Here is a 57,671-nt window from a genome sequence, read left to right on the forward strand (position 1 = left end):
CCCCTCATCTATCCCTTTCTGGTCAATGACCCCGGTGAGGGCACCCAGGCCAAGCGACGGGCGCACGCGGTGCTCGTGGACCACCTCATCCCGCCGATGGCGCGTGCCGAAACCTACGGTGACATCGCCCGTTTGGAGCAGTTGCTCGACGAGCACGCCAACGTCGCCGCGCTGGATCCGGGCAAGCTGCCCGCCATCCGCCAGCAGATCTGGACGCTGATCCGGGCCGCGAAGATGGACCACGACCTCGGGCTGACGGAGCGGCCGCCGGAGGACTCGTTCGACGACATGCTGCTGCACGTCGACGGCTGGCTCTGCGAGATCAAGGACGTCCAAATCCGCGACGGCCTGCATATCCTGGGCCAAAAGCCCTCCGGGGACGTCGAACTCGACCTCGTGCTGGCGATCCTGCGGGCCCGCCAACTGTTCGGCGGCGAGCACGCCCTCCCCGGGTTGCGGCAGGCCTTGGGCCTGGCTGAGGACGGCACCGACGAACGCTCTTCGGTCGACCGGGCCGAGTCCGCGGCGCGCGAACTCGTCGCCGCGCTGCAGGCCAGCGGCTGGGATCCCGAAGCCGCCGACGGCATCACCGACAACCCCGAGGTGGCGGCCGTGCTGCGGTTCGCGGCCACCGAGGTGGTGCCCCGGCTTGCCGGAACCGCCGCCGAAATCGAGCAGGTGCTCAACGCGCTGGACGGCCGGTTCATCCCGGCCGGCCCATCGGGCTCACCGCTGCGCGGCCTGGTGAACGTGCTGCCGACGGGCCGCAACTTCTACTCCGTCGACCCGAAGGCGGTACCGTCGCGGCTGGCCTGGGAAGCCGGTGTGGCCCTGGCGGATTCGCTGCTGAACCGCTACCGCAACGACCACGGGCGCTGGCCCCAGTCGGTGGGACTGTCGGTGTGGGGCACCTCGGCGATGCGCACCGCCGGCGACGACATCGCCGAAGTGCTTGCGCTGCTGGGTGTCCGCCCGGTCTGGGACGACGCGTCGCGGCGCGTCGTCGACCTGACGCCGATCCCGCTGGCCGAGCTGGGCCGCCCGCGCATCGACGTGACTGTGCGGATCTCCGGGTTCTTCCGGGACGCCTTCCCGCACGTGGTGACGATGCTCGACGACGCGGTGCGGCTGGTCGCCGGCCTCGACGAGCCCAACGACGACAACTATGTGCGCGCGCACGCGCAGGCCGACCTGGCCCAGCATGGCGACCAACGGCGCTCCACCACAAGGATTTTCGGATCCAAGCCGGGAACCTACGGCGCCGGGCTGCTGCAGCTGATCGACAGCCGCAACTGGCGCGACGACGCTGACCTCGCGCAGGTGTACACCGCGTGGGGCGGGTTCGCCTACGGCCGCGACCTGGACGGTCGCGAGGCGGTCGACGACATGAACCGCCAATACCGTCGGATCGCCGTGGCCGCCAAAAACACCGACACCCGCGAACACGACATCGCCGACTCCGACGACTACTTCCAGTACCACGGCGGCATGGTGGCCACGGTCCGGGCGCTGACGGGGCAGGCGCCCGCCGCCTATATCGGCGACAACACCAGACCCGACGCGATCCGCACCCGCACGCTCTCCGAGGAGACCACCCGGGTCTTCCGCGCCCGCGTCGTCAATCCACGCTGGATGCAGGCGATGCGCAGGCACGGTTACAAGGGTGCGTTCGAAATGGCCGCGACCGTTGACTACCTGTTCGGCTACGACGCCACCGCCGGGGTGATGGCCGACTGGATGTACGAGCAGCTCACCGAGAGCTATGTGCTGGATCCCGAAAACCGGAAGTTCATGGCCGAGTCCAACCCGTGGGCGCTGCACGGCATGGCCGAACGGCTTTTGGAGGCCGCCGGCCGCGGCATGTGGGAACAGCCGCAACCCGAGACCCTCGACGGCCTGCGGCAGGCGCTGCTGGAGACCGAGGGCGACCTGGAAGGCTGATCCCTGACGCGAGTGTGCGGCAAGCCGCACACTCGGCATCGAGCGTGCGGCCGGCCGCACACTCGGCACGAGCCGACCGACCGGCGTAGGTTGACACCGTGACACCGACTTTTGCCGATCTCGCCAAGGCGCAATACATCCTGTTGACCACCTTCACCAAGGACGGCAAGGCCAAGCCAACGCCGATCTGGGCGGCCGCGGACCAAAACCGGCTCCTGGTCATCACCCAGGCAAAGTCGTGGAAGGTCAAGCGGATTCGCAACACTCCACGAGTCACCCTGGCCACCTGCACCATGCAGGGCCGCCCGACCAGCGAGGCCGTCGAAGGCACCGCAGCGATCCTCGACAAGTCGCAAACCGCCGTCGTCTACGACGCGATCGGAAAGCGCTACGGCATCGTGGGCAAGGTGTTCAATCTCTTCAGCAAGCTGCGCGGCGGCATGGAGAACAACGTTGGCCTCGAGCTCCGGGTGGCGCAGGCATAGGCCGCATGGGCACCGTTCTCGTCCCCATCCCCGACCGTGACTTCGACCCGACCGAGGTCGCCGTCAGCTGGCGCGTCCTGACCCGCAACGGACATCGGGTGGTGTTTGCCACCGAAAGCGGATCACCCGGTGCGGCGGACGACATCATGGTGAGCGGCCGCGGCCTGGACGTGTGGTCCGCCCTGCCCGTGCTGGGCGCCATCCCGGTGATCGGGCTGATGCTGCGTGCCAACAAGGATGGCCGCAGCGCGTATCGGGATATGCTGGCGTCAAACGAGTTTCAGCACCCCATCGCGTGGGCGCAAGCCGGCCTCGACGGAGTCGACGCGCTGCTGCTGCCCGGCGGGCATCGCGCCCGGGGGATGCGCAGCTATGTCGACAGCGCCGTCCTGCACCGGCTTGTCGTCGAAGCGTTCAAGCGGGGGGTCATCGTCGCCGCCATCTGCCACGGCGTGCTGCTCGCGGCGCGCAGCGTCGATCCCGAGACCGGTCGTTCGGTGCTCTATGGACACAAGACCACGGCGTTGACGTGGGCGATGGAGGGCCTGGCTTGGCGATTGACGCGGTTCACCCGATTCTGGGACCGGAACTACTACCGGACCTACACCGAGCAACCCGGCCAGCCCCGGGGTTACATGTCGGTGCAGTCGGAAGTGACTCGCGCACTTGAAAATCCGACGGATTTCTGCGATGTCGTGCGCGGTTCGCCTGGCTGGCGGCGCAAATCCTCCGGGATTTCACGCGACACCGCGACCGATTCGCGGCCCGCGTTCGTCGTCGACGACGGCAGCTACGTGTCGGCGCGCTGGCCTAGAGACACGCACACGTTCGCGACGGTCCTGTCGCGAAAGTTGGTGTGACGCAACTAGGTCGTCGCGCCCGACGCCAAATGTTCACCGAAGAACGCGAACACCCGGCGCCAGGCGTCCTCGGTGGCGTCCGCGTCGTAGCCGAAACCGGTAATCCGCAGCAGCGGCTGGGCCGGCAGTTCGTTGGCGAAGCTGTGCCCAACGCCGGGATAGACCTTGACGTCGGCGGTGATGTTCTTGTTGGCGATGGTCTCGCGCAGCTTCTCCGGCGCGCCGCGTCCCAGCGGGTCACGGGCGCCGAAGCTGGCCACAATGGGGCACGCCCCGTCTAGCGTCTTATCGAGGTTGCGGGGCAGGGGAGCGCCATAGAACGGGGCGGAGGCGCCGAAACCCTTGGGCGACATGACCAATGCGAACTGGCCGCCCATGCAGAACCCCGCGATGCCGACCTGGCCGGAACATTCGGGCATGGATTTCAGGTGGTCGCGGGCCGCCAAGATGTCGCCCAGGGCGCGGCCGCGCTGCGTCTGCAGCTCCTTCATCACCCGGGTGATGCAGCGGATGCGGCCGCCCCGCGCGTACATGTTCGGCGTGATCGCCACGTAGCCGGCCTGCGCGATGCGCTTGTTCGTCGACTCCTTGTCGTGGGCGTATCCGAACGCGTCGTGGACCACGACCACGCCGGGCCATGGGCCCTGACCGCTGGGGAGGTCCAGCAGCGCGTCGATCGGTCCGTCGGGGGTGTCGATCTCAATCGTGGTCATAGCGTCATCTAACTGCAATCGCCCCGGAAGTCACCATGGGAACTTCGGCGCGGTTGGCGGACGTTGGCTGGACATGCTGTCACGGCTGTTTCTCGGCTACGCCGCCGTCGAGCTGGCGGCGACCATCGCCCTGGTTTGGACCATCGGTTGGGGCTGGACGCTGCTGGCGCTGGCGGGCACCTTCCTGCTCGGATGGGGCCTGCTGGTGCCTGTGATGGGCTCGCACCTTCTCCGTCAGATCGGGCACCTGCGCTCCGGCCTCGCCGAACCGCGCACGGCGGTGCGAGACGGGACGTTGATCACGCTGGCCACGCTATTGGTCCTGATGCCCGGACTGGTCAGCACGGTTCTGGGGCTCTTGCTGCTGGTGCGGCCCGTCCGTGCGGTGGTCGGGCCGGGTCTGGCCGCGATCGCGATGCGCGGCCTGCGGCGGCGGGTGCCGATGTTCGCCGACACGACGCTGTTCGCCGCGGGCGTGCGCCAGCGCGGCGGCGCTGCGGGGGACGACTACATCGACGGCGAGGTCGTGGACGTCCACGACATCAGGCCGCCCGCCCTGCCGAACGAGCCGGTGCGGGGCGGCTACCCGGGCCGGCCCGCCTGGGACTAACCACCGGCCTGCCACCACACGTAGTTTTGCCCTGTGAGTGACGTGTCCACCACGCTCCTGGTCAACGGCCGGGTGCACAGCCCGACCCATCCCGACGCCACCGCCATGGCGGTGCGGGACGGCGTGGTCGCCTGGCTGGGCAGCGACGATGTCGCTCGCAACTCGTTTCCCGGCGCCGACGTCGAGGACTTGCAGGGCGGGTTCGTGGCGCCCGGATTCGTGGACAGCCACATCCACCTGACCGCAACCGGCCTGATGCTCAGCGGGCTCGATCTACGCCCGGCGACCTCGCGCGCGCAGTGCATCCAGCTGGTCGCCGACTATGCGGCCGCCCACCCGGGCCGGCCGGTGTGGGGGCATGGCTGGGACGAGTCGTCCTGGCCCGAGAACAGCCCGCCGAGCACCGACGACCTCGATGCCGTCCTCGGCGACCGCGTGGCCTACCTGACCCGGGTCGACGTGCACTCGGCGCTCGCCTCGACGGGGTTGCGCCGGCTGGTCGCGGACCTACCGGCGGCTGTCGGCTTCTCACCCGACCAGCCGCTGACCGGCGACGCCCACCACCTGGTCCGCGCCGTCGCCCGCGACCTGTTGACGCCCGAGCAGCTGGCCGAGGCCCGCGCGGCCGCCCTGCGCGCCGCCGCGGCCGCCGGCATCGTCGCGGTGCACGAATGCGCGGGGCCCGAGATCGGCGGTCTGGACGACTGGCTGCAGCTGCGAACCCTCGATGGAGGCGTCGAGGTGACCGGCTTCTGGGGCGAGGCGGTGACCACCCCCGCACGGGCGCGCGCGCTCGTCGAGGAGACCGGGGCGCGCGGGCTGGCCGGCGATCTCTTCGTCGACGGCGCGCTCGGGTCGCGCACCGCCTGGCTGCACGAGCCGTACGCCGACGCCGAGGACCGGCTCGGCACCTGCTACCTGGACCCAGACGCCATCGAGGCGCACGTGCGGGCGTGCACCGAGGCGGAGGTGACCGCGGGTTTCCACGTCATCGGCGACGCCGCCGTCTCCGCGGTGGTCGCCGCCTTCGAGCGGGTCGTCGCGCGACTCGGGGCGGTCGCCGTCGCCCGGTGCGGGCACCGCCTGGAGCACCTCGAAATGGTCACCGCCGAGCAGGCCGCCCAGCTGGGGCACTGGGGCGTCATCGCCAGCGTGCAGCCCAACTTCGATGCGCTGTGGGGCGGCACCGACGGCATGTACGCGCGCCGCCTCGGCGCCGAACGAGGCAGTCGGCTCAATCCGTTAGCGCTGTTAGCATCCCAAGGCGTGCCCCTCGCGCTTGGTTCCGACGCACCGGTGACAGGCCTCGACCCCTGGGCGAGCGTGCGCGCGGCGGTCAACCATCGCACCCCGGGCAGCGCGGTCTCCGCGCGTGCCGCGTTCGCCGCCGCGACCCGTGGCGGCTGGCGGGCCGCCGGTGTCCACGACGGCAAGACGGGAACGCTGGTGCCCGGTGCGCCGGCCTCCTATGCCGTATGGGACGCCGGGCCCCTGGACGGCCACGCGCCTCGCGACGCCGTGCAGCGCTGGTCGACCGACCCGCGCGCCCGGGTGCCGGCCCTGCCGCGCCTGGGCCCGAACGACGCCTTGCCGCGGTGCCGGCGGACGGTGCATCGGGGCGCTGTCATCCATGGCTGAGGACTGCTCCGGCCGAAAGGACCGCCCCGAGGGAGCCGGCGAGGCTGAGCCGGTGGACGACGACCTCGGGGCGCACCCGGATATCGACCCGGAGCGCGACGACAAGCCCGAACACGAGGTCGACTCCCCGGAACCCGGCGCGCCGCCGCTGACCAGCCGCATGGCGGCCACGGCCCGCCAGGTGGGTGCGGGCGCGCTCGCGCGGCTGCCCGCCGTCCGGGCGGCCGTGCTGCCACGGCTGACCCGCTTGGCCTGCGCCATAGCGGGCGGTGTCCTGCTCTTCACCAGCTTCCCCTCCCTGAACTGGTGGTGGGGCGCGGTCTTGGCCGCCGCGCTGCTGGCCTGGGTGCTCAAGCATCCGGCGACGACGCCGGCCGGCGGATTGGGCTACGGATTCCTCTTCGGGCTGGCGTTCTATTTGCCGCTGCTGCCGTGGATCAGCCTGCTCGTCGGCGCCGTGCCCTGGACGGTGCTGGCGATGACGTGTGCGCTGTTTCCGGCCCTCTTCGGCCTAGGGGCCGTGCTCGTGCGGCAGCTGCCGGGCTGGCCGGTCTGGTTCGCGCTGGTGTGGGCGGCCCAGGAGTGGCTGAAATCGATCGTCCCGTTCGGTGGCTTCCCATGGGGATCGGTGGCATTCGGCCAGGCACAGGGCCCCTTCTTGCCCTTGGTCAAGCTCGGGGGAGCCTCGCTGCTCTCCATGGCGATCGTGCTGGTTGGGTTCAGCGCGACCGCCATCGAGCTGGAGATCGTGAAGTGGTGGCACGCCGGTAAACGGGCGCACCGCGGCTCCGATGACGACGAACCGGCGAAAACCGACGCGGAACCGCCCGCGGTGGTGCTGCCGGGCGTCTGCATCTGTCTGGTGCTATTCGCGTCCGTCGTCGTCTGGCCGCAGGTGCGTCACGCCGGCACGGGATCGGGCGGCGAACCCTCGGTCACCGTCGCTGTGGTGCAAGGAAATGTGCCGCGGCTGGGTCTGGACTTCAACGCGCAGCGGCGGGCGGTGCTCGACAACCACGTCCGCGAGACCCTGCGGCTGGCGGAGGACGTGCGGGCGGGCCAGGCGCCACAACCCCAGTTCGTCATCTGGCCGGAGGACTCCTCGGACATCGATCCGCTGGTCAACGTCGACGCCGCGCTGGAGATATCGCAGGCCGCGACGGCGATCGGCGCGCCGGTCCTGATCGGCACCGTGTCGGAACTCCCCGGCAGCCCACCGGAGAATCCGCAGTACACCAACACCATGATCGTGTGGAACCCGTCGACTGGACCGGCCGATCGGCACGACAAGGAAATCGTGCAGCCCTTCGGCGAATACCTGCCGATGCCGTGGCTGTTCAGCCATCTCTCCGCGTACGCCAACCGCGCCGGGAACATGGTGCCCCGGCCCGGCACGGACGTCGTGCACATCGCCGGGGTGCCGGTCGGGGTGGCCACGTGCTGGGAAGTGATCTTCGACCGCGTCCCGCGCAAAGCGGTCCTCAATGGTGCCCAGTTGCTCGCCGTGCCGAGCAACAACGCCACCTTCAACAAGACGATGAGCGAACAGCAGCTGGGATTCGCCAAAGTGCGGGCCGTCGAGCACGACCGATACGTGGTAGTCGCCGGCACCACCGGGATCAGCGCGGTGATCGCGCCCGACGGCGCCGAGCTGGTTCGCACCGACTTCTTCCAGCCCGATTACCTGGACATCCAGGTGCGCCTGAAGACGAAACTGACGCCGGCGACCCGCTGGGGTCCCATCCTGCAGTGGCTCCTGGTCGCGGCGGCCGGAGCGGCCATCCTGGCCGGGATACGGCACAATGGATGGTTCCCGCGTCCGATTCGTCGGAGGTCCGAGGCCCCGGACGAATCCCCAAACGCCGGTACGCCCCCGGGCGAAACCCCGCCCGACGAGGGCGGGGACCAGGCGCCGCCGGCGGACGGCGGTGACTACACTCCGCTCCACGAGGGCGGCCGACGACCGTCGCGAAACATCGGGCGACACAGAGGAGCTACATGACCACCGGCCAGCCGGCGCCCCGGAACCCGGGAAATCGTCCCAGCGAGCGCGTCCTGGTGATCATCCCCACCTACAACGAGCGGGAGAACCTGCCGGTCATCCACCGGCGGCTGAAGGACGCCTGCCCCCACGTGCACCTGCTCATCGTCGACGACAGCAGCCCCGACGGCACCGGCGAGCTCGCCGAGGAACTGGCGGCCGCGGATGCCGGTCGAACCCACGTGATGCACCGCACCGCCAAGGACGGCCTGGGCGCGGCTTATCTGGCGGGCTTCGCCTGGGGTCTGAGCCGCGACTACTCGGTGCTGGTGGAGATGGACGCCGACGGCAGTCACGCGCCCGAGCAGCTTCACCGTTTACTGGACGCCGTCGACGCCGGAGCAGACCTTGCGATCGGATCCCGCTACGTCGAGGGCGGGTCGGTGCGGAATTGGCCGTGGCGGCGCTGGGCGCTGTCGTGGACGGCCAACACCTATGCACGGCTTGCCCTCGGAATCGGCGTCCATGACATCACCGCCGGCTACCGCGCCTACCGCCGCGAAGTCCTCGAGGCGATCGGTCTCGAGGCGGTGGACTCCAAGGGCTACTGCTTCCAGATCGACCTGACCTGGCGCACCGTGTGCAACGGGTTCGTCATCGTCGAGGTGCCGATCACCTTCACCGAGCGTGAGCTCGGCGTCTCCAAGATGAGCGGATCGAACATCCGCGAGGCGCTGATGAAGGTCACCCGTTGGGGCATCGAGGGCCGCAAGACCCGCGCCGGCACTCAGCGCGCCGACAACCGCAGCTAGATCGGTCGGGGGTCAGCCGCGGCGGCGTGACCGGATGATTTCGAGCCGCTCCTTGAGCAGCTCTTCGAGCTCTTCGACGCTGCGCCGTTCCAACAGCATGTCCCAGTGCGTGCGGGGCGGCTTCACCTTCTTCGGCTCGGGCAGGTCGCCCTCGATCAGGGTGCCTTCCAAGCCGTTGCGGCACAGCCAGGTGCCGGGAATTTCAGCGTCGTCGGCGAAAGGGACCTCGAACTCTTCGCCGTTCTCGGTGCGGTACTTCGCGAGCTGACGTGGTGCGAGGTCGTGGTTGCGGTCGGTCTCGTAGCTCACGGCTCCGAGGCGGCTGCCTCTAAGGACGCGATCAGCCATGTTGCTACTCCTCTAGGTCTTTTGAACTTTCGGGCTGCTGTACTGCAATTCTGTCCGCTTGGCAAACGTTGCGGCGGTCTGCGTAGTTCCCCGGTCGGTTGCCGGCGTACGCGACGCGACCCTCAATGATACCGGGATCGCCACGTAATCCCGACTAAAGTCGGCAGGCGTGAGCCGCCGCCCCCGCCCGCAGCCGTGTCGTTGGTGCGGTCGCGACGTGTCCGACGCCGGGATGGGACGCCGCCGCCAGTACTGTCGCCAGTCGTGCCGGCAGCGGGCATACGAACAACGCGCCTCGTTGACCAGGGGCGGCGCCGGGGTCTCGCTGGCCTTGCCTCCCGACGCGGTGGTCCTGTCGGCCGACGACGCCGCCGACCTGTCCGACCGGGTCTACCAGGTGCGGTGCGCGGCGGAGGATGTTGCCACCGCGCTCGACGAGGGAGCCCAGGCGACCGAACTGCGCGAACTGTGCGACCAGCTGATCAGGGCCGCCCGGGCGGCCGACGGCTGGCGCCGGGTGGGCGTCTGAGCCGTCCTGACCACTGCCGATGCGTAGCCGGGTACAGTCGCGCCATGGACGGCGCGTCAGTGGTATCCCGGCGTACCGGGGTCGCGGGACGCCCCGGCACCCGCGGGCGCAACGGCGCGTTCCGGATCTCCTTGGACAAGGCGTGCCTCACGCCGAAGCCGGTTCTCCTGTAGCAGCCGGGAGCATCGGACGTTTTGAAATACCGTCAGAGTTGGCCATACTCACCAGCGACATTCTTGGGCCGGAGAGCCGCACGGCATCGCATCGTGCAGCAAATTCCGTGACTCGGCGAGAGTCGCATCGGGGCAGCTGACGGCCAAGTTAGGCGAGAGGTAGTGATGGTGGATCAACTCCAGCATGCGACCGAAGCGCTGCGGAAAGCGCTGGTCCAGGTCGAGCGCCTGAAACGCACCAACCGTGCGCTGCTGGAGCGGTCGAGCGAGCCGATCGCGATCGTCGGTATGTCCTGCCGCTTCCCCGGCGGAGTCGAGACACCGGAAGACCTCTGGCAGATGGTGGCCGACGGCCGCGATGTGATCACCGAGTTTCCGAACGATCGTGGCTGGGACCTGGCTTCCCTGTACGACCCGGACCCCGACGCCCGCCACAAGACCTACGCGCGGACCGGCGGTTTCGTTGACGGTGTCGCCGACTTCGATGCGGCCTTCTTCGGCATCGCTCCGAGCGAGGCGCTCGCGATGGACCCGCAGCATCGAATGCTGCTGGAACTGTCGTGGGAGGCGTTGGAACGCGGCGGCATCGACCCCAGCGGGCTGCGGGGCAGCGCGACCGGTGTGTTCGCCGGCCTCATCGTCCAGGGCTACGGCATGCTCGCCGAGGAGATCGAGGGCTACCGGCTGACCGGCATGACCTCCAGCGTCGCCTCGGGCCGGGTGTCGTACGTGCTGGGGCTCGAGGGCCCGGCGGTGTCGGTGGACACGGCGTGTTCGTCGTCATTGGTCGCGTTGCACATGGCGGTGCAGTCGTTGCGCTCGGGGGAGTGCGACCTGGCGCTGGCCGGGGGCGCGACCGTCAACGCCACCCCGACCGTCTTCGTCGAATTCAGTCGCCACCGGGGGCTGGCTCCCGACGGTCGGTCCAAGGCTTACGCCGGGGCGGCCGACGGCGTCGGCTGGTCGGAGGGCGGCGCGATGCTCGTCGTCGAGCGGCTCTCGGACGCCCGGCGGTTGGGCCATCCGGTGCTGGCGCTGGTGCGCGGCTCGGCGGTCAACCAGGACGGTGCATCGAACGGGCTGACCGCGCCGAATGGTCCGTCGCAGCAGCGGGTGGTGCGCGCGGCGCTGGCCAATGCCGGCTTGTCGGCGGCCGACGTCGACGTGGTGGAAGGCCACGGAACCGGCACCACGTTGGGCGACCCCATCGAGGCCCAGGCGTTGCTGGCGACGTACGGCCAAGAGAGGTCGGAGCCCCTGTGGCTGGGGTCGATCAAGTCGAACATGGGTCACACCCAGGCCGCCGCGGGCGTGGCCGGTGTGATCAAGATGGTGCAGGCCATGCGGCACGAAATATTGCCGGCGACACTGCATGTGGACGTGCCCAGCCCCCATGTCGATTGGTCGGCGGGAGCGGTCTCGTTGCTGACCGAGGCGCAGCCCTGGCCGGCGAATCGACACGTGCAACGGGCAGGTGTCTCGTCGTTCGGGATCAGCGGCACCAACGCGCATGTGGTCATCGAGGCGGTCCCGGCGCCCGAGCCGCCGGCGGAGCGTCCGCGGCCCGCGGCGGTGCCGTGGGTGGTGTCGGCAAAATCATTGCCGGCGTTGAGGTCTCAGGCGGCCCGGCTGGCCGGACATCTGCGCGGCCACGGCGAGTTGGACCTCGCCGACGTGGCCTGGACGCTGGCCGGCCGCGCGACCTTCGAGCATCGGGCCGTCGTGGTCGGTGGCGACCGGGATCGGTTGCTCGCCGGGCTCGACGAGTTGGCCGGTGACGACCCGACCGGCACGGTTATTCAGGGCAGCGCGCTGCCGGCCGGCAAGAACGTCTTCGTGTTTCCCGGCCAAGGGTCCCAATGGCTGGGCATGGGCGTCGAATTGCTGGAAACCGCACCGGTATTCGCTCAGCAGCTCGACGCGTGCGCCGAGGCGTTCGCGGAGTTCGTCGACTGGTCGCTCATCGATGTCCTGCGTGGCGTCCCCGGCGCCCCGGGCATGGATCGCGTGGACGTGGTGCAGCCGGTGCTGTTCGCGGTGATGGTGTCGCTGGCAGAGCTGTGGAAATCGGTCGGAGTCAACCCGGACGCGGTGATCGGCCATTCGCAGGGGGAGATCGCCGCGGCGTACGTCGCGGGCGCGCTGTCGCTGCGCGATGCCGCTCGAGTGGTCACGCTGCGCAGCAAGTTGCTGCGGTCGCTGGCCCACTCCGGCGGCATGCTCTCCATCGCTTGCAGCACCGAACGCGCACGGGAACTGTTGGCGCCCTACGGCAATCGCGTCAGCATCGCGGCCGTCAACGGACCCTCTGCGGTGGTGGTATCGGGCGAAGTGGCCGCGCTCGACGAACTCGTCGGGTTCTGCGCCGACCTGGAGCTGCGCACCCGCCGAATCGACGTGGACTACGCGTCGCATTCGGTCGAGGTCGAGGCGATCCGGGATGAGCTGGCCGAGGCGCTGGCCGGCATCGAACCCACTTCCTCCCGCATTGCCTTCTTCTCCACGGTGACCGGAAGCCGTTTGGACACCGCCGGTTTGGACGCCGCCTACTGGTATCGCAACATCCGGCAGACCGTGCAGTTCGACCAGGCGGTGCGCGCCGCATGCGAACACGGGTACCGCACATTCATCGAATCCAGCCCGCATCCCGCGCTCATCGCCGGCATCGAAGGCACCTGCGACGACTGCGGCGACCCCGAGGCCATAGTGGTTCCCACCCTGGGCCGCGATGACGGCGGCCTCACGCGGTTCCTCACGTCGGCCGCCGCCGCGTTCGTGGCCGGTGTGAACGTGAAGTGGCGTGGTGTGTTGTCGGGTTCCGGCTTCGTGGAGTTGCCGACGTACGCCTTTGACCGGCGCAGGTTTTGGTTGTCCGGTGAGGGCGTCGGAGCGGACGCCGCGGGCTTGGGGCTCGGGACGAGCGAGCACGCGTTGCTCAGCGCGGTCGTCGAGCTGCCCGCTTCCGACGGGGTGCTGCTGACCGGTCGCCTGTCGCCCAGCCTGCAGGGGTGGCTGGCCGATCATGCGGTCTCGGGTGCGGCCGTCTTCCCGGGGGCGGGGTTTGTCGAGTTGGCGATCCGGGCCGGTGACGAAGTCGGCTGTTCGGTGGTCGACGAGTTGACGCTGCAGGCGCCCTTGATGCTGCCTGCCTCCAGTTCGGTTGCCCTGCAGGTGGTTGTCGGTCCCGACGATTCGGGACGGCGGGCGGTCTCGGTGTTTTCCCGCGCCGACGCCGGTTCGGGATGGATATGTCATGCGGACGGAGTCTTGAGCTCCCGGTCGATCGAGCCTGGCGCCGACCTGTCGGTGTGGCCACCCGAGGGCGCGGTCGCGGTGGACGTGGCCGACGGCTACGACCGGCTGGCCGCGCACGGGTACGGCTACGGCCCGGCGTTCCGGGGATTGACCGCGACGTGGATCCGCGGCGACGAGGTGTTCGCCGAGGTGCGACTGCCGGACGCGGCCGGAGGCGTCGGCGGGTTCGGCGTGCACCCGGCCCTACTCGACGCGGCGATGCACGCCGTCATCATGGCCCAGCAGGCGGCGGGTCAGCCCGTCGACGTCATGTTGCCGTTCTCATGGCAGGACGTCTCGCTGCACGCCGCGGGTGCGACCGCGGTCCGCGCCCGGATTGCGCCGACCACGCGGGGCGCACAGAGCGGCGGGGGCACCTCCATCTCGATCGAGCTCGCCGACGGGCTGGGCCTGCCGGTGTTGTCCGTGGGCGCGATGGTGGCCCGCCCGGTGAGTGAGCGGCAACTGCGCGCGGCGGTGTCGAGCTCGGGCCCCGAGCGACTCTTCGAACTGGCGTGGTCGCCGGCGACCGCGCCGGCCACGGCTAACCCGGCCCCGTCCTATGAGATTCTGGAATCGGTTCCCACCGAACAGGATCCGGTCAGCGCCACCTACGAGCGCACCCACCAGGCGCTGACCGCCGTGCAGTCGTGGTTGACCGAGCGCGACACCGGTGTGCTGGTCGTGTCGACTCACGGCGCCGTGGGATTGGCGGGGGAGGACGTCACCGACCTGCCCGGCGCGGCGGTATGGGGGCTGGTGCGCTCGGCGCAAACCGAGCATCCCGGTCGGATTGTTCTGGTGGATTCCGATGTGCCGCTGGACGATCAGGCGATCGCGTCGGCGCTCGCGGCCGGGGAGCCGCAAGTGTTGCTGCGCAACGGCCAGGTCCATACAGCCCGGGTGCGGCCCAGCCGCGCAGTCGACGATCTCTTGGTTTCCCCGGGTGACGGACCCTGGCGCCTGGGTATCAGCAGCGCAGGCACCTTCGAAAACCTGCGGCTCGAGCCCGTTCCCAACGCCGGCGCGCCGCTGGAGCCCGGTCAGGTTCGGGTGGCGCTGCGCGCCATCGCCGCCAACTTCCGCGACATCATGATCACGCTGGGTATGTTCACCCACGACGCGCTGCTCGGCGGCGAGGGCGCCGGCGTGGTGGTCGAAGTCGGCCCCGGCGTCACCGAATTCGCGGTCGGCGACTCGGTTTACGGGTTTTTCCCCGACGGGAGCGGCACGCTGGTCCCTGGCGACGTCCGCCTGCTGCAACCCATGCCGGCGGACTGGTCCTACGCCGAAGCCGCCGCCATCTCGGCCGTCTTCACCACCGCCTACATGGCCTTCGTCCACTTGGCCGACGTCAAGCCGGGCCAGCGGGTGTTGGTGCATGCGGCCGCCGGCGGTGTCGGCATGGCCGCGGTCCAGTTGGGCCGGTATCTGGGTCTCGAGATATTCGCGACGGCCAGCCGTGGTAAGTGGGACACGTTGCGGGCCATGGGCTTCGACGACGACCACATCTCGGATTCCCGCAGCCTGGAATTCGAGGACAAGTTCCGGGCGGTGACCGGTGGTCGCGGCTTCGACGTGGTGCTGGATTCGTTGGCCGGCGACTTCGTCGACGCCTCGCTGCGGCTGGTCGCACCCGGCGGCGTGTTCCTGGAGATGGGCAAGACCGACATTCGCGATCCCGGCGTGATCGCCCAGGAATATCCGGGCGTGCGCTACCGCGCCTTCGATCTCTTCGAGCCCGGCCGTCCGCGGATGCACCAGTGGATGATCGAGTTGGCCGGCATGTTCGACGCCGGTGTGCTGCGGCCGTTGCCGGTGACCACCTTCGACATCCGGCGCGCCCGTGCGGCGTTGCGGTACCTGAGCCAGGCCCGCCACGTCGGCAAAGTCGTCATGACCATGCCGGACGCCTGGGCGTCCGGCACCGTGCTGATCACCGGTGGAACCGGAATGGCGGGTTCGACGCTGGCCCGCCACCTGGTCACGGAACACGGCGTGCGGAACCTGGTGTTGCTGAGCCGCAGCGGTCCCGACGCGCCGGGGTCCGCCGAATTGATCGTCGAATTGGAGGAAGCCGGGGCGCGGGTGCGCGCGGTCGCCTGCGACGCCGCCGACCGGGAGGCGCTGGCCGCGGTGATCGCCGACATTCCGGCGAGCCATCCACTGACCGGGGTGATCCACGCCGCCGGTGTGCTCGACGACGCGGTTGTCACGTCGCTGACTCCGGAGCGAGTCGATGCGGTGCTGCGCGCCAAGGTGGATGCGGCATGGAACCTGCACGAGCTCACCCGCGATCTCGACCTGTCGGTGTTCGTCATGTTTTCGTCGATGGCCGGCCTCGTCGGGTCGTCGGGGCAGGGTAACTACGCGGCGGCCAACTCCTTCCTGGACGCTTTGGCCGCGCATCGGCGAGCCCTTGGGTTGCCCGCGATCTCGCTGGGCTGGGGGCTGTGGGATCAGGCGAGCGCCATGACCGGTGGTCTGGGTGCCGCCGACCTCGCCCGCCTCGGTCGCGATGGGATCCTGGCCCTGTCTTCGGACGAAGCGATGGAATTGTTCGACACCGCACTGGTTGTCGACGAGACGTTCCTCGCGCCCGCCCGCATCGACCTGAACGCGCTGCGTGCCCACGCAACCGCGGTGCCCCCGATGTTCGCTGACCTGGTCAACGCGCCGGCGCGCCGCCAGGTCGACGATTCGCTGGCGGCCGCGAAGTCGAAATCCGCTCTGGCGCACCGTCTGCACGGCCTGCCCGAACCGGAACAGCATGCCGTGCTGCTGGACCTGGTCCGCTCGCACATCGCCACCGTGTTGGGTAATACCACGCCGGAGGCGATCGACCCGGACAAGGCGTTCCAGGATTTGGGCTTCGACTCGCTGACCGCGGTCGAAATGCGTAACCGGCTGAAAACCGCCACCGGGCTGGCGCTTTCACCCACCCTCATCTTCGACTACCCGACCCCGAACGGGCTGGCGGGCTACATCCGCAGCGAACTTGCCGGAGTGCCGCAAGAAATCACGCCCGGCCCGGTCGTTCGCGCAGTCGGTGACGACCCGATCGTGATCGTCGGCATGTCATGCCGCTATCCGGGCGGGGTGAATTCGCCCGACGATCTTTGGCAGATGCTCATCGAGCGCCGCGACGTGCTCTCGGAGTTCCCCGCCGACCGCGGCTGGGATCTGGCCGGCATCTACAGCCCGGACCCCGACGTTCCGGGCACCTGCTACACCCGCACCGGCGGCTTCGTCGACGGCGTCGCGGATTTCGACCCCGCCTTCTTCGGCATCGCGCCGAGCGAGGCGCTGGCCATGGATCCGCAGCAGCGGATGTTCCTCGAATTGTCGTGGGAAGCCTTGGAGCGAGCGGGGATTGAGCCCGGTGCGTTGCGGGGCAGCGCGACCGGCATGTTCGCCGGGGTCTACACGCAGGGCTACGGCATGGGCGCCGCCCCGGCCGCGGAGGGCTTCCGGCTGACCGGGCAGTCGTCGAGTGTCGCGTCGGGCCGGGTGTCGTACGTGCTGGGCTTGGAGGGGCCGGCGGTTTCGGTGGATACGGCGTGTTCGTCTTCGTTGGTGGCCTTGCACATGGCGGCGCAGTCGCTGCGCTCGGGCGAGTGCGACCTGGCACTGGCCGGCGGCGTCACCGTCAACGCCACACCCGACATCTTCGTGGAGTTCAGCCGCATGCGCGGGCTGTCCGCCGATGGCCGGTGCAAGGCCTACGCGGGGGCCGCCGACGGCACCGGGTTCTCCGAAGGCGGCGGCATGCTCGTCCTGGAGCGCTTGTCCGACGCGGAGCGCCTGGGTCACCCCGTGCTGGCGATGGTGCGCGGTTCGGCGATCAATCAGGACGGCGCCTCCAACGGCTTGACCGCGCCCAACGGTCCGTCCCAGCAGCGGGTGGTGCGCGCCGCGCTGGCCAACGCCGGATTGTCCGCGGCCGAGGTCGACGTGGTCGAAGGCCACGGCACGGGAACCACATTGGGCGATCCCATTGAGGCCCAAGCGCTCTTGGCCACCTACGGGCAGGACCGCGCCGAACCCCTGCTGTTGGGGTCGATCAAGTCGAACATGGGACACACGCAGGCGGCTGCCGGCGTGGCGGGTGTGATCAAGATGGTGCTGGCGATGCGCCACGACCTGGTCCCGGCGACGCTGCACGTCGACGAACCCAGCCCGCACGTCGACTGGTCGATGGGATCGGTGGCGTTGCTGACCGAGCCGCAGCCCTGGAAGGCGAACGGTCCGCGCCGCGCCGGTGTGTCGTCATTCGGCATCAGCGGCACCAACGCGCACGTGATCATCGAGTCCGCACCCGTCGGCTCCGCGCCGGTCGTGGAACGCGCCACACCGCCGGTCGTGCCCTGGGTGGTGTCCGCAAAGTCGTTGTCGTCGTTGGGTTCCCAGGCCGAACGGCTGGCAGAACACGTACGCCAGCGCGGTGACCTCGACGCCAGTGATGTGGCGTGGTCATTGGCCGGCCGGTCGAACTTCGAGCATCGTGCCGTGGTTGTCGGTGGAGATCGCGAGCGGTTGCTGGCCGGCCTCGACGAGTTGGCCGCCGGTGAACTCGGATCCGTCGTCCAGGGCACGGCCACGCCCGGCGGCAAGACCGTCTTCGTCTTCCCCGGCCAGGGCGCCCAAATGCTCGGCATGGGCATGGGTTTGCACAACGCCTACCCGGTGTTCGCCGAGGCGTTCAATACCGTCGTGGCCGAATTGGACCGCCATCTGCTGCGGCCGCTGCGCGAAGTCATCTGGGGCCACGACGAAAAGCTCCTGAACACAACCGAATTCGCCCAGCCGGCGTTGTTCGCGGTGGAAGTCGCCCTGTTCCGGTTACTCGAATCCTGGGGCGTCCATCCCGACTTCGTGCTGGGCCACTCGATCGGTGAGCTGTCGGCCGCGCACGTCGCCGGCGTCCTGTCGCTGGAGAACGCGGCGGTACTGGTGGCCGCTCGCGGCCGCTTCATGCAGGCCCTCCCGGAGGGTGGGGCGATGTTCGCCGTGCAGGCCACCGAGGACGAGGTGCGCCCGCTGCTGGTGCCCGGGGTCGGCATCGCCGCGGTCAACGGGCCGATGTCGGTGGTCATTTCGGGGGTCGAGGACCAGGTGTCGGCGATCGCCGACCGACTCCGCGCCGACGGGCGCCGCGTCCACCAGTTGGCGGTGTCCCACGCGTTCCACTCGCCGCTGATGGATCCGATGGTCGACGAATTCGGCACCGTCGCGGCCGGACTCGCCGTCGGCAGTCCGACGATCCCGATCGTGTCGAACCTGACCGGACAGCTCGCGGCCGATGACTTCGCTTCGGCGACCTATTGGAAACGGCACATCCGCGAAGCGGTGCGGTTCGCCGACAGCGTGCGCTTCGTGCATTCGGCCGGCGCGAACCGGTTCCTCGAGGTCGGCCCCAGCAGTGGGCTGACGGCATCGATCGAAGAATCGCTTCCCGACGCTCCGGTGTGCACCATGTCGGCGCTGCGCAAGGACCGCCCGGAACTGGTGGCCCTGACCACCGCGGTCGCGCAGGGATTCGTCGCCGGGATGGACGTGGACTGGCGCCGCGCCGTCGGCAAAGCCAATCTCGTGGAACTGCCCACCTATGCGTTCGAGCGCCGGCGGTTCTGGCTCTCCGGCGACGGCACCACGGTCGACGCCGCGGGCTTGGGGCTTGCACCCGGCGAGCACGCCCTGCTCGGTGCGGTGGTGGAACTGCCGGCGTCCGGCGGGGTGGTGCTGACGGGCAGGTTGTCGCCCGGTACGCAGGGCTGGTTGGCCGATCACGCCGTCGGCGGGGTCGTGCTGTTCCCCGGCGCCGGATTCGTGGAGCTGGCGATCCGCGCCGGCGACGAAGTGGGCTGCGGCGTTGTCGATGAGCTGAATCTGGCGGCGCCGCTGGTATTGCCGGGCTCCGGGTCGGTCGCGGTGCAGGTCGTCGTCGGCGGCGCCGATGAATCGGGTGCCCGTGCCGTGTCGGTCTTTTCGCGCGCCGACTCGGGTTCGGGCTGGTCCCTGCACGCCGAGGGTGTCCTGCGTGCGGGTGAGGTGCAGCCGAGCGCGGACCTGTCGGTTTGGCCACCGGTGGGTGCTACCGCGGTCGACGTCGGCGACGGTTATGAGCGCCTGGCCGAGCGCGGCTACGGCTACGGCCCCGCGTTCCGCGGCCTGACCTCGATGTGGCGCCGCGGTGACGAAGTGTTCGCGGAAGTGACCCTGCCCGCGGACGCCGGGGTCTCGGGGGCCGGGTTCGGCGTCCACCCGGTGATGCTCGATGCGGCACTGCACGCGGTCATCTTGACGTCCGACGGCGACGAGCTCCCCGAAGGTTCCATGCTCGTGCCGTTCTCGTGGCAGCAGATCTCGCTGCACGCGGCCGGCGCGACGGCGGTGCGCGCGCGAATCGTGCCGGTGAGTGATTCGGCGGTGTCGATCGAACTCGCGGACGGATTGGGGCTGCCGGTGCTCTCGGTGGCGTCGATGGTGGCCCGGCCGGTGACCGACCAGCAGCTGCTGGCCGCGGTCTCGAGTTCTGGACCCGACCGCCTCTTCGAGGTCATCTGGTCGGCGCAGCGGTCGACGTCGGTGCAGCCGGTCGCGGTATCGGTTTGGGGCGCAACGGAATCAGACGACCGCACGACGCAGCCGGCGGCGGTGGTCTTCGAATCGGCGCCGGTGGTCGACGACGTCGTGGCCGACGTCTACGCGGCCACGCGTGCGGTCCTGCCGGTGCTGCAGTCCTGGCTCGCTCGCGAGGGGTCCGGCACCCTGGTCGTGGCCACGCGCGGCGCGATGGCGTTGCCGGGAGAGGACGTCACCGACCTTGCGGGCGCGGCGGTGTGGGGACTGGTGCGCTCGGCGCAGACCGAGCACCCCGGTCGCATCGCGCTTATCGACACCGATGCCCAGCTGGACGACGAGTCCGTCGGAGCGGCGTTGTCGGTGGGCGAGCCGCAGGTGTTGCTGCGCGGCGGGGCGGTCTACACCGCGCGGGTGCATGGCAGTCGCGCCGTCGGCGGTCTGCTGGTGCCCCCGGCCGACGGGCCGTGGCGGCTCGGGATGAGCAGTTACGGCACGTTCGAGAACCTGCGGTTGGAACGCATACCGGATGCCGACGCCCCGCTGGAACCGGGGCAGGTTCGGGTTGCGCTGTCCGCCCTGGCCGCCAACTTCCGCGACGTGATGATCGCGCTGGGGCTCTACCCGGATCCGGACGCCGTCATGGGCATCGAGGCATCCGGCGTCGTCATCGAAGCAGGCTCGGAAACTGGACGTTTCGCCGTCGGCGACCGCGTGATGGGCCTGTTCCCCGACGGCACCGGCACGATAGCGCGGACCGATGAGCGCCTGCTCGCCAAGATGCCGGCCGGATGGTCGCCCACCGCGGCGGCCACGACCACGGTGGTCTTCGCCACCGCGTTCTACGCGCTGGTGGACCTGGCCGCCGCCAAGCGGGGTCAGCGGGTGCTGGTGCACGCCGCCGCCGGTGGGGTGGGAATGGCCGCTGTCCAGCTGGCCCGCCACCTGGGCCTGGAAGTCTTCGCCACCGCCAGCCGGGGCAAGTGGGACACCTTGCGGGCCATGGGTTTTGACGAGGACCACATCTCGGATTCCCGCAGCCTGGACTTCGAGGACAAGTTCCGGACGGTCACCGGCGGGCGAGGGATGGACCTGGTGCTGGACTCGCTGTCCGGCGACTTCGTGGATGCCTCCCTGCGACTCGTCGCCCCCGGTGGCGTGTTCCTGGAGATGGGCAAGACCGACATGCGCGAGCCCGAAGCGGTGGCTCAGGAACACCCCGGTGTGCGCTACCGCGCCTTCGATCTGTTCGAGGCGGGGCCGGACCGCATCGCTCGAATACTCGACGAGCTTGTCGCATTGTTCGGCGACGACGTGCTGCGGCCGTTGCCGGTGACCAGGTTCGACGTCCGACGTGCGCCGGCCGCGCTGCGGTATTTGAGCCAGGCCCGGCACGTGGGCAAGGTCGTCATGACCATGCCGGATGCCTGGGCGGCCGGCACGGTGTTGATCACCGGGGCCACCGGGATGGCGGGTTCGGCATTGGCCCGCCACGTGGTCACGCGCCATGACGCGCGGAACCTGGTGCTGGTGAGCCGTCGTGGCCTGGACGCGCCGGGGGCAGCCGAACTGGTCACGGAACTCAGCGCAGCCGGTGCGCAGGTGCAGGTGGTGGCCTGTGACGCCGCCGACCGTGAGGCGCTGGCCAAGGTCATCGCCGATATACCGGTGCAACGGCCGCTGTCGGGTGTGATCCACGCGGCCGGCGTACTCGACGACGCGGTGATCTCTTCGCTCACTCCCGAGCGGGTGGAGGCGGTGTTGCGGGCCAAGGTCGATGCCGCGTGGAACCTGCACGAGCTGACCCGCGATCTGGATGTGTCCGCGTTCGTGATGTTCTCGTCGATGGCGGGCTTGGCGGGTGCGTCGGGTCAGGCCAACTACGCGGCGGCCAACTCGTTCCTGGATGGGTTGGCCGTGCACCGGCGCATGCACGGCTTGCCGGCCATGTCGCTGGCGTGGGGCCTGTGGGATCAGGCCAGCGCCATGACCGGCGCGCTCGGTGCGGCCGACCGTGCCCGCTTCGGCCGCGACGGAATCGTCGCGATGTCCTCGGACGAGGCGCTGGAGTTGATGGACACCGCGCTCATCGTCGACGAGCCGTTCCTGTTGCCCGCCCACATCGATCTCGCCGCGCTGCGGGTCAAGTTCGACGGCGGGACGCTACCGCCGATGTTCGTCGATCTGATCAACGCGCCGACCCGGCGGCAGGTCGACGATTCGCTGGCCGCGGCGAAGTCGAAATCGGCTCTGCTGCAACGCCTCGAAGGGCTGCCCGAGGACGAGCAACAAGCGGTTCTGCTGGACTTGGTGCGTGCCAACATCGCCACCGTGCTCGGCAACTCCAGCCCCGAGTCCATCGATCCGGACCGCGCATTCCAGGAGCTGGGCTTCGACTCGCTGACCGCGGTGGAGATGCGCAACCGGCTCAAGTCGGCTACCGGGCTCGCCCTGTCGCCCACGCTGATCTTCGACTATCCCAACTCCGCCGCGCTGGCCGGTTACATGCATCGAGAACTCGTCGGTGCGGCCGATCAACAGAGTCCTGCCGCCGCTCCCGGGGAAGCCGAAATCCAGCGCGCCGTGGGATCGATCCCGGTCAAGCGCCTGCGGCAGGCCGGCGTGCTGGAGCTGTTGCTCGCGTTGGCGAATGAGGCCGACGGCGGTCGAGGCGACGGACAGTCGCCGGCGGTCCCGGTGACCTCGGAGAAGGACATCGCGGACATGGATCTCGAGGATCTGGTCAACGCGGCGTTGATGGACGACGACGAGTAGCTATGAACTTGCGCAGGGCCAGTCAGTGAGAATCGCCATCACCGGGGCCAGCGGTGCGCTGGGCCGCGGCTTGACCTCCCGCTTACTCAGCCAGGGCCACGACGTCATCGGCATCGCCCGCCATCGGCCCGAAAGCTGGCCCAGTGCGGCCGAATTCATCGCGGGCGACATCCGGGACGCCGATGCGGTCAACCGCGCGGTCGCCGGCGCAGACGTCGTTGCACACTGCGCGTGGGCGAACAGCCCGGGTCCCGACGCCCGGATCGCCCACCAGGTCAACATCGGGGGAACCGGTAACGTTCTGCAGGCGATGGCCGAAACCGGGTCCAGGAGGATCGTTTTCGCGTCGTCGCCGCATGTTTACGGCGGCGGAGATGCACCGAGGACCGAGCACGATGCGAGAAGGCCGGACAGCGCCGAAGGCCGATACAAGGCGCGGGCCGAGCAGATGGTCGAGGGGTCGGGGCTGGAATGGGTCGCGGTCCGCTCGGCGCTGATCGTCGGCCGAAACGTCGATAACTGGGTACGCCGGCTGCTGGCATTGCCGGTATTCCCCGACGGGTCGGCCGACCGGCTCATGCAGATGGTCCACCTCGAGGATGCCCTTAGGCTGTTCAACCGGGCGATCGTGGATACCGAAATCGGAAGTGGTCCCGTCAATCTCGCGGCCCCGGGCGAGCTGACCTTCCGGCGCCTCGCCGCGGTGCTTGGACGCCCGGTCCTGCGGTTGGGAGTTGAACTGGCCGAGCTGCAGCTGGTGCACAGCGCCGCGTTCATGGACACCGCGCGGCTGCGCGAGCAGTGGGGATTCCGCCCGGCGTGGAACTCCGGTGAATGTGTCGAGGATTTGGCGGTCGCGGTGCGGGGCCGGGTCACGCTGGGCAGCCGCGTCGTGTCGCTGCCCTGGCGGATGGCCAACATCGTTGACCTTCCTTCCGTTGACACGCCGACCGATGACGGGGTGAAACCCAATTGGGCTGGCCCAGCAGGCGATAACGGGGAATTCGATACCCCGATCGACCCGCGCTTTCCGACTTTTCTGGCCACCAATCTGTCCGAGGCGCTGCCCGGCCCGTTCTCGCCGGCGTCGGCGTCGGCGACCGTGCGCGGGCTGCGCGCGGGCGGGGTGGCCATCGCCGAGCGGCTGCGGCCCGGCGGCATCGTCCAGCGTGAAATCGCCACGCGGACCGTCGCCGTGTTCGCCCACCGGCTTTACGGGGCCATCACCTCCGCGCATTTCATGGCCGAGACCGTCCCGTTTGCCAAGCCCGCGATGATCGTGAGCAACAGCGGGTTCTTCGGACCCAGCATGGCGTCGCTGCCGATCTTCGGTGCGGAACGTCCACGCAACGAGACCGGCCGCGTTCGAAAGCAGTTGCGGACCCTGCGCAACATCGGGGTGTTCGGGGTCAACCTCGTCGGCCTGTCCGCCGGCTCGTCCAGGGACACTTACGAGTTCGTCGCCGATGTCGATCGCCTGGAGCGGTTGGCCGACGACGTCGCCCGGTTGGACGACCGTCGACTGCTGAGCCTCATCTCGTTGGCGCGCGATGATGTGGTGCACGGCTGGGTGCTGGCCTCGGCGTCGTTCATGCTGTGCGCCGCTTTCAATGTCCTGCTGCGCGGCCTGTGTGGGCGGGACACCGCCGCGCCAGCGGGACCGGAATTAGTCAGTGCGCGTCCGGTCGAGGCAATGCAGCGGTTGGTGGTTGCCGCGCAACGCGACCCGAAAGTGACGGCGCTGCTGGCCGAACCGGGGGAGCGGCTCGGCAAGTTGGCCGTCGAGGCGCCGGAGTTTCACGCCGCCGTATTGGCGGAGCTGGCTCTGATCGGTCATCGTGGTCCGGCCGAACTCGAGATGCTGTCGATCAGCTACGCCGATGATCCCGAGCTGCTCGTCCGAATGGTGACCAGAGCGATGAGTGTCGCTGCACCGCCCCAGCCGCAGCCGCCCCGGATTCCTTTGCACGCCAAACCGATTGCGCAGCTGGCAGCGCGCCAGCTCCGTGACCGCGAGGTCCGCCGCGACAAAGTGGTTCGGGCCAACTGGGTTTTGCGCACTCTCATGCGCGAGTACGGGCGCAGGTTGGTCGATGCGGGAACCTTCGACACCGCCGACGATGTCTTTTATCTGCTCGTCGACGAGCTCGACGCGCTGCCGGCGGATGTCGGTGCGCTGGTGGCCCGGCGCCGTGCCGAACAACGCCGACTGGCCGCCGTGGTTCCGCCGACGGTGTTCAGCGGTAGCTGGCAACCGATTACGACAACGTCGGCGGCGCTCACCAGCGGGGAGACCCTGCACGGGGTTGGTGTCTGCGGCGGCAGGGTGCGCGGCCGTGTTCGGATCGTGCGGCCCGAAACGATCGACGACCTACAGCCCGGCGAAATCCTCGTCGCGGAGGTGACCGACGTCGGCTACACCGCCGCATTCTGTTACGCCGCGGCCGTGGTGACCGAGTTGGGTGGTCCGATGTCGCACGCGGCGGTGGTGGCCCGCGAGTTCGGATTCCCGTGTGTGGTGGACGTTGCGGGCGCCACCAAGACTTTGCCGCCGGGCGCGCTTGTCGAGGTCGACGGCACGACCGGCGAAATACAAGTGCTCGAAGTGACCACCTAGAAGGCTGGGTCTTGCTGGCGCACCAGCAATGGTCTACGTCAGGCGGGGGTGAGGCGGATCGGCAAGCGGGTGGGTCCGCGTAGCGAGCTGTGGCTCGACCACCGCGTCGGACCCGCGGGAGTGATTCGGGCGACGCGGGTGACGAGTTGCCGCAGTATTGCTTGGGCTTCCATGCGGGCCAGCGGTGCCCCGAGGCACATGTGTGGGCCGTACCCGAAGGCGACGTGCATCCGCGGATTGCGGTCGGCGCGGTACTCATCGGGATCGTCGAACGCGGCCGGGTCACGATTGGCCGCGCCGAAGGACAGCAGCACACGCGATCCGGTGGGGATGGTGACGTCGCCGATTCGGTAGTCGGCCCGGGTGTAGCGGTAAAGGTTCTGGATGGGTGTGGTGAAGCGGAGCTGCTCTTCGACGGCGAGGGGGATGAGGTCGGGGTTGGCGCGGATCAGGTCGTACTGCTCGGGCCGGCGGGCCAGGGTGTCGAACATGCCGCCGAGCAGGTTGGTGGTGGTCTCGTTGCCGGCGATCAGCAGGTGGATGGCGATGAGCAGAAGCTGACTGTCGGTGAGGGTGCCGTCGGTGTTGTGCTCGATGAGCCGGCCGAGCACGGTGCTGGATCCCTTGAGTCCACCCGCGGCGAATTGGCTCGTGAAATAACGCTGTAAAGCCACCATGGCTGACATCGACTTGGCCGCGCCGACGACACCGGAGAGCGTGGGCTTGAGCTCCATGACTCCCACGGCGCGTTCGGACCAACGACGAAAGTCGGCGACGTCGGTCTCGGGTACGCCCAGGATCTGGGCGATCAAGCGTATTGGCATCGGTATGGCCAAGCGCTGCACGACATCGCATCCGGGGTCGTTCAGCACGTCGGTGACCAGTTCGGTGGCCAGCTTCTCGGTCATCTCCTGCCAGGACTTCATGGCGCCTGTGCTGAATCCGGGCTGGACTTGCTTACGCAGTCGGGTGTGTTCCTCGCCGTCGGTGAGCACCGCCAATGAGCCGGACATCCGCAGGCGCGTGACCCCTTGGGTGCTGGTGACCTTGTCGGTGTCGCGCAACGCCGCCCGAACGTCGTCAAGGCAGTTGAGGACGAAGGTGGCCCGCCTGGGGTTGTAGTGCACGCGGCCGCTTCGGTGCAGGGCGCGGTACGCGTCGTACGGGTCCGCGGCGGTGGCAGGGTCCTGCGGGTCGTAATCGGTGTTGATCGCGCCGGTCCAACCGTTGTAGCCGCGTCGGCGGGTCCGGACGGCGGCGGCGACATTCATCCGCACGACGTCGGCGACTGGCCTTAGGGTTTCGGTCGCCTTCTGGGCGGTCTGGCTGAGCGACACCGTTGTTCCTACCCTGACCTCTGAACTGCGCGACCGTCGCCGCGTCGCGTGCGGAGTTGGGTGTAAAGGATGCTGATCGTCAAGTAGGCGATGTAGCACGCGGACAAGAAGGCCGTTGGTCGACGCGTTCGCTCGCGCAGCATCAGGACGCCGAGCGCCGTTTCGATCGCGCCGTTGACGTAGGTGAAAGTGCGTGCGTGGTTGGGGAAACCGAGGCGATTGAAGGGATCGAAGATCCGCGGAACGAGGAAGTGCGCCACGCCGATTGAGCTGGTCAGTAGACCGAGCGCTCGACGTGCGGGTTCGCCGCGAGTGTCGTTGTCCGTCATCGCGATGTCGTCCTCCTTCGGGAAACGCGGGGCTAGGCGTTGCGTGCTGCTAGCGGCAGCATGTTTTTGAGCGTGAACGCCGCCAGAACGCCGCCGTCGCAGGCGATGTCCACACCGGTGAGGTAGCCGGCTTTGGTCGAAGCGCAAAAAGCCAGCACTTCGGCGACTTCCTCGGGCTTTCCAAAGCGCTTCAACGCGGCCAGTTTCACCATCGCGCCCGATCCGGCTTGCTCCTCCAACCTGCCCATCTCGGTGTCGATGCTGCCTGGAGACACCGAGACGATGCGGGCACCGCGGCTGCCGAATCGGGCCGCTTGAGATGCGCAGTACCACGTCACGAAGTTCTTGCTGATGGAGTACGCCAAACCGGGGCGTACTCCGGTCGGGACGATGTTGCAGGCTGAGGTCACCTTCGCCATGAAGCGGTCCTCGTTGCGCAGCGCGTCCTTGAACCGTCGCTTGGGGATGAACAACCGGGGGAACACGTGCGCGGCCATGGACGCGACATTGACGATCGCGAACCCCTCACGCGCCAGCGGGAGGAACGCCTCGTTGACATGGACCGTGCCCAACGCGTTGATGCGCAGGATGCGCTCGGCGTCGCCCATGCTGGGACTGACACCCGCCGTGTGGATCACCGAGGTCACCGAGCCCAACGACGTCGAGGTGGCGATCAGCTCTGCGACCGAGGAGCGGTTGGTTACGTCGCACTCGACTGTCACGCAGTCGATGCCGAGGCGCTGTAATTCGGCTGACGCCACCTCCAGCCGGCTCGGGCTGACGTCGCTGACGAGGACCAGCCGGTCTTGCCCGACGATCTTGGCCGTGGCCATTCCCATTCCACCCGCGCCTCCGGTGATGACGCACAGCTCACGCATGTATCCACCTTCACCACCAGACGCCGTGCTCCGCGTTCGCGCGTCGCGCGCCGGTCCACAGGGCCAATTACGAGAAATATTTTCTCGTTAATCGTGACACACTTCGGCACCGTTGCCTAGACGCGACGTCGAGCCATTGCTCTAGGTTCTGTATGTGAGCCAATCCCGCCGGGGACGACCGCGGAGCGCGGCAGTGCACGAGGCGATCCTGGAAGCCACCCGGTCGCTTCTCGTGGAAGCCGGCTATAGCGGAGTCTCGATGGACAAGGTCGCCGCGATCGCCGGCGTGGCTACCCAAACGGTGTACCGACGGTGGCCGTCGAAAGGTCCCCTGGTCGCCGAGGCGGTCATGCAGGCCTACGACCAAACCGACTTCACGCTTCCCGACACGGGAGACACGGTCGAGGACTTGAGAAGCTGGATGCGCGCGTACGCCGAAATCGGTTCGGCCGCTGCCAATGTCGCCCTCATCCGCGCTCTCGCCGCCGCCGCTGCCGAAGACCTGAGCGACCGCGACACCCTCTACCAGCAACTCACCGGCCGTTTCCACCAGGCAGTTGCAGACCGGTTACGCGTCGGAATCTCGAAGGGCCAGATTCGGGGGGATGCCGACGTCGAAGCTGCCACCGATGCATTGATCGGAGCCCCGCTCTACCGCATGCTCAGTGTGACGACCTCGGCGGAGGAAACGACCGAACGCTACTACGCGCTGATAGACACGCTGATGTGCGGCATCTCGACGCCGAAGTGAGCCGAGCAGAAAACGACCAGCGCTGCGCTCCAAGGCCGACAGGCACTAGACAACGCGATAGGTCACGGGTGTGCTGCCGAATGCCGTTGGGCGGCTTGACGAGCGAGCCGATCGTTGTGGATCTTGACGAGTTCGCGGAACCCGAGCCTGTGGTACTTCGGTATCGGTTGGATGCCCCACACGTCCTGCGCGGTGGCCTTGCCCTCAGCGCCCTCGGGCGGTCCGAAGGGCGGGTACGGGTACTTGCACTCCAGGGTGTCGTTGGAGTAGCGAATCTTGAGCAGCTCGCTGCAGATTTGGGTGAGGCTCAGCGTGGGATAGCCGTAATAGACCGCCATGAACGGCAGCGTGAACGCGCCTTCGATGACCAAGGCGACCAGACATACCAGCACCGCCCGTTTGATCCATTTGTGCATTCGCGCGTAGTACGGAGTGGTCCCCGGCTCGAGACCAGCGGTGGGTTCTTGCTCTTCGGTGGGGGTCGGTGCGGTCATGGCATCGCTCCTTGCGACCTAGTCGGTGAAGATTTCTCGGTTGACGGTGTGGAGATAGGGAATGGCGAGGAAGGGGGTGATGTAGAAGATGTCGTAGAGCCACCAGCCGACGACCGGGAAGACGACACCGGCGTAGCGCACGTCGGCGAACATGGTCATGTTGAACACGTAGGCCGACCAGATCACCACGCCCATCCAGCAGGTGACGACCATCCACTGATGCCCCCACCGCTTCATCTGCAGGAATCCGATCGCCGCGGCCACCCGCATGGAGAACACCGTGAGGATCAGTCCTGCCACGTAGGCTTTTTCGCCCGGCCCCGCCGCACCGCCGATCCAGAGCTCGTTGTAATGCCAGAAGTAGCCCGCATCAAACATGTTGCCCCAGCCCACCATCAGCACCCGGTTGATCAGCGTGTGGTTGGCGACCAAGTCCAGGGCCCAGCCCAGACTGTTGAGCATTCCGTCGATCAGGACCAGATAGCCGATCAGCGTCACGATCATGGGCCGGACCGAGAGGCCGGCGCGCAGCGCTTGGCGCTGCAGCCACACCCCACGCATGAAGATCGGAAACCCGATGAGGCCCGGCGCCCACATGCCCATTAGGGCGGCGCCGACGATCATCCACTTGTCGGCGCGACGCTGCGCTTGGCGCGATTCGTCGTGGTGATCCTCGAAGCCGACCGCCCTCGCCGGCCGTGCGGCAACGGGATTCACAGATCCCACCACCCGCGGGCGAACGACATGTACAGCTGGATGCCGAACATCACCAGCAGGTAGCCGTAAATGAAAATCTGGAAGACGATGAGCGCCCTCTTGCGCTTTTGTTCCTGTTGGTCCATGCCGGACTCCTTTCTTAGGGGGTTGCGTTTGGGGCGTCGGTGGCGGCCAGGCTGGCTGCCGCGACTTCGCGTAGACCGTCGGTGACCGCGCCGTCGGTGCTCAGTGGCGCGAGGATGCACGCGTCGGCGGCATCGAATTCGGTTGCGCCGGCAGCGATCAGGTGCGCGGCCGTGACCAAGACCCTGGTCGACGGCGGCTCGAAGTGGAAGGCTTCGTCGGCGGTGCGGATGGCAACCGCGCATTCGACCAACCGCCGCGCCGTCGCGATGGGAATCGCGGCTTCGGCGGCAATCACTTCGCTCTCCCGCTCGGGTGGCAGATACCTCATCGTGAGAGTGACGAACCGTTGGCGGAAGGATGGTTTGAGCTCCTTGAGCGAGCTGCGGTACGCCGGGTTGTAGGAACACACCAGCATGAAGGTGTCCGGCGCGGTTACGACTTCGCCGGCTCGATCGAGATAGAGCGACCGGCGGTGATCGGTGAGCGAATGCAGGATGGCCAGCGAGTCGTGGCGAGCTTCGACGACTTCGTCGAGGTAGCAGATCGCGCCGGCTTTGACGGCGCGGGTCAGCGGGCCATCGGTCCAGACCACGTCGCCGCCCGTCACCATGAAGCGGCCGACGAGATCGGAGCTGGTGAGGTCGTCGTGGCAACTGATGGTGACGACCGGTCGTTGCAACAGCTGGCCCATGTGTTCTACGAAACGGGTCTTGCCACATCCGGTAGGGCCGGTGAGCATCACGGGCATGTGCTGGCGAAAGGCCTGCTCGAACAGCTGGACTTCGTTGCCGTTTGCGAAATAAAGTTCGGTGGCGGCGGCGTTCATGCGGCGACCAGTTCACGGTGGACGTGAGCCAACACCCTTGGGAGCTCCTCTACCCGTCGGATCCGTTGCGACCGTCGGGGCCCGAACACCTCGGGAAGGGGATCGACACGGGTCGGGCCCACCCCGACGTAATACATCGATACCCCCGCATCGTTGGCCTCCTCGACGGCGTGCGCGGCATCCGCCCAGGCGTAGCGGCCTTCATAGCCTTCGTCGGAGATGAGGCCGTCGCCGATGACGATCAGCAGGCGCCGCTCGGAGGGCTGCGCCAGGAGTCGGCTCGTCAAGTGGCGCAGTGGCGCGCCGAGTCGCGTGTATCCACGGGTGGACAGGCCCAGCCCGCTGGGAGCCACCAGCTGGCGGTCTTCGAAGTCCTTCAGACACTGCACTTCGACTCGGTGGCGGGTATTGCCGGTGAACACGAAGACACCATGACGCTCGCGGGCCAGCGTCATGGCCCGCGAAAGCGCATCGGCACAAGCTAATTCCAGTTGGAAGATTCGCCCGCCGTGTACCCCCAACGACGAACTGCCGTCGAGCAGCAAAGCCGTGGTGACGTCGCGGCTGCTCGGCAGCAGCTCGCGGAAAAGCTTCGGCTCCTTGGCTTCGCCGGTGGTCATGTCGATGTAGTGGTTGACATACTGGTCGACGTCGAGGTCGGAGCCGTCTTCGAGGCCGTTCGTCATCGCACGGTGGGTGTGTTCTTCGAACCACTTGCGGACGTCGACGGCAACCGGCACCGGACGGCGGATGCGCCCGCCGTCGGCATGCTCGATCACGGCGACGTGGTCGCGCATGAAACGCTTTGTCCACATGTTCCATTCGGGATAGGGGATCCCGGGCCGGTGTTCTGGCGTGACGTCGAGATCGTTGTCCTGCGGCCGGCTCGGTTGCGGCAAATTGGGATTGCGGACGCCGCCGTCGCCGCCGACGGGAACCGAGTACGGCCGCGGACGGCGCTTTTGCGTTGTGGTCCATGGCATCCGGCCGAAGCTGCGGCGCAATCTGTCGGTCAAGCCCTGCGGCATCGTGTAGGCCAACGGTAGCTCGCCTAGCAGCGGATGAATCGGCAAAGCCCGCTCCGTGGCGGCCAGCGCAATTGCATGGTTGAGCATCTGCTCCGCGCTCGTATCGCCGGGCTCGGAAGGGACTTCGGGAAGTACCCGGTGCAGCTCGGATAGCAGGCCCGGCCACCGCGACGCTATCCAGCCGAGCGCGACACCGGCCTCGACAAGGGTGAGCGCACGCAGCTCCCGAGCGGACAACTCGTTCAGCCGATATTCGATGACGCGTTCCTTCGATGGCGAACATTGCAGGGCCACACCGCATGTCAGGGTTCTGCGTGTCCAATCGGAGGTCGCGGGGTAGGGGACATGCACGAACGTGAGCGCTGCATTCAGGCCGAAGCCACGCCGTTCACCGGTGATAAGCCGGACGCCCTCGCGACGTTGATCACTGAGCGCGACCGCCGTCACGGAGCAACTCCGCTCCAGCGCGATTGCGGGAGAATCTTCAGCCATTGACCGCATTCCCCGCGCTTCCGCCGCCCGGTTCACCGCTCAGAACGTGCCGATGTTGGAGAACAGCCAATACCAGAACCAGATGATCAGTCCGGTGCCGCCCCATGCGGCGACATACCGAAGGATCTCCCATAGATAAGCCACGATTTGACCTCCTTGACGACGGGGATTCAGCAACGTGATGCGTGGATCGGATCTGCCGTCTGTGCCGCCCGATAGTTCGGCAACATAATTTCTGACGCACCGAAATTACGCGGCGATCGCCGGATTCGCCTGGATTCGCCAGGCAAATCCGGTCGTCGAGCAAGACGTGCGGCATCTCAGTCGGAGAAGAGTTCGCGATTGACGGTGTGCAGGTAGGGGATGGCGAGGAATGGAGTGATGTAGAAGATGTCGTAGAGCCACCAGCCGACGACCGGCAACACGACGCCGGCGAAGCGCACGTCGGCGAACATGGTCATGTTGAAGACGTAGCCGATCCAGATCACCACGCCCATCCAGCAGGTGACGACCATCCACTGATGGCCCCAGCGCTTCATCTGTAGGAAGCCGATGGCAGCGGCGATGCGCATCGTGAACACCGTCAGGATGAGTCCGACTTCCCAGGCTTTTTCACCCGGGCCCGCCGCGCCGCCGACCCACAGCTCGTTGTAATGCCAGAAATAACCGGCATCGAACATGTTGCCCCAACCGTTGAGCAGCACGCGGGCCAGCAGAGTGTGATTTGCCACCAGGTCAAGCGCCCACCCGACGGTGTTGATGGCGGCGTCGATGATAACGAGATAGCCGAGCAACGTGACCAACATCGGCCGAACGGAGAGGCCATCGCGTAGGGCCCGGCGCAGCAACCGGACTCCCCAGAGGAACAACGGTAACCCGAAGACGCCCAGGGCCGCGGTACCGATCAGGAGACTGCCGGAGATAAGCCATTTGTCGGCCTGACGCTGTGCGAGTTGCGACCGTTCCATGTGCTCGTCGATTGTCAGACCGTAGGCCGGGCCGGTTGAGCGGGCGGCTGTGGCGACGGCGGTATCACGCTGATGAAGCTTCGGCAGATTCACGAACCCTCCCGTCATCAACGCTGATTGGATCGGCGTGTGCACTATAACAGGCTGACTTCAGTCAGCAAAATGCGTGTTGGCGCCGCCCAGCGTGCTGCCGTCGATCCGATGCCGATGGCCAATTCTCATGAACTGGGTAGGGATATAACCGGAGCGTCAGCGAACGGCACCGCTCCCCACGCCTGGGCTTTTAGAGGTTGGTGCTGACAGCAGTCAGGCTGAGATGCGTTGAGGCATCGTTCGCACGCCCCGTCATTTCACGCACAACCGCTCTTTCGAGGTCGGCGGTGTGCTCAGTGCCGTCCGGAGAAGTGTTGCCGTTGCTCGGCACGCTCCGTTAGGGCTGCAAGCTTCGCAACATCCTGGCGACGTAGTCTTCGAGCAAGGTGTGGCCGGTGGGCCAATGGTTAGTGGTGATCAACAGGGCGTAAAGGCCGAGTAGGAAGAACACCGCACTGTTCATGGGATTGACGTCCGGATCGGTCTCACCGCGTTCTTGCGCCCGCGCGATCTCCTGGGCGACCAAGACGATCAATGGGTGATCCGTGCCATCCTCGGTCTGTGGACGGGTTTGGGAGAAGTGCAGTGCGAGAAAGTCATTGAAGAGCCGGTCGCCTAGCCGGCGCTCCAAACCGACCACCAAGCGGACCGCCTCGTTCAATGCGGAAACAAGGTCGTGCTTGGACTTCAAGAATTGGGCGAACTGCTTGGCTATCCGGTCCTCTTCGCGGCGTTCCAGCTCCAGCAGCACGTGCTCCTTGGTGGGGAAGTGGAAGAAGAAGGTGCCGTGGGCCACTCCCGCCGCGGCCACGATGGCACTGACGTCGGCCTCGGCCATACCGGCGCGGGCAAATTCGGCGATCGCGGCGCCCATCAATCGCTCCCTCGTCTGCAGGCGCTTCGCCTCGCGTGTCGACAGCCGGTCCGTCACAGCCATTTGTTCCTCACGGTTGACCTGACTCATGCAAGACGTTCGAGGGTAACTGCGTCATTATGCCGTGTTCCCGTCAAAAATGCTTGTATAACTTGCGCATTGTTCGATGGCGCTGGTCGCTACAGATTCTGGCTCCGCAAATTGATTGACTTTAGTAAGCAGGATTCCTAAATTGAACGGCGCACACCACGCGCGATCGAAGGGGACCGGCATGGCGCTGGAGCAGTTCCGGCTGGATGGACAGGTTGCGATCGTCACGGGCGCCGGGAAGGGCGTCGGGGCGGGCATCGCCCGGGTGTTGGCGGAGGCGGGCGCCACGGTTGTGGGAACCGCGCGTACCGAGGCGGATATCGTTGGCACAATTGAGGGTATCGAAGCGGCGGGCGGCAAGGGGCTGGCGCTCGTCGCCGATGCGATGAGCCGTCCCGACGGAGAACGGGTCGTGAATACGGCCATGGAGCGCTTCGGCCGCATCGATATCCTGGTCAACAACGTCGGCGGGTCGACGTACGCCCGGTTTCTGGACATCACCGACGAAGACTTCCGGCACACCTTCGACTGGTGTGTGACATCGGCCTTCATCATGAGTCAGCTGGCGGCCCCGCACATGCTCACCGCCGGGCACGGTTCCATCATCAACATCTCGTCGGGCTCGGCGCGGTTCGGTATCCGGGCACTGACCGCCTATTGCGTCGCGAAGGGCGGACTCGAAGCGCTCACACGTGCCATGGCACAGGAACTCGCCCCGAAGATTCGCGTCAACGCCATCGCCCTGGGATCATTCGCCACCGATGGCCTGAAGGGCAGCCTGGATCTGATGCCCGGGTCGCTGGAGAAGATGCAAGAAGCCACGCCGCTGCATCGGCTGGGCGACGTCGAGGATCTCGGCCGGCTCGCAGTGTATCTGTGCACCAGGGACTGTTACGCGACCAACGCGACCTTTCACGTCGACGGCGGCATCGACTCCAACAATTCGCCGCTGCCAATACCCGACTACTGACCCTGCGCGGCGATCAAACGCGTCATCATGGTGCATCACCGGCCGCTGGAAGGGCGAAGGTAACCGTGCGCAGAGTCATTCAATTCTCCACCGGCAATGTGGGCCGCCATTCGTTGCGGGCCATCATCGGCAGACCAGATCTCGAACTGGTCGGTGTGCACGCCGCCGGCGCCGAAAAGATCGGCCAGGACGCGGCGCGGCTGTGCGGACTGGACCAACCGACCGGCATCATCGCCACCGACGACATCGACGCGCTGGTGGCCCTCGGCGCCGACTGCGTGGTTTACACATCCCAAGGCGAAACCCGACCGATGGAAGCCATCGAACAGATGGCCAAGTTCCTTGCTGCGGGCACCAACGTGGTCGGCACGTCGATGGTCTGGCTGGTCACACCCCGCCATGCCGACGACTGGCTGCGGGAGCCCTTGGTGCGTGCCTGTGCTGCCGGTAACACCTCGCTGTACGTGAACGGCATCGACCCCGGCTTCTCCGGCGATACGCTGGTGCACTCAGCGGCCAGCCTGACCACCCGGGTCGATTCGATCACCGTGCAGGAGATCTTCGACTATGGGAACTACGATGACGCCGAGTTCACCGGAGCAGCAATGGGTTTCGGAACAACGGCGGACGACGATTCGCCGATGATGTTTCTGCCCGGGGTGATCGTGTCGATGTGGGGCGGTCAGGTCCGCAGCCTGGCCGACAACCTGGACATCAAACTCGACGACGTGCGTCAGCGCGTCGAACCTTGGTACACGCCAGAACGAATCGACTGCACAATGATGACGGTCGAGCCAGGACAGATGGCCGCGGTGCGCTTCGCCACCGAGGGGGTGCGTGACGGCAAGCCGGTGATCACCCTCGAACACGTGACCAGACTTACCTCGGCCGCAGCGCCCGACTGGGAGTTTCCGCCCGACGGGCATACCGGCGTCCACCGTGTGGTCGTGGAGGGCGAACCGCGGGTGGAGATCAACACCCACGTTTCGCACCCTCTCTTGGATTCCACTGATGCCGGCTGTATCTCGACGGCGGGCCGGGCCGTGAATGCGATCGACTGGGTGTGCCGCGCGCCGCATGGGCTCATCGGTGTGGAGGACATCCCGCTGTCCGCGACGATGCGTGGCCTGATGTGGAACGAGCGATAGGGCTTACAGCGGCCAGCTGCTCGGCCCAATCTCGTAACGCAGCGCAGCGGCCGGCGGCAAGTGCTGTCGTTGGTTGACCGCAATCGCATCGACGACTAGTGCGACATAGCGTCGCCAGCCGTCACTGCCCGCATCCATCGTTGACAGCACGCTGAAGAGCATCGCGATCAGGCGGGGTAGGTCGTCGGCGACCAGGTCGGCGCGGATGGTGCCGACCCGCTGACCTTCTCGGGCAAGCTCGCCGAGCGCCTCGTTAAGCGAAACCGAGATGTCTGAAGTGAGCGCCCCGGCCCGGCGCGCGGCAGTCAGCAGGTTGTGTTCGCGGGCCCCCAATGAAATAGCCGCGTCGATCAGCTGAGTGAGACCACGCAGTGGATCCTTCGCGTGGCGGGCGGCGTCGATCACCGGGGTGAGGTCCTCAGCGATGCTTTGATCCAGGGCTGCCCGGACCAGGTCGGCCTTCGCGGGGAACCTGCGGTACAGGGTTCGCTCACCCACTCCCGCCCGGCGCGCGACCGCTTCCACCGGGGCATCGGGCCCCAACTCGCCATAGACCTCGCGCGCCGCGCGCAGGATGCGCTCGACGTTGCGTGCCGCGTCCGCCCGCAACGGCCGGTCTTCAATCGCGGTCATGGTGACAGCCTAACTGACAGTTGACTGCCAACAAGCGGAGCTTTACGCTCTACAACTGGCAGACAACTGACACTTAACGGGAAACGCGGGTTATGTCAACAGCTTCCAGATCCTCCGGATCCGCAGGCGCCTGCCCTGACGCCGAACTCCCGGTGCTACCGGTGCCCCGGCCTGGACACTGCCCGCTCGCGCCGCCACCCGAGTTCGCGGACTGGCGCGAACAACCCGGGCTGCGACGCGCGATGTTCCAGGGCAATCCGGTCTGGGTGGTCAGCCGCTACCGGGATATCAGGGCGGCGCTGGTCGATCCGCGCTTGTCCGCGAAGACCATCCCGGACTCCATCATGCCGGCGGACGCCGACAACAACGTCCCGGTGATGTTCGCTCGGACCGACGATCCCGAGCACCACCGGATCCGGCGAATGATGACCAGCAACTTCACTTTCCGGCGGTGCGAATCGATGCGACCGCACATCCAGGAAATGGTCGACCACTATCTCGGCCAGATGATCGCCAACGGTGCGCCGGCCGATCTGGTGCGCGAATTCGCCTTGCCGGTGCCGTCAATGGTGATCGCACTGTTGCTGGGAGTGCCACCCGAAGACCTCGAACTCTTCCAGCACAACACCACGACCGGCCTCGACCAGAAGTCCTCCGACGCGGACAAGGGCCAGGCGTTCGGGGCCATGTACGCCTATATCGAGGAGCTGGTGGAACGCAAAGAGCGCGAACCCGGCGACGACCTGATCAGCCGCCTGGTCACCGAATACGTGGCGACGGGCCAACTCGACCGTGCCACCACGGCCATGAACGCTGTGATCATGATGCAGGCGGGCCACGAAACCACCGCCAATATGATCTCCTTGGGAACGGTTGCGCTACTGGAACATCCGGATGTATTCGAGCGACTCGGACAAACCGACGACCCTGCCGTCATCGCGAATATCGTCGAAGAACTGATGCGCTACCTCACCATCGTGCACAGCCAGGTCGATCGCGTGGCGACTGAAGATCTGATGATCGGCGGTGAGCTGATTCGCGAGGGGGAGTTCGTCATGATGAGCCTGCTCGCGGGGAACTGGGACGCCGAATTCGTCGACAATCCCGAATCCTTCGACGCCGACCGAAACACCCGCGGACACTTGGGCTTCGGGTACGGCGTGCATCAATGCATCGGAGCGAACCTGGCGCGCGTCGAGATGCAGGTCGCGTTCGCCACGCTGGCGCGCCGACTGCCCGGGCTGAAGCTGGCGGTGCCGCCGGAGAAACTGAGATTCAAAGAGGCCCACATCTACGGCATGAAAGAGCTTCCGGTCACCTGGTGAGGGCCGCCATGCGATTCGACGATCAGGTAGCCGTAATCACCGGTGCCGGCGGCGGATTGGGCAGACAGTACGCGCTGCTGCTGGCCTCTCGTGGCGCGCGCATTGTGGTCAACGACGTCGGCGGCTCGGTGACCGGGAACGGCTCCGACGCCGCAGTGGCGAACGTGGTCGTCGACGAGATCCGCCGGCAGGGCGGCGAGGCCGTCGCCGACGACCACAGCGTTACGAGTCACGAAGGTGCGGAGGCGATCATCGACACGGCCCTACGCGCCTGGAGCCGCGTGGACATCCTGATCAACAACGCGGGCATCGTCGGCGACGCGCCGTTCGAGGACATGACCGCCGATCGCCTCGCGCCCCTGGTCGATGTGCACCTGAACGGTGCCTTTTACGTAACCCGGCCTGCGTGGCGGGCCATGCGGGAGCGGCGCTACGGCCGCATCCTCAACACCTGCTCGGCCGCCGGAATCCTTGGCGCCGAGCGCATGAGCAACTACGGCGCGGCGAAAGCCGGGCTGGTCGGCCTCACCCGGGTGCTGGCCGCCGAGGGTGCCGCGCACGGCATCAAGGTCAACGCCATTGCGCCGATCGCCTACACCCGGATGCTGACGCACTCGCTGGACGGCGCCGGCCCGCAGGATGACCCGGCGGCGCGGGCGGTATTGGATGACCTTGTGGCCCAATACCTTCAGCGGCTGGACCCGGCGCAGGTCGCGCCGGTGGCGGCCTTCCTGACGCACCGGGAATGCCCGGTCTCCGGCGAGATCTACACGGTCGGCGCCGGACATGTCGCCCGCTTCTTCATCGGCCGGACTAAAGGTTTCTATGATCCCGGGCTGTCGATCGAGGATGTGCGCGACCATCTCGATGAGATCCGCGACGAAGCCGGCTACACGGTTCCCCGTGGGCCCGCCGACGAGATGACCGAGCTCTTTGCAACCATCATGAACAGCTGAACGCCGCGCCGACGCCGTCTGGTGCCGGCGCCGGCTTCAGGCAGCCGTACGCCTCGATGCCGGCGGGGCTCAATCGGGCGGCCGACTGACGGGCGTAGTTCACGCAATACAGCCCGGTTTGATCGGCGCGGCAACGATAGTCACCGAATGACAGCGAGTCACCGTTCGCCAGCTCGGAACCGTTGCCGTTGATGAACGGACCGGGATCGGCGCGCGACGCGCCCACCTGCAGGCTCGTCCCGTCGAAGGTCACCCAGCCGCCCTGCCAGTTGCCGTACGACGTCGGGGGAGCGGGTGGTGGGTTGGTCAGGCTCACCATGCAGACCATTGCGCCGCCGGTGTGCTTGGAGTCGGTCATGCACGGAACTTTGCCGGCCGCCGCGGTGAAGGCGATGTCGTCGCCGAGTGGCGTGGTCGCACCGTCGCGAATCGCGTCGTGATAGCGACCCGGATCCGCGGGGCGGCCCGCCTCGATCCAGGCGATGACGTCGGAGATCGGGGCGCCGGGAGCGGGCGCGGCGTTCGGGGCCGGTGGTTTGCCTCCCGATGGTGTGGTGGCAGCGGTCGTGGAGGCATGAGTTTGCTGGGACTGGCCGCCGACGGTATGGGAGCACCCGGCGACCAGTAACGACGCTGCCAACAGCGCGGCGATCCGCATCCAGTCAGGCTAACCGCCGTGCGGTCTTAATAAGGCGCTGCGCGCGCGTTACGCCCGCCATGTCGGCTAACGTCGGGTTATGCATCAGCGCACCGTCCGCGCACGCACGACCATCGGCACCGTGGAAGGTTTCACCCGCGACGGCGTCCACCGCTGGCGATCCATCCCGTACGCCCGGCCGCCGGTCGGGCCGCTGCGATTGCGGGCGCCCCGGCCGGCGCAACCCTGGTCGGGGGTGCGACACTGCCACGGCTTCGCCAACTGCGCGCCGCAGCAGCGCCGCTACACAATGCTCGGGGTCGGCCGCTACCAGCCGATGGGGGAGGACTGCCTCACCCTCAACGTCGTCGCCCCCGAGGCCGCCGCCGAAGAGCCGTTGCCCGTCATGGTCTTCATTCACGGCGGCGGTTACATCCTGGGCAGCTCGGCCACACCGCTCTACGACGGCGCGGCGCTGGCACGCCGCGGTTGCGTATACGTCTCGGTGAACTACCGACTGGGTGCGCTGGGATGCCTGGACCTGTCGTCGCTTTCGACGCCGGACATCGCCATCGACAGCAACTTGTTCCTGCGCGACCTGGTGATGGCTTTGCGCTGGGTGAAAGACAACATCTCCGCGTTCGGCGGCGACCCCGACAACGTCACGATCTTCGGGGAGAGCGCGGGCGCGCACATCACCGCCACCTTGTTGGCGGTGCCGGCCGCCGAAGGGCTGTTCGCGCGGGCCATTTCGGAAAGTCCGGCCGCCGGCATGGTCCGCTCGCGAGAGACCGCCGCGGAATTCGCGACGCGCTTCGCCGCGCTGCTGGGCGCGCGCCCGCAGGACGCCGCCGAAGTGCTGATGCAGGCGTCAGCGGCGCAACTGGTGGACGCCCAGCACCGGCTGATCGACCACGGCATGGAGGATAGGCTGGGCGCCTTTCCGATCGGCCCGGTCGCCGGCGACGACGTCGTGCCCATCGATCCGGTCGAGGCGATGCGCGGAGGGCACGCGCACCGGGTGCCGCTCATCGTGGGCACCAACGCCGAAGAAGGGCGCCTGTTCACCCGGTTCCTCAAAATGCTGCCGACCAATCAAACGATGATCGAAGAACTGCTGGCCGACACGGAACCGGCTGCGCGCGAACGTATTACGTCCGCATACCCGGATTACCCCGCGCCGTCGGCGTGCATCCAGCTCGGCGGCGACTTCGCGTTCGGTTCGGCGGCCTGGCAGATCGCGGAGGCCCACAGCGCGCACGCGCCCACCTATCTCTACCGGTACGACTACGCCCCCCGCACGCTGCGCTGGTCGGGCTTGGGTGCCACCCATGCCACCGAGTTGCTGGCCGTCTTCGACGTCTATCGCACCCGATTCGGCGCGCTGTTGACCGCCGCGGCCGATCGACGCGCTGCGCTGCGGGTCAGTAATCAGGTGCAGCGTCGGTGGCGATCCTTCAGCCGCCACGGCGCCCCGGGCGACGACTGGCCCACCTATACGACCGCCGACCGCGCCGTCATGGTCTTCGACCGCAAGAGCCGCGTCGAGTTCGATCCACATCCGCACCGCCGGATTGCCTGGGATGGCTTCTCCCTGGCGCAGTGACCTGGCACGCTGACCCTCATGCATGCCGACACCGCAGAAGTCATCGAACGACCCGGCGACCTCACCGCCGCATGGCTGGAATCGGCGATCGGCGGCGGACCCATCGCCGATTTCTCCGTCGAGCGCATCGGCACCGGGCAGATGAGCGAGTGCTACCGCATCCGGCTCAGCTACGCCGAGGCCGCGGCGCCTCCCGGCAGGCCCGAGTCGGTGGTCCTCAAGGTGGCGGCCACCGACCCCGTGAGCCGGCAAACCGGGCTTGCCCTTGGTCTCTACGAGCGGGAGGTGCGCTTCTACGGCGACATCGCGCCACGCCTGGGCGGGCCGATAGCGCCCTGCTACCACGCCGCCGTCGATACCTCGACGGGCGCGTTCGACCTGTTGCTGGGTGATGCCGGGCCGGCCGTCGTCGGGGACGAAATCGCCGGTGCGACAGCCGAACAGGCGCGCCTCTGTGTCGTCGAGCTGGGGCGGCTGCACGGGCCGCTGCTCGGCGACGCCGCGTTGGCCGAAGCCCCGTGGCTGAACCGCGAATCACCGCTCAACCAGGCGATGATCGCCCCGCTGTATGCCGGGTTCATCGACCGCTACGGTGACCAGATTGCGCCAGAACACCGCATGGTGTGCGAACGCCTGGTCGCGTCCTTTGACGGCTACCTGGCCGCCGAGTCGGCGCCGGACCGGATCCGTGGGCTGATGCACGGCGACTACCGCCTGGACAACCTGTTGTTCGGCACCGCCGGGGCCGACCGCCCGCTGACGGTCGTCGATTGGCAGACGGTTTCCTGGGGGCCGGCCATGACCGACCTGTCGTACTTCCTCGGCTGCGCGCTGCCGACCCCAGATCGCCGGGAGCAGTACGACGCGTTGTTGCGGGCCTACCACGAGGCGCTGGGGCCTACGGCGCCCCTCACGCTCACCGACGTCGCCGAAGGTGTTCGCAGGCAAAGCTTTTTCGGTGTGATGATGGCGATCGTCTCCTCGATGCTGGTGGAACGCACCGAGCGCGGCGACCGGATGTTCATGACGATGCTGCAACGGCACGGTGATCACGTGCTCGACACCGACGCGCTGGCGACGCTGCCCGCCGCGCAGACGCCCGAACCCCTGCGGCCCACGGAGGAGGACGAAGGCGGGCACGCGCCGACTGCCGAACCGCTGTGGAGTGAGAGCTGGTACGCCGACTTCGCCGATGTGGCACAGGGATTGGGCGGCTGGTTCCGCCTCGGCCTGATCGCCAACGAGCAGAAGGCGTGGGTGCACGCGCTGCTGTGCGGCCCCGACATGCCCACCGTGGCCGTCGACGCGCAAGTACCGCTGCCGGCGGATCCGTGGGACGTGCGCAGCGATTCCTTCGAGCTCGGCCACTGTGCGACCACACCGTTGCAGACGTACCGCGTCGACCTGCACGCGCGCGCTCAGGCTTACCGCGATCCGTCGGCGTTGTTGCGCGGGGAGCCCGGCGCCCCCGTCGAGATGACGATGAGCTTGGTGTGGACCACCGACGGGGTCCCGTACAAGTACCGGTTGACGACGCGTTACGAGATCCCGTGCCGGGTCTCGGGCACGGTCACCATCGATGACGCCGGGTACCGCGTCGAGTCGGTCCCCGGCCAGCGCGATCACTCGTGGGGGGTGCGCGACTGGTGGAGCATGGACTGGACTTGGAGCGCGTTGCATCTGGACGACGGGACCCATCTGCACGGCGTCAACATCCGCATTCCCGGTGCCCCGGCCTTCAGCATCGGCTACTCCCAGGACGCGCAGGGATCCGTCACCGAGCTGGAAACGGTGGATTCCCGAGAGTCCTTCGGCGCCAACGGGTTACCCCTGGGCGCCACCTTGGCGCTCGAACCCGGCGAGGTCACCGCGGACGTCGAGGTGCGCGGCCAGGCGCCGGTACGTCTGACCGCCGCGGACGGGCGGGTCAGCCAGTTCCCGAGGGTCTGGGCGACCGTCCGGACGGCCGACGGACGCAACGGCGTCGGCTGGCTGGAATGGAACCGCAACCTCGCCGAACGGTCCGAGTGAGCGGACGGACTCCCGTCGTGGTGATGGGTGTTTCGGGATCGGGGAAATCGACCGTGGGGATGGCGCTCGCGCGACGCTTGCGGGTCCCCTTCGTCGATGCCGACACCCTGCACCCGCCGGCCAACATCGCCAAGATGGCGTCCGGTGAACCGCTGGACGACGACGACCGCTACCCCTGGCTGGAAACGGTTGGGCAGTGGTTGGCCGGCCACCGCGAGGGAGGCGTGGTGAGTTGTTCGGCGCTCAAGCGCAAATACCGCGACCAGTTGCGCGCGCACTGCCCGCAGGTCGAATTCCTGCATCTCGCCGGTTCACCGGCACTCATCCGCGCCCGACTGGCCGCCAGGACGGCTCATTTCATGCCGGCCGCGCTGCTGCGCTCCCAATTCGACGCGCTGGAGCCGCTGGGCCCCGGCGAGGCCGGCGCGACGGTTGATGTCGGCCAGGGCGTCGATGCGATCGTCGACACCTATCTGCGCGGCGACGCGTGAGCCCTCAGGAAAGCTTGCGGCGACCCGTCTTGACCTGCTCACCGAGTCGTTCGCGCGCGGTGTCGGCCAGGTAGCCACCGCGAGCCCGGGCCGTGTCCGCGAGGTAGATGCCGCGCGCGCGGGCGGTGTCGGCGAGGTCCTCGCCGCGATCCAGTGCCGTGCTCGCCAGGTCCTCGCCGCGCTTGCGCGCCTTCTTGGCCAATTTCTCGCTGCGCTTGCGGGCCTTCTTCGCCAGCGGCGCTGCCCAGTCGGCGGCTTCGTCGGCGAGTTCTTCACCGCGCTTGCGCGCCTTCTTCGCCAGCGGCGCGGCTCGCTCGGCCGCCTCGTCCGCCAGCTCCTCGCCGCGTTTGCGGGCCTTTTGGGCCAGCGGCTTGCTCCGTTCGGCGGCCGTGCTGGCGAATTCGCGACCGCGTTCCAGCGCGGCCTCCGCGTACGGCGCGCCTCGTTCGGCCGCCGTGCTGGCCAGTTCACGGCCGCGTTCGGCGCCGATCTGCAGGCCGTGCACGATCTTCTCGCTCAACTCCGAAAAGTCGGTATCGAAGTGGGCGTCGTCGGAGCCGGGGAGCGCCGACGACACTCGCTCGGAGAGCCGCTCGGCCGCCCGGCGGCCGCGCCACCCGAGTGACGGCTTGCCCGCCGTGTCGGCGGAAGCGATCAGCAAACCACCAACCAGGCTGAGGTCGGTGAGGAACTGCTGGCGTTTTTGAGCTTTGGCCTCCGGGTCGCTCTCGTTCCAGAACGAGTGCGCCCCGAGGTTGGCCGGTAGCACCGTGAACGCGAGAGCAGCCGAGGCGACGCGCGGCAGTTTGCCGGTGGCCAGCAGCAGACCGCCGCCGATCTGAACGGCCGCAGTGATTTGGGCGACCGTCTCGGGGTCACTCGGAATGTTGCCGCTCACCGAATTCGGCAGCGCCTGCAAACCATCCACCGCGGGCGCGGCGGCCGCCGCCGCCGATTTGGGGTTCAGCAGGGAATTGACTCCTTGGCCGATGAAAGCCACTGAAAGCAACGGGCGCGCGATTCTCCGGATCAACATGGCCGGTGGATTACCCGACTGGTTGGCGAACAAACCGTCCCACCCATACGCCCAGCTGAAGCGCCATGGTGGGCGACACCGATAGGGTGAAACGCGTGAGGGCGTTGATCGTGGTCGACGTGCAAAACGATTTCTGCGAGGGTGGCTCGCTGCCGGTGACCGGCGGTGCCGCCGTGGCGCCCGCCATCAACGACTATCTCGCCGGCGAGCCGGGCTACGGACACGTCGTAGCAACCCAGGATTTCCACGTCCAGCCGGGCGACCATTTCTCCGACCGACCCGACTATTCATCGTCGTGGCCACCGCACTGCATCGCCGGAAGTGCCGGCGCGGAGCTGCGGCCCGACCTCGACACCAGCCGGATCGAGGCAGTCTTCCGCAAGGGCGCCGATGCCGCGGCGTACAGCGGTTTCGAAGGCGTCGACCAGAACGGGACCCCGCTGTTGGACTGGTTGCGGGAGCGTGGGGTCGACGAGGTCGATGTGGTCGGCATCGCCACCGACCAGTGCGTCCGGCGCACCGCCGAGGATGCCGCGCGGGCGGGCCTGTCCACCAGGGTGCTGGTGAACCTGACCGCGGCCGTCTCGCCGGACTCGGCCGCCGAGGCGCTCCAGGCGATGCGGACCGCGGGCGTCGAAGTGGTCGGGGGTCCGTGATGGGGGTGGCGCCGGATCGGGCGCATCTCCTGGCCGCCGTCGAGCGCTCGCCGCAGGCGGCCGCCACGCACGACCGCGCCGGGTGGGTGGCGTTGTTCACCGACGACGGCCGCGTGGAGGACCCGGTCGGGTCGCGGCCGCACGTCGGGCAGGAGCAGATCGGCCGGTTCTATGACACTTTCATCGGTGCGCGCGACATCAAGTTCCACCGCGACCTCGACGTCGTCGTCGACACCGTGGTGCTGCGCGACGTCGAGCTCGAGGTCGCGATGGGCTCGGCGATCACGATGTACATTCCCGCGTTCCTGCGCTACGACCTGCGAGACACCAACGGCGAGTGGCGCATTGGCGAACTGCGGGCCTATTGGGAACTTCCCGCGATGATGCTGCAATTCCTGCGAACCGGATCACGTGCGGTCGGACCCGCCCTGCAACTGTCGCGCAGTCTGTTGAGCAATCAGCGGATACGCGGCACGACCGGCTTCGTGACGGGATTCCGGCGGGTTGGTGCGCGGCACAAGAAGCTCGCCGAGGCATTCCTCGGTGCTGTCGCGCGTCAAGATCGGGTCGCGGCCGCGCGGGCGTTATCACCGGTCGCCACAATCACTCTCGGTGACCACGACGCCCTCGACCTCGCCGAACTCGTCGAGCAGTTGGACGGCGCCGGCGCCACCAAGATGATCGGCGCGGGCCCAACGGTGACGATGTCGGTCCACTCCAGTCGTGGACGGGGAATACTGTTCGCCGACATGGCCTGGCGGGGCGACGCCATCAACCGGGTCCGGTATTTTCCCGGCTGAGCGCGACCCGGGTCAACGCAGCACCATCAACGCCAGCGATGCCACCGACATGCACAGGTACGCGCCGGGAAACGCGATGTTGTACAGGACGCGGGCCCGCAGGTGGGTCACGACTGCGCCGACGAAGAACAGCACCAGGCCGGTGGCGGCGGCGATCCCCAACACGGGGAGGCCCACCAGGCCCACAATGAGCCCGGCCGCGCCGGCCAGCTTGACCGCCCCCAGCGCGGGCAACCACGAACGCGGCACCCCGACTTCGGCGGAATTCGCCAGGACGAAACCCGCCGGGATGAGATCGGCCACGGCGATCCCGGCGGTGCTGGCGGCGGTAACCAGCGTGACCGCAACGTATGCGGTGTTCATCTGGGGCAAACCCTTGCCGGACAGCCGTTTTTGCGGCGGCGAGCCGGATGGTCACCGCACGCGCTACGGCGCACAATCGATAAGGTCATGGTGCTGGCCTCCTTTGCAACAGAGAGCTCGATGGACGCGGTCATCTTCTTGACGACTCCTGTGCGGAAAAGGTGACCCATGAGCGCCCCGAAAAATCTGGCGGATCTTGCCCAGCGTTTCGACGCGGACCGGCGACACCTGAGGTCGGTGGCGTTGCAGCTGCTGGGATCGGCGGCCGATGCCGACGACGCGGTTCAGTCGGCGTGGCTGAAGGCTAGCCGTGCGGATTTCGCCGCGGTCGACAACCTCACCGGCTGGTTCACCACGATCACCGCCCGCGAGGCCGTCGACCAGCTCCGGGCGCGCAAGCGACGTGCGGAACAGCCGCTAGCCACCCCCGACGAACTGGACCGGATCGCCGCGACCGCGTCGGCGTCAGCCGACGAGGAAGCGCTCCTGACGGAGTCGGTGAGCAACGCGCTGCTCGTGGTCCTCGACCGGCTCTCACCGGCGCAGCGGGTCGCGTTCGTCCTGCATGACGTGTTCGCCGTGCCGTTCGAGAGAATCGCCGGTCTGCTGGACCGGTCGCCGGAAGCCGCGAAGAAGCTGGCAAGCCGCGCGCGTGCGCGGGTGGCCCACCCGGGCGCCGAGCCCGAGCGCATCGCGAAGCACCTCGAGGTCGTCGAGGCGTTCCTCGCGGCTTCCCGCGGCGGTGATATCGCCGGCCTGCTCGCGCTGCTGGCCCCGGATGTGGTGCGCAGGGTCGATCGGGCACTGGTCCCCGACGACGTGCCGACCGAGCTGCGCGGCGCCAGGCAGGTCGCGGAGGAAACCCGTCGATTCGCTCTCCGGGCACGCGCCGGCGTGGTCGTGCTCATCGACGGGGCTCCGGGGATCGCGATCGCGCCACGCGGGCGCGCTGAGGCACTGCTGATGATCACCGTCGGCACCGACGACCGCATCCGCGCGATCGACATCATCGGGGACGCCGGCCGCGTTCGCCGAGCCGTGCTGGCCCTCCCGAGTTGGCCGCGCCAGCAACACCACAGCCGCTTCGGGTACCAAGGACAGGAGAAACCGCCGGTCGGCTGGCCGGCAACGGGGCGAGAACGGGAGCAACATGCTCGATAAGCCGTTCGGGCGGCGCGGGCTGCTGCGCGGGGCCGGCGCGCTCACCGCGGCGTCCCTGGCGCCGTGGGCCGCCGGCTGCGCTCCCGAAGAAGACGCGTTGACGTTCTTCTTTGCGGCCAACCCCGACGAACGCGATGCCAGGATCCGCATCGTCGACGAGTTTGCGCGCCGCCACCCAGATATCAAGGTCCGCCCGGTGCTTTCGGCTCCGGGTGTGATGCAGCAGCTGTCGACGTTCTGCGCCGGCGGTAGATGCCCGGACGTGTTGATGGCGTGGGACCTTACCTACGCCGAGTTGGCCGCCCGTGGCGTGCTGCTCGACCTCAACACCATGCTGTCCCGGGACCAGGCCTTCGCCGCTGAGCTGAAGTCGGACGGCATCGGGGCGCTCTACGACGCCTTCACGTTCAACGGAGGCCAGTACGCACTCCCGGAGCAATGGTCCGGAAACTACCTGTTCTACAACAAGCGGCTCTTCGCCGAGGCCGGGGTGCCGTCCCCGCCCAAGACGTGGCAGAATCCGTGGAGTTTCACCGACTTCTTGAACACCGCCACCGCACTCACCAAGCGGGATCGCTCCGGGCGGGTGACCCAGTGGGGCTTCGTGAACATGTGGTTCTCCTACTATTCGGCCGGGCTGTTCGCCATGAACAATGGGGTGCCGTGGTCCACCCCGCTGAAAAACCCGACCCACTTCAACTTCGACAACGACGCCTTCATCGAGGCGGTGCAGTTCTATGCCGACCTGGCCAACAAGCACAAGGTCGCGCCCAATGCGTCCGAGGTGCAATCGATGTCCACGCCCGACCTGTTCGCGGCGGGCAGGGCGGCCATGGCGATGGGCGGCCACTGGCGCTACCAGACCTTCATCCGGGCCGAGGGCCTGGACTTCGATGTCACCTCGTTGCCGGTGGGGCCACGCCGACAGGGTCAGCCCGCCCACTCCGACATCGGTTCCACCGGATTGGCCATCTCCGCGAGCAGTCAACGCAAGGAGCAGGCATGGGAATTCGTGAAATTCGCGACCGGGCCCGTCGGGCAGGCGTTGATCGGTGAATCCAGTCTCTTTGTGCCGGTGCTGCAATCCGCGCTCGACTCGGCCGGCTTCGCCAAGGCTCACCAGCACGTCGGCAACCTCGCCGTCCTCACGCAAGGACCCGCGTACTCAGAGGGGCTGCCCGTCACCCCGTCCTGGGAGAAGATCGTCGCCTTGATGGACCGCAGTTTCGGGCCCGTGCTGCGTGGATCACGGCCCGCGACATCGCTGGCCAGTCTGTCGCCCGCCATCGACGAGGTGTTACGCACCCCATGACATCGGTCGATGCCACCACACGCACACTCGCGAAGGGCGCCGGTCCGTGGCGACGGCGGGCGCGCGCCGGCCGCCTTTTCGTGGCGCCGAATCTGGCCGCGGTCGCGGTGTTCATGCTCTTTCCGCTGGGATTCTCGCTCTACATGAGCTTTCAGCGGTGGGACGTCTTCCGGCCGCCTAAGTTCGTGGGCCTGAAGAACTTCCAAGAGCTGTTCACCTCGGACCCGCTCTTCCTCATCGCCATTCGCAACACCGTTGTCTTCACCCTCGGAACGGTCGTGCCGACTATCGTCGTCAGCCTGGTCGTGGCCGGCGTGCTGAACCGAAAGGTCAGGGGCATCGGCGTTTTCCGCACCATCGTCTTTATGCCGCTTGCCATCTCGTCGGTCGTCATGGCGGTCGTCTGGCAGTTCGTCTTCAACACCGACAACGGGTTGCTCAACATCATGCTGGGCTGGGTCGGGATCGGCCCGGTCCCGTGGCTGGTCGAACCCCGCTGGGCGATGGCTTCGCTGTGCGTCGTCAGCGTGTGGCGCAGCGTGCCGTTCGCCACCGTCATCCTGCTCGCGGCGATGCAAGGCGTTCCCGAGACCGTCTACGAGGCGGCCCGAATCGACGGGGCCGGCGAGGTACGGCAGTTCGTGTCCATCACGGTGCCGCTGATCCGTGGCTCGATATCGTTTGTGGGCGTCATATCGATCATCCACGCGTTCCAGGCTTTTGACCTGGTTTACGTCCTCAACGGCGCGAACGGCGGCCCCGAAACCGCTACGTATGTCCTGGGCATCATGCTTTTCCAGCACGCGTTCTCCTTCCTGGAATTCGGGTACGCGTCCGCGCTGGCGTGGGTGATGTTCGCCATCCTGCTGGTGCTGACCGTGGTGCAGCTGCGGATCACTCAGCAACGCTCTTGGGAGACTTCTCGTGGCCTCAGCTGAGCGGTTGTTCACCCGCAATGTCATTCGGACCCTGGTGGTCTACACCGCGCTGCTCGCCATCGCATGGTGCTGGCTGTTTCCGATCGCCTGGGCCGTGTCCGGCTCATTGAAGCGCGGCGGCGAGATCAGCGAGCCGAGGCTGCTACCGGCGCACCCGCGGTGGTCCAATTACACCGAGATCTTCTCGTTGATGCCGTTCGCGCGGATGTTCTTCAACACCGTGCTGTATGCCGGGTGCGTGACCGCCGGACAGGTGTTCTTCTGCTCGCTGGCCGGATACGCGTTCGCCCGGCTGCAATTTCGCGGTCGTGACACGTTGTTCGTGTTATACCTCGGCACGTTGATGGTGCCGCTGACGGTGACCGTGATCCCGCAGTTCATCTTGATGCGGACCGTCGGCTGGGTCGACACACCCTGGTCGATGATCGTGCCGGGCTTGTTCGGCAGCGCATTCGGCACCTATTTGATGCGGCAGTTCTTCCGGACACTTCCGACCGACCTCGAGGAGGCGGCGATACTCGACGGTTGTTCGCCGTGGCAGATCTACTGGCGAATTCTGTTGCCCCACGCCCGCCCCGCGGTGATGGTGTTAGCCGTGCTCACCTGGGTCAACGTGTGGAACGACTTCCTGTGGCCGCTGCTGATGCTTCAGCGCAACAGCCTGGCCACGCTGACGCTCGGCCTGGTGCGGCTGCGGGGCGAATATGTCGCGCGCTGGCCGATCATCATGGCGGCTTCGATGCTGATCATGCTGCCGTTGGTCATCATCTACGCGATCGCGCAACGGTCCTTCGTCAGGGGAATCGCCGTCTCGGGGCTCAACGGATAAGCCATGGCCTCAGTGACTTTCGAGCAAGCGACGCGGTGCTACGCCGGGGCCGACCGCCCGGCCCTGGACAGCCTGGACCTGGACGTGGGCGACGGCGAGTTCGTCGTCCTGGTCGGTCCCTCAGGATGCGGCAAGACCACCTCGCTGCGGATGGTGGCGGGGCTGGAAACGCTGGACTCCGGACGCATCCGGATCGGCGACCGTGACGTCACCACCGTCGATCCCAAGGACCGCGACGTCGCGATGGTCTTCCAGAACTATGCGCTCTATCCGCACATGACGGTCGCGCAGAACATGGGCTTCGCCCTGAAGATCGCTAAGACGCCGAAGTCCGAAATTCGGGACCGCGTCCTGGACGCGGCGAAACTGCTTGACCTGCAACCCTATCTGGACCGCAAGCCCAAGGACCTCTCCGGCGGGCAACGCCAGCGGGTGGCGATGGGACGCGCGATCGTCCGCCGGCCGCAGGTCTTCCTGATGGACGAGCCGCTGTCGAATCTTGATGCCAAACTGCGCGTGCAAACCCGCAACCAGATCGCGGCACTGCAACGGCGGCTCGGCACCACCACCGTCTACGTCACCCACGACCAGGTCGAGGCTATGACCATGGGTGACCGCGTCGCCGTCCTGCGCGACGGAGTGCTGCAGCAGTTCGCCGCGCCGCGCGAGCTGTACCGCAACCCGGTCAACGTCTTCGTCGCGGGTTTCATCGGGTCGCCGGCCATGAACCTGTTCACCCTGCCGATCATCGATTCCGCTGTGTCGCTGGGGGATTGGCATATCCCGCTACCCCCAGAGCTGACCGATGCCGCAAGCGAGGTCGTCGTGGGTGTCCGGCCGGAACACTTCGAACTGGGCAGCCTCGGTGTCGAGATGGAGGTCGACGTGGTCGAGGAGCTCGGGGCGGACGCCTACGTCTACGGCCGAATCACCGGCTCCGGCAAGGTCATTGACCAGCCTGTCGTCGCGCGCGCCGATGGGCGCCGGCCCCCGGAAAAAGGCAGCCGGGTGCGCCTGCACCCGGAACCGGGGCACCTGCACTTCTTCGGTGTCGACGGCCAACGAATCTGTTGAGGGGGTAGGTCAATGGTGGTGGCAGTGACCACGTCCCGCGCCGATCTGGTGTGTGAGGGCGGAGGCGTGCGGGGGATCGGGCTGGTCGGTGCGGTCGACGCGCTGTCCGGCGCCGGTTACCGGTTTCCCCGCGTCGCGGGTAGCAGCGCGGGCGCGGTCGTCGCGTCGCTGGTCGCGGCGCTACAGGTCGCGGGCGAACCGCTGAGCCGGCTCGCGGAAGTCATGCGATCCATCGACTACCGGAAGTTCCTGGATCGCAACCTGATCGGGCGTGTGCCGCTGATCGGTGGGGCGCTGTCGCTGTTGGTGTCGGACGGTGTGTATCGCGGGGCCTACCTGGAACGACTGCTCGCCGGTCTGCTCGGCGACTTGGGTGTGCGGACGTTCGGTGACCTGCGCACGGGCGAGGAGCCGGACCAGTTCGCGTGGTCGCTCGTGGTGACGGCCAGTGACCTGTCCCGGCGCCGGCTTGTGCGCATCCCGTGGGACCTCGCTTCCTATGGCATCGACCCCGACGACTTCTCGGTCGCCCGCGCCGTGCACGCCTCGTCGGCGATTCCGTATGTATTCGAACCGGTCCGGGTCAACGGCGCCACCTGGGTCGACGGCGGCTTGCTCTCCGATTTTCCGGTGGAGCTGTTCGACCGGCCCGATGCTGAGCCGCGATGGCCGACATTCGGAATCCGGCTTTCCGCGCGTCCCGGCATCCCGCCCACCCATCCGGTGCACGGACCAGTTTCGTTGGGAATCGCGGCGATAGAGACGCTGGTGAGCAATCAGGACAACGCCTACATCGACGATCCGTGCACCGTCCGGCGCACCATCTTCGTCCCGGCCGAAGGGGTCAGTCCGATCGACTTCAACATCACCCCCGAGCAACGCGACGGCCTGTATCAACGAGGATTGCAGGCAGGCCAACAGTTCCTGCGCACCTGGAATTACCCGGACTACCTGGCGGCGTGCGGCGGACCCGCGAAAGAAGCTGAGTAAGAGTCAGATCCCGCTTCGAGGCCTATCCGCGTGCGCAGCGGATCTCATCGAGGCGATGTCCCACCCGCTCGACGTCAGCCGGCAACGGCAACTGGTTGGTGACACGAGTGATTTCCACGCCGATATCAATGGGACTGATCGGCCAGAATTGGCGTCTCATGAGTTTGCTTGCAATGGCGGTTATCTCGTCGTCGCAAAGCCGCCGGCGGGCCAGGGCCGCCAGGGGCGCATATCCGGTCGTCGGCATGCCGGCGGGGTAGCCGGCCCGCACGAAAGCCACGATGCTCGACACCCAAAGGGCCAGGTCCATATTCCCACCTCGCTCACCGCCGCGGTGTAAAAGAACGGCAGTTCTTACGACTAGCAACGTACCATCGGCAACGCCATCAGCTGTGTAACGCCACACAGTTAAAACGCATTTTTTACCCGGTGGTGTTGTGCGCCCGGGCGGAGCGATCTTGGCCACGATCCTTCCCGCGCGGGCGCGCCGTAACGACGTTTGGCCGCAAGGCTTTCTAGGATTGCCGCGTGGTTGATCGCTATGGAACCGACGTCCTTGCCGCGGGCCGGCGCAAGCCCCGCTCGACCGAGCATCCAGCCGAACTGGGCCTCGTGGTCGAGGACGTGCAGACCGGCTACGTCGGTGCGGTGGTAAGGGTCGAGTACGGGCGGGTCGACCTGGAAGACCGGCGCGGGCACGTGCGCGGCTTCCCCTTGGGCCCTGGCTATTTGCTCGACGGCCGTCCGGTGATCCTCACCGCGCCGCGTCGTTCGGCGCCCGCAGCCGCCACCAGGACGGCGTCCGGTTCGGTTGCCGTGCCGGGGGCCCGGGCCCGGGTCGCCCGCGCCAGCCGGATCTACGTCGAGGGGCGACACGACGCCGAACTCATCGCGCAGGTGTGGGGCGAGGACCTGCGGATCGAGGGCGTCGTCGTCGAGCACCTCGGCGGCGTGGACGACCTGGTGGAGATCGTGGCGGAGTTCGCACCCGGTCCGGGGCGCCGGCTTGGTGTGCTCGTCGATCACCTGGTCACAGGTTCGAAGGAGGCCAGGATCGCCGACGCGGTGCGGCGAGGGCCGGGCGGCAGCGACACGCTGGTGGTCGGCCATCCCTATGTCGACATCTGGCAGGCCGTGAAACCCCAGCGCCTCGGCCTGGCGGCGTGGCCGGATGTGCCCCGGCACATCGAATGGAAGCACGGCGCATGCCGGGCGCTCGGCCTGCCCCACGCCGGCCAGGCGGACATCGCCAGGGCCTGGCGGCACATTCGGTCCCGGGTGCGCGACTGGAATGACCTCGAACCGGCGCTGATCAGCCGGGTCGAAGAACTCATCGACTTCGTGACGCAGCCGGCCTCGTGACGCAGCGGCCTTAGGCTAGGCTAAGCGCGGATCCCGACCCGCGGGACAGAAATCGGGCGTATGCAGGGCGTATTCGGCGTACTAATCGGCACCTTCCTCATCGGCCTCCGCGAAGGCCTCGAGGCGGCGCTCATCGTGAGCATCGTCGGCGCCTTCCTGAAACGAAACGGCCAGCCGATTCGAGCGATGTTTGTCGGCGTCGCCTCGGCGGTGCTGATCAGCGTCGCGGTCGGGGTGGGCCTGAATCTGTTCGCGACGAGCCTGCCGCAGACGCAGCAGGAGATGATGGAAACCGTCATCAATGTCATCGCCGTGGTGTTCGTGACCTCGATGATCATCTGGATGAACGGCAACGCCGCGCAGGTCAAGGGCGAGCTCGAGCGCGATGCCCGACAGGCGATCAACCGTGGCGGTGCGCTCGCCTTGGCCGCGATGGCCTTCCTCGCCGTACTCAAGGAGGGCTTCGAGACATCGGTGTTCTTGTTGGCGGCCGCCCAGACGTCGCATGGTAGCCGCTGGTTCGCCGTGCTGGGTGGGGCGCTGGGGATCGCGGCCGCGATCGCGATGGGTGTCGCGCTGTACTTCGGCGGATTGAAACTCAACATCGCCCGGTTCTTCCGGGTCACCGGGGTGTTCTTGGTGTTGATCGCGGCCGGGCTGGTGCTGGGGGCGCTGCGCACCGCCCACGAGGCCGGCTGGGTGAGCATCGGCCAGCAGCGGGTGCTCGACCTGTCCGTCTGGCTGCCCAGCAACTCGGTGCTCGGCGCGGTGATCGCCGGGATGTTCGGAATACCTGCCGACCCCCGGCTCATCGAGGTGGTGGGCTGGCTGCTCTACGCCGTACCCGTGCTGGTCATCTTCCTGTGGCCCGCTCACCTTGCCGCCGCCCCGCGCGCCCGGGGGCGCCTGTTGGCGGCCGCCTCGATGCTGCTGCTCCTCAGCGCCGCCGGATTGGTGGCGCTGGCGCCGGCCGGTGGCTCGTCCGGCGATGCACGGACCCGCACCGTCACCGACCGCTCCGGCCATACCGCCACGGTGTCGATGGTGGACGGGCCGCATGGACGCGAGCTGGCCGTCGGCCCGCAGGGCGCCTCGACCGTCCGCAACATCCGGCTCGTCCCGGCGGAGGACAAAATCGTGGACGGCCTGCCGGTGCAGGTATGGCAAGCTTCCGAGGCTGCCGGGGCCGACGGCGGGTCGGAAGTCACCCTGGATCAGTTGCTGCGCATGACCGGGGGCCGGCTGCCGGTCGGTCTCGCGGTTGGGCGCACTCCGGGGCCGTTCCAGGGCCAATGGTCAACGACCACGGTGTATACCGTCCTCGCGCAAGGCGATTCCGTGCTGAATGCGCAGGCAACGAGCAACCGCACGGCGGTTTTGACCGGCGGTGGTCTGACCGGGGCCAAGACCGTCAGTCTTGGCGGGCTGGCCACGGACTGGTCCACGTCCGGCACCGAAGACCGGTCGGCCGCCGCGCAAATCGCGGCAAGTCATCTCAACCGTGCGGAAGCGCAGCTGTGGAAGGTATGGCTTCCGCTGACACTGGGTGGTTTTGCTCTGGCCTGCCTTATTGGCGCCGTAGCCGCCGCGCGGCGCGGCGCGCCGACCGAACAGGAAAGGAAGACGGTTGACACCGAATCGAACCGCCCGAAGGTACGCGTCCTTTGAGATATGGCCGTTCGCAACGGCTTTGGCTGCGGTTGCGGTGTTCTCCACGACCGCATGCGGTCACTCGGATGGCGACTCGGGCCACGCCGAAGCGGGAAGGCCCGGCGCCCCGAACGCGGTGAAGGTCACCATGGCCAACAACGCGGGCAAAGACGGCTGCGCCCTGGACAACACCAGCGTGCCCGCCGGGCCGGTGACCTTCACGGTGGCCAACACGAATGCGCCCGGAATCAGCGAAGTCGAATTGCTCAGGGACCAGCGGATCGTCGGCGAGAAGGAAAACCTCGCGCCCGGCCTGGATCCGGTCTCGTTCACCGTCACCCTGGACGGCGGCGCTTATCAGCTCTACTGTCCGGGCGCGAGCACCGAATACCAAACCCTCACGGTCACGGGCAAAGCGCCGGCGGCGCCGACGGGCACCGTGGCCGGCATCCTCAGCCAGGGCACCAAGGACTATGCGGGATACATCGTCAGCCAGATCGGTCAACTCAACGATGCCGTGAAGGCACTCGACGCCGCCGTGCAGTCGGGCAACGTCGACGCCGCGAAGAGCGCCTACGCCAAAGCCCGGCTGTTCTGGGAGCGTTCGGAGTCCACCGTGGAGGGCTTCGTGTTGCCGGGCTTCGCGGTCGGCGACAATGCAGGCAACCTGGACTACCTCATCGATATGCGCGAGTCCACGCCGGTCGACGCCAAGGTCGGCTGGAAGGGCTTCCACGCCATCGAGCGCGACTTGTGGCAGGGTGGCGGGATCACCCCCGCGACCAAGGCGGTCAGCAGCGAATTGGTCGGCAACGTCGGCAAATTGACGGGCATCGTCGCCAACCTGCAGTACAAGCCCGAGGACCTGGCCAACGGGGCCAGCGACCTGATCGAAGAGATCCAGAACACCAAGATCACCGGCGAAGAGGAGGCCTTCAGCCACATCGATCTGGTCGACTTCTCGGGCAACGTGGAAGGCGCTCAGCAGGCGTACGCGTCGCTGCGGCCGGGCCTGGAGAAGATCGACGCAAATCTGGTGAACCAGATCGATCAGCAATTCCACACGGTGCTGGCCACTTTGGACGGATACCGTGACCCGTCCGCTCTCGGCGGCTTCCGGACTTACACCACTGCGCTGAAGGCCAGCGACGCGTCAAAACTCACCGCGGTCATCCAGCCGCTGCACCAGAGCCTGTCGACGGTCGCCCAAAAAGTCGTCTCGGCGGGCTGACCCGGTGACCGACGACACGACCGAACTCGACGAAGCCGCAGCGGTTTCACGCCGCCGGATGCTTGGCGGTGCCATGCTGGCCGGGCTCACCGGCACCGCCGTCGGCGCCAC

The 57,671-nt window shown here is 67.6% G+C and carries 46 protein-coding genes and 1 pseudogene (1 of these 47 running past the window's edge); 30 read left to right on the plus strand and 17 right to left on the minus strand.

Annotated elements, in window-relative coordinates:
- From A5697_RS21390 to A5697_RS21400, 3 genes are all read left to right on the plus strand, one after another.
- The coding region (locus A5697_RS21390) for a cobaltochelatase subunit CobN (protein ID WP_197501079.1) at positions 1–1,941 on the plus strand (1,941 nt) is incomplete at its 5' end.
- A 98-nt stretch (positions 1,942–2,039) separates the two neighbouring features.
- The gene (locus tag A5697_RS21395) at positions 2,040–2,426 is read left to right on the plus strand and encodes a PPOX class F420-dependent oxidoreductase (protein WP_067942985.1); all 387 of its coding nucleotides are present in this window, start codon (positions 2,040–2,042) and stop codon (positions 2,424–2,426) included.
- A gap of 5 nt (positions 2,427–2,431) precedes the next feature.
- Positions 2,432–3,286 carry a type 1 glutamine amidotransferase domain-containing protein gene (locus tag A5697_RS21400; protein ID WP_068011964.1) on the plus strand — a complete coding sequence of 285 codons (855 nt, stop codon included), beginning with the start codon at positions 2,432–2,434 and terminating at the stop codon, positions 3,284–3,286.
- A gap of 5 nt (positions 3,287–3,291) precedes the next feature.
- On the opposite strand, the gene A5697_RS21405 is transcribed toward A5697_RS21400, so the two are convergent.
- The gene (locus tag A5697_RS21405; protein WP_067942981.1) at positions 3,292–3,999 is read right to left on the minus strand and encodes a dienelactone hydrolase family protein; all 708 of its coding nucleotides are present in this window, start codon (positions 3,997–3,999) and stop codon (positions 3,292–3,294) included.
- A 73-nt stretch (positions 4,000–4,072) separates the two neighbouring features.
- On the opposite strand from A5697_RS21405, the gene A5697_RS21410 reads away from it, so the two are divergent.
- From A5697_RS21410 to lnt, 3 genes and pseudogenes are all read left to right on the plus strand, one after another.
- A complete protein-coding gene (locus A5697_RS21410; protein WP_067942979.1) occupies positions 4,073–4,609 on the plus strand; it encodes an FxsA family protein in 537 nt (178 codons plus the stop codon).
- A 105-nt stretch (positions 4,610–4,714) separates the two neighbouring features.
- Positions 4,715–6,247: an amidohydrolase gene (locus A5697_RS21415; RefSeq protein WP_156673401.1), complete on the plus strand. Its 1,533-nt coding sequence runs from the start codon at positions 4,715–4,717 to the stop codon at positions 6,245–6,247.
- A gap of 160 nt (positions 6,248–6,407) precedes the next feature.
- Positions 6,408–9,078 (plus strand): annotated as a pseudogene (lnt, locus tag A5697_RS21420) (apolipoprotein N-acyltransferase).
- Here lnt and rbpA read toward each other — a convergent pair.
- Positions 9,053–9,388, minus strand: a complete 336-nt coding sequence (gene rbpA / locus A5697_RS21430) for an RNA polymerase-binding protein RbpA (protein ID WP_067926986.1) — start codon at positions 9,386–9,388, stop codon at positions 9,053–9,055. The pseudogene lnt and the gene rbpA overlap by 26 nt on opposite strands.
- 169 nt (positions 9,389–9,557) lie before the next feature.
- Here rbpA and A5697_RS21435 point away from each other — a divergent pair, with 169 nt between their 5' ends.
- From A5697_RS21435 to A5697_RS21445, 4 genes are all read left to right on the plus strand, one after another.
- Positions 9,558–9,917: a hypothetical protein gene (locus tag A5697_RS21435; RefSeq protein WP_082953529.1), complete on the plus strand. Its 360-nt coding sequence runs from the start codon at positions 9,558–9,560 to the stop codon at positions 9,915–9,917.
- 44 nt (positions 9,918–9,961) lie between these two features.
- Positions 9,962–10,090, plus strand: coding sequence for a hypothetical protein (locus tag A5697_RS28625; protein ID WP_255396000.1), 129 nt, complete (start codon positions 9,962–9,964; stop codon positions 10,088–10,090).
- Between the two features lie 165 nt (positions 10,091–10,255).
- The gene (locus A5697_RS21440; RefSeq protein WP_068011968.1) at positions 10,256–22,741 is read left to right on the plus strand and encodes a type I polyketide synthase; all 12,486 of its coding nucleotides are present in this window, start codon (positions 10,256–10,258) and stop codon (positions 22,739–22,741) included.
- Positions 22,742–22,766: 25 nt separating this feature from the next.
- Positions 22,767–25,358 (plus strand): sugar epimerase family protein, encoded by a 2,592-nt coding sequence (locus tag A5697_RS21445; RefSeq protein WP_068011969.1) that lies wholly within the window; start codon positions 22,767–22,769, stop codon positions 25,356–25,358.
- 38 nt (positions 25,359–25,396) lie between these two features.
- Here the strand turns inward: A5697_RS21445 and A5697_RS21450 are convergent, their stop codons facing one another.
- From A5697_RS21450 to A5697_RS21460, 3 genes are all read right to left on the minus strand, one after another.
- Positions 25,397–26,629 carry a cytochrome P450 gene (locus A5697_RS21450; protein ID WP_082953531.1) on the minus strand — a complete coding sequence of 411 codons (1,233 nt, stop codon included), beginning with the start codon at positions 26,627–26,629 and terminating at the stop codon, positions 25,397–25,399.
- A 74-nt stretch (positions 26,630–26,703) separates the two neighbouring features.
- Positions 26,704–27,024, minus strand: a complete 321-nt coding sequence (locus A5697_RS21455; RefSeq protein WP_068011971.1) for a DoxX-like family protein — start codon at positions 27,022–27,024, stop codon at positions 26,704–26,706.
- Between the two features lie 32 nt (positions 27,025–27,056).
- Positions 27,057–27,902: an SDR family oxidoreductase gene (locus A5697_RS21460; RefSeq protein WP_068011972.1), complete on the minus strand. Its 846-nt coding sequence runs from the start codon at positions 27,900–27,902 to the stop codon at positions 27,057–27,059.
- Positions 27,903–28,095: 193 nt separating this feature from the next.
- Between A5697_RS21460 and A5697_RS21465 the strand changes: the two genes are divergently transcribed.
- A complete protein-coding gene (locus A5697_RS21465; protein WP_231972131.1) occupies positions 28,096–28,653 on the plus strand; it encodes a TetR/AcrR family transcriptional regulator in 558 nt (185 codons plus the stop codon).
- A 62-nt stretch (positions 28,654–28,715) separates the two neighbouring features.
- On the opposite strand, the gene A5697_RS21470 is transcribed toward A5697_RS21465, so the two are convergent.
- From A5697_RS21470 to A5697_RS21495, 7 genes are all read right to left on the minus strand, one after another.
- Positions 28,716–29,147: a hypothetical protein gene (locus A5697_RS21470; RefSeq protein ID WP_068011973.1), complete on the minus strand. Its 432-nt coding sequence runs from the start codon at positions 29,145–29,147 to the stop codon at positions 28,716–28,718.
- Positions 29,148–29,165: 18 nt separating this feature from the next.
- Positions 29,166–29,771: a hypothetical protein gene (locus A5697_RS21475; RefSeq protein WP_231972133.1), complete on the minus strand. Its 606-nt coding sequence runs from the start codon at positions 29,769–29,771 to the stop codon at positions 29,166–29,168.
- Between the two features lie 89 nt (positions 29,772–29,860).
- On the minus strand, positions 29,861–29,989 hold the full coding sequence (locus A5697_RS28630) for a hypothetical protein (protein ID WP_046182590.1): 129 nt from the start codon (positions 29,987–29,989) through the stop codon (positions 29,861–29,863).
- Positions 29,990–30,003: 14 nt separating this feature from the next.
- The gene (locus tag A5697_RS21480) at positions 30,004–30,816 is read right to left on the minus strand and encodes a CbbQ/NirQ/NorQ/GpvN family protein (RefSeq protein WP_067942951.1); all 813 of its coding nucleotides are present in this window, start codon (positions 30,814–30,816) and stop codon (positions 30,004–30,006) included.
- On the minus strand, positions 30,813–32,336 hold the full coding sequence (locus tag A5697_RS21485) for a nitric oxide reductase activation protein NorD (RefSeq protein WP_068012003.1): 1,524 nt from the start codon (positions 32,334–32,336) through the stop codon (positions 30,813–30,815). The genes A5697_RS21480 and A5697_RS21485 overlap by 4 nt, the downstream gene beginning before the upstream one ends.
- 320 nt (positions 32,337–32,656) lie before the next feature.
- A complete protein-coding gene (locus A5697_RS21490; RefSeq protein WP_369806141.1) occupies positions 32,657–33,412 on the minus strand; it encodes a hypothetical protein in 756 nt (251 codons plus the stop codon).
- 322 nt (positions 33,413–33,734) lie between these two features.
- The gene (locus A5697_RS21495; protein ID WP_067942988.1) at positions 33,735–34,334 is read right to left on the minus strand and encodes a TetR/AcrR family transcriptional regulator; all 600 of its coding nucleotides are present in this window, start codon (positions 34,332–34,334) and stop codon (positions 33,735–33,737) included.
- Positions 34,335–34,542: 208 nt separating this feature from the next.
- On the opposite strand from A5697_RS21495, the gene A5697_RS21500 reads away from it, so the two are divergent.
- Positions 34,543–35,331, plus strand: coding sequence for an SDR family NAD(P)-dependent oxidoreductase (locus A5697_RS21500; protein WP_067942948.1), 789 nt, complete (start codon positions 34,543–34,545; stop codon positions 35,329–35,331).
- Between the two features lie 65 nt (positions 35,332–35,396).
- Positions 35,397–36,479: a dihydrodipicolinate reductase gene (locus tag A5697_RS21505; protein ID WP_068011975.1), complete on the plus strand. Its 1,083-nt coding sequence runs from the start codon at positions 35,397–35,399 to the stop codon at positions 36,477–36,479.
- 3 nt (positions 36,480–36,482) lie between these two features.
- On the opposite strand, the gene A5697_RS21510 is transcribed toward A5697_RS21505, so the two are convergent.
- Positions 36,483–37,112: a TetR/AcrR family transcriptional regulator gene (locus tag A5697_RS21510; RefSeq protein ID WP_068011976.1), complete on the minus strand. Its 630-nt coding sequence runs from the start codon at positions 37,110–37,112 to the stop codon at positions 36,483–36,485.
- A 92-nt stretch (positions 37,113–37,204) separates the two neighbouring features.
- On the opposite strand from A5697_RS21510, the gene A5697_RS21515 reads away from it, so the two are divergent.
- Positions 37,205–38,437 carry a cytochrome P450 gene (locus tag A5697_RS21515; RefSeq protein ID WP_068011977.1) on the plus strand — a complete coding sequence of 411 codons (1,233 nt, stop codon included), beginning with the start codon at positions 37,205–37,207 and terminating at the stop codon, positions 38,435–38,437.
- Between the two features lie 8 nt (positions 38,438–38,445).
- Complete coding sequence (locus A5697_RS21520) at positions 38,446–39,393, plus strand: SDR family NAD(P)-dependent oxidoreductase (RefSeq protein WP_067948860.1); 948 nt, start codon at positions 38,446–38,448, stop codon at positions 39,391–39,393.
- Here the strand turns inward: A5697_RS21520 and A5697_RS21525 are convergent.
- Positions 39,380–40,051: a hypothetical protein gene (locus A5697_RS21525; RefSeq protein WP_067948862.1), complete on the minus strand. Its 672-nt coding sequence runs from the start codon at positions 40,049–40,051 to the stop codon at positions 39,380–39,382. The two genes, A5697_RS21520 and A5697_RS21525, sit on opposite strands and share 14 nt — an antisense overlap.
- A 79-nt stretch (positions 40,052–40,130) precedes the next feature.
- Between A5697_RS21525 and A5697_RS21530 the strand changes: the two genes are divergently transcribed.
- Genes A5697_RS21530 through A5697_RS21540 form a run of 3 tightly spaced genes read left to right on the plus strand, consistent with a single transcriptional unit; the run spans position 40,131 to position 44,158 of the window.
- Positions 40,131–41,636, plus strand: coding sequence for a carboxylesterase/lipase family protein (locus tag A5697_RS21530; RefSeq protein WP_067948864.1), 1,506 nt, complete (start codon positions 40,131–40,133; stop codon positions 41,634–41,636).
- An 18-nt stretch (positions 41,637–41,654) separates the two neighbouring features.
- Positions 41,655–43,667 (plus strand): phosphotransferase, encoded by a 2,013-nt coding sequence (locus A5697_RS21535; protein WP_068011978.1) that lies wholly within the window; start codon positions 41,655–41,657, stop codon positions 43,665–43,667.
- The gene (locus A5697_RS21540) at positions 43,664–44,158 is read left to right on the plus strand and encodes a gluconokinase (protein WP_082953530.1); all 495 of its coding nucleotides are present in this window, start codon (positions 43,664–43,666) and stop codon (positions 44,156–44,158) included. Before A5697_RS21535 ends, A5697_RS21540 begins: the two co-directional genes overlap by 4 nt.
- A gap of 4 nt (positions 44,159–44,162) precedes the next feature.
- On the opposite strand, the gene A5697_RS21545 is transcribed toward A5697_RS21540, so the two are convergent.
- Positions 44,163–45,194 (minus strand): DoxX family protein, encoded by a 1,032-nt coding sequence (locus A5697_RS21545; RefSeq protein ID WP_067948870.1) that lies wholly within the window; start codon positions 45,192–45,194, stop codon positions 44,163–44,165.
- Between the two features lie 95 nt (positions 45,195–45,289).
- Here A5697_RS21545 and pncA point away from each other — a divergent pair, with 95 nt between their 5' ends.
- Both pncA and A5697_RS21555 read left to right on the plus strand, forming a co-directional pair.
- Positions 45,290–45,850, plus strand: coding sequence for a pyrazinamidase PncA (pncA, locus tag A5697_RS21550; protein WP_156673397.1), 561 nt, complete (start codon positions 45,290–45,292; stop codon positions 45,848–45,850).
- Entirely contained in the window at positions 45,850–46,650 is an 801-nt protein-coding gene (locus A5697_RS21555; protein ID WP_068011981.1) for a ketosteroid isomerase family protein, read from the plus strand. Before pncA ends, A5697_RS21555 begins: the two co-directional genes overlap by 1 nt.
- Before the next feature lie 12 nt (positions 46,651–46,662).
- On the opposite strand, the gene A5697_RS21560 is transcribed toward A5697_RS21555, so the two are convergent.
- Entirely contained in the window at positions 46,663–47,013 is a 351-nt protein-coding gene (locus A5697_RS21560; protein WP_068011982.1) for a DoxX family protein, read from the minus strand.
- A 168-nt stretch (positions 47,014–47,181) separates the two neighbouring features.
- On the opposite strand from A5697_RS21560, the gene A5697_RS21565 reads away from it, so the two are divergent.
- Genes A5697_RS21565 through A5697_RS21590 form a run of 6 tightly spaced genes read left to right on the plus strand, consistent with a single transcriptional unit; the run spans position 47,182 to position 53,317 of the window.
- Positions 47,182–48,174, plus strand: a complete 993-nt coding sequence (locus A5697_RS21565; RefSeq protein ID WP_068011983.1) for a sigma-70 family RNA polymerase sigma factor — start codon at positions 47,182–47,184, stop codon at positions 48,172–48,174.
- Entirely contained in the window at positions 48,164–49,486 is a 1,323-nt protein-coding gene (locus A5697_RS21570) for a sugar ABC transporter substrate-binding protein (RefSeq protein WP_067948880.1), read from the plus strand. Before A5697_RS21565 ends, A5697_RS21570 begins: the two co-directional genes overlap by 11 nt.
- Complete coding sequence (locus A5697_RS21575; RefSeq protein ID WP_068011984.1) at positions 49,483–50,424, plus strand: carbohydrate ABC transporter permease; 942 nt, start codon at positions 49,483–49,485, stop codon at positions 50,422–50,424. The genes A5697_RS21570 and A5697_RS21575 overlap by 4 nt, the downstream gene beginning before the upstream one ends.
- On the plus strand, positions 50,411–51,253 hold the full coding sequence (locus A5697_RS21580; protein ID WP_067948884.1) for a carbohydrate ABC transporter permease: 843 nt from the start codon (positions 50,411–50,413) through the stop codon (positions 51,251–51,253). The genes A5697_RS21575 and A5697_RS21580 overlap by 14 nt, the downstream gene beginning before the upstream one ends.
- Positions 51,254–51,256: 3 nt before the next feature.
- The gene (locus tag A5697_RS21585) at positions 51,257–52,327 is read left to right on the plus strand and encodes an ABC transporter ATP-binding protein (protein ID WP_068011985.1); all 1,071 of its coding nucleotides are present in this window, start codon (positions 51,257–51,259) and stop codon (positions 52,325–52,327) included.
- Between the two features lie 12 nt (positions 52,328–52,339).
- Positions 52,340–53,317 carry a patatin-like phospholipase family protein gene (locus A5697_RS21590; RefSeq protein ID WP_068011986.1) on the plus strand — a complete coding sequence of 326 codons (978 nt, stop codon included), beginning with the start codon at positions 52,340–52,342 and terminating at the stop codon, positions 53,315–53,317.
- A gap of 22 nt (positions 53,318–53,339) precedes the next feature.
- Here the strand turns inward: A5697_RS21590 and A5697_RS21595 are convergent, their stop codons facing one another.
- Entirely contained in the window at positions 53,340–53,627 is a 288-nt protein-coding gene (locus A5697_RS21595; protein ID WP_068011987.1) for a DUF3349 domain-containing protein, read from the minus strand.
- Between the two features lie 218 nt (positions 53,628–53,845).
- On the opposite strand from A5697_RS21595, the gene A5697_RS21600 reads away from it, so the two are divergent.
- The 4 genes in view from A5697_RS21600 to efeB are tightly spaced (at most 60 nt apart) and all read left to right on the plus strand, a layout consistent with a single transcriptional unit that may run on beyond the window.
- Complete coding sequence (locus A5697_RS21600) at positions 53,846–54,679, plus strand: DUF3097 domain-containing protein (RefSeq protein ID WP_068011988.1); 834 nt, start codon at positions 53,846–53,848, stop codon at positions 54,677–54,679.
- A gap of 60 nt (positions 54,680–54,739) precedes the next feature.
- Positions 54,740–56,347: an iron uptake transporter permease EfeU gene (efeU, locus tag A5697_RS21605; RefSeq protein ID WP_068011989.1), complete on the plus strand. Its 1,608-nt coding sequence runs from the start codon at positions 54,740–54,742 to the stop codon at positions 56,345–56,347.
- Positions 56,348–56,384: 37 nt separating this feature from the next.
- A complete protein-coding gene (gene efeO, locus A5697_RS21610; RefSeq protein WP_197501080.1) occupies positions 56,385–57,560 on the plus strand; it encodes an iron uptake system protein EfeO in 1,176 nt (391 codons plus the stop codon).
- A 4-nt stretch (positions 57,561–57,564) separates the two neighbouring features.
- A protein-coding gene (gene efeB, locus A5697_RS21615) for an iron uptake transporter deferrochelatase/peroxidase subunit (RefSeq protein WP_067948896.1) crosses the window boundary here: on the plus strand, positions 57,565–57,671 show its 5' end (the start). The gene runs 1,180 nt beyond the window's last position; the window shows 107 of its 1,287 coding nt (coding positions 1–107); it begins with the start codon at positions 57,565–57,567; its stop codon lies beyond the right edge, outside the window.

It is taken from the genome of Mycobacterium sp. E3251 (genome assembly GCF_001666835.1).
Taxonomy (GTDB): domain Bacteria; phylum Actinomycetota; class Actinomycetes; order Mycobacteriales; family Mycobacteriaceae; genus Mycobacterium.

Bases quoted from the DNA above. Each gene is read 5' to 3' on its own strand.
- A5697_RS21415 (WP_156673401.1), top strand. From the start codon at position 4,715: ATGGCGGTGCGGGACGGCGTGGTCGCCTGGCTGGGCAGCGACGATGTC.
- A5697_RS21455 (WP_068011971.1), bottom strand. From the start codon at position 27,024: ATGACGGACAACGACACTCGCGGCGAACCCGCACGTCGAGCGCTCGGT.
- A5697_RS21495 (WP_067942988.1), bottom strand. From the start codon at position 34,334: ATGGCTGTGACGGACCGGCTGTCGACACGCGAGGCGAAGCGCCTGCAG.
- A5697_RS21560 (WP_068011982.1), bottom strand. From the start codon at position 47,013: ATGAACACCGCATACGTTGCGGTCACGCTGGTTACCGCCGCCAGCACC.
- A5697_RS21520 (WP_067948860.1), top strand. From the start codon at position 38,446: ATGCGATTCGACGATCAGGTAGCCGTAATCACCGGTGCCGGCGGCGGA.
- A5697_RS21405 (WP_067942981.1), bottom strand. From the start codon at position 3,999: ATGACCACGATTGAGATCGACACCCCCGACGGACCGATCGACGCGCTG.
- A5697_RS21450 (WP_082953531.1), bottom strand. From the start codon at position 26,629: ATGAATGTCGCCGCCGCCGTCCGGACCCGCCGACGCGGCTACAACGGT.
- A5697_RS21570 (WP_067948880.1), top strand. From the start codon at position 48,164: ATGCTCGATAAGCCGTTCGGGCGGCGCGGGCTGCTGCGCGGGGCCGGC.
- A5697_RS21525 (WP_067948862.1), bottom strand. From the start codon at position 40,051: ATGCGGATCGCCGCGCTGTTGGCAGCGTCGTTACTGGTCGCCGGGTGC.
- A5697_RS21500 (WP_067942948.1), top strand. From the start codon at position 34,543: ATGGCGCTGGAGCAGTTCCGGCTGGATGGACAGGTTGCGATCGTCACG.
- A5697_RS21460 (WP_068011972.1), bottom strand. From the start codon at position 27,902: ATGCGTGAGCTGTGCGTCATCACCGGAGGCGCGGGTGGAATGGGAATG.
- A5697_RS21595 (WP_068011987.1), bottom strand. From the start codon at position 53,627: ATGGACCTGGCCCTTTGGGTGTCGAGCATCGTGGCTTTCGTGCGGGCC.
- A5697_RS21490 (WP_369806141.1), bottom strand. From the start codon at position 33,412: ATGACGGGAGGGTTCGTGAATCTGCCGAAGCTTCATCAGCGTGATACC.
- A5697_RS21575 (WP_068011984.1), top strand. From the start codon at position 49,483: ATGACATCGGTCGATGCCACCACACGCACACTCGCGAAGGGCGCCGGT.
- A5697_RS21470 (WP_068011973.1), bottom strand. From the start codon at position 29,147: ATGACCGCACCGACCCCCACCGAAGAGCAAGAACCCACCGCTGGTCTC.
- A5697_RS28625 (WP_255396000.1), top strand. From the start codon at position 9,962: ATGGACGGCGCGTCAGTGGTATCCCGGCGTACCGGGGTCGCGGGACGC.
- A5697_RS21535 (WP_068011978.1), top strand. From the start codon at position 41,655: ATGCATGCCGACACCGCAGAAGTCATCGAACGACCCGGCGACCTCACC.
- A5697_RS21475 (WP_231972133.1), bottom strand. From the start codon at position 29,771: ATGATCGTCGGCGCCGCCCTAATGGGCATGTGGGCGCCGGGCCTCATC.
- A5697_RS21480 (WP_067942951.1), bottom strand. From the start codon at position 30,816: ATGAACGCCGCCGCCACCGAACTTTATTTCGCAAACGGCAACGAAGTC.
- efeU (WP_068011989.1), top strand. From the start codon at position 54,740: ATGCAGGGCGTATTCGGCGTACTAATCGGCACCTTCCTCATCGGCCTC.
- A5697_RS21400 (WP_068011964.1), top strand. From the start codon at position 2,432: ATGGGCACCGTTCTCGTCCCCATCCCCGACCGTGACTTCGACCCGACC.
- A5697_RS21590 (WP_068011986.1), top strand. From the start codon at position 52,340: ATGGTGGTGGCAGTGACCACGTCCCGCGCCGATCTGGTGTGTGAGGGC.
- A5697_RS21410 (WP_067942979.1), top strand. From the start codon at position 4,073: ATGCTGTCACGGCTGTTTCTCGGCTACGCCGCCGTCGAGCTGGCGGCG.
- A5697_RS21555 (WP_068011981.1), top strand. From the start codon at position 45,850: ATGGGGGTGGCGCCGGATCGGGCGCATCTCCTGGCCGCCGTCGAGCGC.
- A5697_RS21510 (WP_068011976.1), bottom strand. From the start codon at position 37,112: ATGACCGCGATTGAAGACCGGCCGTTGCGGGCGGACGCGGCACGCAAC.
- A5697_RS21515 (WP_068011977.1), top strand. From the start codon at position 37,205: ATGTCAACAGCTTCCAGATCCTCCGGATCCGCAGGCGCCTGCCCTGAC.
- A5697_RS21440 (WP_068011968.1), top strand. From the start codon at position 10,256: ATGGTGGATCAACTCCAGCATGCGACCGAAGCGCTGCGGAAAGCGCTG.
- A5697_RS28630 (WP_046182590.1), bottom strand. From the start codon at position 29,989: ATGGACCAACAGGAACAAAAGCGCAAGAGGGCGCTCATCGTCTTCCAG.
- A5697_RS21530 (WP_067948864.1), top strand. From the start codon at position 40,131: ATGCATCAGCGCACCGTCCGCGCACGCACGACCATCGGCACCGTGGAA.
- A5697_RS21585 (WP_068011985.1), top strand. From the start codon at position 51,257: ATGGCCTCAGTGACTTTCGAGCAAGCGACGCGGTGCTACGCCGGGGCC.
- rbpA (WP_067926986.1), bottom strand. From the start codon at position 9,388: ATGGCTGATCGCGTCCTTAGAGGCAGCCGCCTCGGAGCCGTGAGCTAC.
- A5697_RS21485 (WP_068012003.1), bottom strand. From the start codon at position 32,336: ATGGCTGAAGATTCTCCCGCAATCGCGCTGGAGCGGAGTTGCTCCGTG.
- A5697_RS21565 (WP_068011983.1), top strand. From the start codon at position 47,182: ATGAGCGCCCCGAAAAATCTGGCGGATCTTGCCCAGCGTTTCGACGCG.
- A5697_RS21545 (WP_067948870.1), bottom strand. From the start codon at position 45,194: ATGTTGATCCGGAGAATCGCGCGCCCGTTGCTTTCAGTGGCTTTCATC.